We start from the raw sequence: 54310 nt of genomic DNA, 5'->3' as shown, positions 1-54310 counted from the left end.
TGGACGCAGGCCACATAGCGCTCCTCAAAGACCTCCCCCAGCAGGTCGGCCACTGCCTGGGAGGTGGCGGGGGCATAGGCCGAGGGCTTCACCACCGCAGTGCACCCCGCTGCCAGGGCGGAGATGAGGGGGACCAGGGTGAGCTGGAGGGGGTAGTTCCAGGGCGAGAGGATGAGGGCCACCCCGAAGGGCTCACGGTAGACCCGGCTGACGGCGGGGAACTGGGAGAGGGGGGTGGGCACCCGGCAGGGGCGGGCCCATTTCTCCAGGTGCTTCCAGGCGTCCCGGAGCTCGGAGCGGACGATGCCCAGCTCGGTCTCGTAGGCCTCAAAGCGGGACTTGCCCAGGTCCTGCTCCAGAGCGGAGAGGAGGGCATCCTCATGTTTCTCCAGGCCTCGTTTCAGGCGCAGGAGCATTTCCCGGCGGAAGGAGATGCTCCGGGTCAGGCCCTCGTTGAAGTAGCGCCGCTGGGCGGCGATCAAGGCGGTAAAATTCATAGTCGCTCCTTTGGTGTGTGATGTCAGAGGGAGGAACGCAGCCGGGCGGATACGGTATCTGAGAAGGCCTGGAAGGCGTTGGGGATGGCATAGACCTCCTCCAGCTCCCGCCCGTCGGCCCAGACCCAGCCGTCGGGGAGGGTGTCGTCCGCCGTCTCGGCCAACAGGGCATGCATGTGCCACTCGATGTGGGAGAAGATGTGCTTTCCCGCGCCCCCCGCTTCCAGCGTGCGGGGAGTGATGCCCCAGGCCTCCAGGGCGGCGGGGCCGGCCTCCACCTCGTTGGGGTACTCCCAGAGTCCCGCCAGCAGGCCCCGCTTGGGGCGGCGGCGGAGGGCCACCCTGCCGCCGTGGAAAAGGAGAAACACGGTCCGTTTCTCTACCCGGCGGGCCTTCTTGGGGGCCTTGACCGGGAGCTCACCGGTGAGCCCCTCCTGATAGGCGGTGCAGAAGGAAGCGGCGGGGCACTGCTCGCACAGGGGCGCGCCGTTGGGCAGGCACACCAGGGCGCCCAGCTCCATGAGGGCCTGGTTGTAGGCCCCCGGGAACTGTTTGGGCATGGTCTCCAGCAGGGCGGCGCGCATCCGGGCCTTGGTAGCGGCGTTCAGAATGTCCCCCCGGTCACCGGTAATCCGGGCCACCACACGCAGGACGTTGCCGTCCACCGCGGGGACCGGGATGCCGAAGGCGATGGAGGAAATGGCCCCCGCCGTATACTCCCCCACCCCGGCCAGGGAGAGGATCTCCTCATAGGAGGCGGGAAAGACCCCGCCGAACTCCTCCATGATCTGCCGGGCGGCCTTCTGGAGGTTGCGGGCCCGGTTATAGTAGCCCAGTCCCTGCCAGAGCTTGAGAAGGGTATCCTCCTCCACGGCAGCCAGATGGGCCACGGTGGGGAGGGCGTCCAGAAAACGGCGGTAGTAGTCCAGCACCGCCGCCACCCGGGTCTGCTGGAGCATGATCTCCGAGATCCACACGTGGTAGGGGGTGGGATCGCTGCGCCAGGGGAGCACCCGGGCGTGCTCCTGAAACCACTGGAGCAGAGGGATGGGAAGCTGTTCAAGTTGATTCACGATTGTCCTCCGGGGAAAGAGTTTGCCCCTTATTCTATCATACCCGCTCCGGGCCTTCAAGAGAGGGAGAGAGGGAAGAAATCTCCAGCAGACGGAGCAGGTCCGGGGGCAGGGGGGCCGTCCGTTCCAGCACGTCCCCGGTGATGGGGTGGCGCAGGGAGAGAAGCCAGGAGTGGAGGGCGGGACGGGGGATGAGGTGGGGGTCCTCCCGGCCGTAGAGAAAGTCCCCCGTCAGCGGACAGCCCAGGTGGGCCATGTGGAGCCGGATCTGGTGGGTGCGCCCGGTCTCCAGCTCCAGGCGTACCAGACTCCGCCCCTCTCCCCGGGAGAGCACCTCATACCGGGTGCGGGCGGGGGCGCCGTCGGGGCGGACCTCCCGCCGGAGGAGGGAGTCCTCCGCCCGGCCGATGGGGGCATCCACCAGTCCCCGGTCGGATGGGGGGCACCCCTCGCATACAGCCAGGTAGACCCGGCGGAAAGCGGGAGTGTGGAGCTGCTCCTTGAGAAGCTCGTGGGCGTGGGCGTGCTTGGCCACGCACATGAGGCCGGAGGTCCCCCGGTCCAGCCGGTTGACCGGGCGAAACCGGGCGATCTGTCCCGACGTTTTGTAATAATAGGCCACAAAATTACCCAGCGTATGGTCAAAGTGGTCCGGGCTGGGGTGGACCGCCACCCCGGGGGCCTTGTTGAGGAGGAGGATGTCCGCATCCTCATAGCGGATGTCCAGGGGGCCGGGGGTGGGGACGAGGGTCTCATCCCCCTCGGTGTCCCCCACCAGGACGGAGAGCTGCTGCCCGGAGCGGGCCCGGACCGTGACAAAGACGGGCACGCCGTCCAGCTGGATGCCGCCGGGCACGCGCTTGGCCCGCTTCACCGAGGTGCCCGACAGGCCCAGAGTCCGCCGCAGCAGGGTGTCCACGGTGCTCCCCTCCTGGGCGGGGGAGACGGTGAGGGTGAGCCGCCGGGGAGAATGATCTTCCATGCCGATTCCTCCTGTGTGCAAAGGGCTCCCGGCCGGGCGGGAGCAGGTATATGAAGTATAGCAGGGGGGGCGGAAAAGTCAAGTCCGCCGCCCCGCCGGATACGGAAGAAGCTGGAAACGCTTTTCAACTGGGGAGAAACAGGGTATAATAAAAAAATATAGAAAATAGAAAGACCCTGATCGGAAGGTGTACCTGTATGGCTGGAAAACTCGGAATCTATATCCACATCCCCTTCTGCCGCAGCAAATGTGACTACTGCGACTTTTACTCCCTGGCCGGACGGGAGGGGCGGATGGACGACTATCAGAAGGCGCTGATTGCCCACATCCGGGAGACGGCCCCTCTGGCCCGAGGCCATCAGGTCGATACCATCTATTTTGGCGGAGGCACCCCCAGCTACTACGGCGAGAAGCGCCTGCGGGAGCTGCTGGGCGAGGTCTGCCGCCGGTTTGACGTGGCCCGGGACGCCGAGGTCACTGTGGAGTGCAATCCCGACAGCGTGGAGAAGAAGATGCTCTGCCGCCTGCGCCGGGCGGGGGTCAACCGCATCTCCCTGGGGGTGCAGTCCTGCTGCGACCGGGACTTGGAGGGGCTCCACCGGCCCCACACCTTTGCCCAGGCCAAGGCCGCGGTCCAGGCCGCCCGGGAGGCCAAGATCAAAAATGTGAGCCTGGATTTCATCTACGGCCTGCCCCACCAGAGCATGGAGGCCTGGAAGGAGAGCGTGGAGAGCGCCCTGGCCCTGGAGCCGGAGCACCTCTCCTGCTACGGCCTGAAGGTGGAGGAGGGGACACCCCTCTACACCCGGGTGGAGCGGGGGGAGATCCTCCCCGACGACGACATGCAGGCCGACATGTACCTGTGGATGGTGGAGCGGCTGGCCAAGGCCGGATACAAGCAGTATGAGATCTCCAATTTCGCCCGGCCCGGCTTCCAGTCCCGGCACAACCTGAAATACTGGATGGGACGGCCCTACATCGGCTTCGGGCCGGGGGCCCACTCCGACTTCGGAGGACGGCGCTACTCCTTCGTGCGCGACCTGGACGCCTATATCGAGGGGGTGCTCCACGGCGGGAACATCGTGGACGAGTCCGAGCTCATCCCCCAGCGGGAGCGGGGCGGGGAGTATCTGATGCTCCGCCTGCGCACCACCCGGGGCATTGAGGAGTGGGAGTACCGGCGGGAGTATTTTATGAACTTCGACCCCATCGAGCAGAAGCTGGAGGAGTACGAGCGCCGTGGCTGGGCCGCCCGGCAGGACCGGCGGTGGTACTTTACGCCCCAGGGGTTCCTGGTGTCCAACCAGCTCATCGGCGCCCTGCTGGAGATCCAGGAGAAGGCGGCCCTGGACACCCTGCTCCCCCGCCTGCGCCGGAACGTCCGGGACACGGAACCGGGCCAATCCTGAGAAAATCGGGGAGAAAGACGGCTTTCGGTTTACAAATGAGCGGCGATGTGTTAACATAACAAAGTATTGGCGCGCCCGGAGCGGTTTGCCCGGGCGCCTTTTCCTGGCCGGAGAGGGTCTCTCCGGCCGGTGAGGAATCGGGATTGGACCGGCTGTGAACAGCCAAGGAGGTTTTTTGTACATGAGCATTTGGAGCAAGCGCGCCGCCGCCGCGGCCATGGCCCTGGTCATGGTGGGGAGTACCGCGGCCTCTGCGTCGGTGGCGCTGGGACATGACATCCACAGCGGCAGCGTGGGACTCTCTCCCGGGACGGGCGTGGACTTCCAGATCTTCTGGAGCGACACCTATTCCGACCTGCGCACCGAGAACTATCTGACCTATACCCCCAACGCCGACGTGCGGCCCACCATGGCCTACGGCAAGAGCATCACCAGCCGGGAGACCCTCACCACCATGGCCAAGACCCTGGAGAGTCAGGGCAAACGGGTGGTCGGCGGCATCAACGGGGGCTACTACTCCTTCTCCACCGGAGCGCCCGAGGGGGTCATCATCACCGACGGCATCCTGCGCTCCACCCCGTCGGCCGACAGCTCCCAGGGGGGCGGCTCCTGGTACTACGGCATCGGCTTCCGGGAGGACGGGACGGCCTTCATCGGCCAGCCCAAGATCGCCGTCCGGGCCAACTTCGGGGGCCAGACCTACAACATCGCCGGCGGCCTCAATAAGGTGCGCAGCGATACGGGCGGGTATGTGCTCCTCAACAGTGATTTCGGCAGCACCACCAACAACACCAGCGCGGGCGTGGACGTGATCCTCACCCCGGTGCTGGACGGAGTGGGCGAGACCGTCACCCGGGAGGACGGAGCGGTCCTCACCCGGCGGGAGGCCCCCGCGGTCATGAGCCGCATGACCTTCACCGTGGACCAGGTGCTGGAATCCAACTCTTCCATCGCCATCCCCAGCGGGAAATATGTCCTGACGGTCAACAATAAGAGCGGCGAGGCGGCCACCGCCCCCCTCAAGGCCCTCAAGGCCGGAGACACGGTGGAGGTGGACTTTGCCACCAGCGACACCCGCTGGACCGAGGCGGTGGAGGCCACCGGCGCCCCCAGCCGCCTGGTGAATGCCGGACAGGTGGACTACGCCAGCTTCATCAACGACCCCAACGCCAAGACCCGCCGGGCCCGCACCGCCATCGGTCTGAAGGCAGACGGCAGCGTCGTCTTCTACACCATTGACGGGGACCAGTCCGGGTACAGCGTGGGCGCGACGCTGGAGCAGGTGGCCATGCGCCTGATCGAGCTGGGCTGCGTGGAGGCAGTGGCTCTGGACGGCGGCGGCTCCACCACCCTGGGCGCCACCTATCCCGGCGAGAGCACCCTGGGCGTGGTGAACAAGCCCTCGGGCGGCTCCCAGCGGGCCAACAGCACCGCCATTTTCCTCACCACCACCCTGACGGCCACCGGAGTCCTGGGCTCCTACTATGTGACCCCCAGCGACGCTATGCTCCTGGCGGGCAGCAGCATCCAGCTCTCCGCCCAGGCCCTGGACACCGCCTACTACCCCATGAGCGACACCACACCGGTGAGCTATTTCATCCAGAACGGGGACGGACTGGTCACCACAGACGGCCTCTTTACCGCCGGCAGTGAGAGCGGCACCACCCAGGTCACCGCCAGCGGCGGCGGGGCGGAGGGAAGCGCCACCATGACGGTGGTCAAGACCCCCGACTCCATCTCCCTGCGGAATGAGAGCAGCGGAAAGTCTGTGACCTCCCTCAATGTGGCGCCCAGAGAGCAGGTCAACCTGAAGGCCGACGCGGTCTACCGGAAGCTCTCCCTGGTCTCCCAGGACAGCAGCTACACCTGGACCTGTGATCCGGCGGTGGGCACCGTGGACCCCAACGGCGTCTTTACCGCCGGGAGCGAGGGAGCCAGCGGCACCCTCACCGTGAGCGCCGGCGGGAAGAGCGTGAGCATCCCCGTCAGCGTGGCCGGACACATCCTGCCCCTGGAGAACTGTGAGGGCGACCTGTCCGCCTTTGTGAGCGGCGAGACCGTCACCGCCTCTCCCGAGACCGGACTGGAGCACGTGCGCTTTGGCCGCCAGAGCGTGCGTCTGGACTATGACGCCGCCCAGAACGGTACCGCCGCCCTGAGCGTGAACCTGCCCATCACCGACGGGGAGCGCAGACTGGACCTGTGGGTCTACGGCGACGGCTCGGGCAACAGCCTGACCGCCAGCGTGACCGTGGGCAGCGGCGAGGGAGCTGCGGTGGAGCCTGTGGTTCTCACCGGACTGGACTTCACCGGCTGGAAGAAGATCTCGGTGGAGCTGCCGCAGGGCGCCACCGCGCTGAGCGGACTGAACATCATCTACGGCGGCGGAGCGCAGAGCCAGGGCACCATCTGGGTGGACCAGCTGACCACCGCCAACCAGCAGATGGAGGACAACGCCGCACCCAATGTGACGGTAAAGGTCTCGGGCAGCCAGCTCACCGCCACCGTCACCGACGATGTGGATAAGACCATTTACGCCAAAAACGTGGAGGCCACCTATGACGGCACGCCCCTGGAGGTGACCTGGAACGAGAGCACCAACAGCCTGAGTGCCACCCTGCCCGCCTCGGATGGGAAGGCCCACCGGGTCACCGTGACCGCCAGCGACGCCAGCGGCAATCTGGCCCGGGCCTCGGCAGACATCGCCCCCGACGCAGCGCATGCCAATGTCTTTACCGATATGACGGGACACTGGGCGGCCAAGTATGCCACCTACCTCTATGATACCGGCGTGACCTCCGGCACCGGGGCACCGGGCGAGCCCCTCACCTTTGCCCCCGACCGGAACATCACCCGGGGTGAGTTTTTCGCCCTGGTGGCCCGCTGGCTGGACCTGGATCTGGAGCAGTACGCCGATGTGGAGCTGCCCTTTGCCGACGCCGATCAGGCGCCCGCCTGGGCCCTGGGGGAGATCAAGGCCATGTACAGCCTGGGCATCCTCAGCGGCAGCGAGAGCGGCGGAAAGCTCTACCTGAACGCCAATGCCAACATCAGCCGTGTGGAGGTCATGACCATTCTGGGCCGGACCCAGGCCAAGGGGTATGAGGCCCCCGCCCTCACCGCGGCCGATGCGGGAGACGTGCCCGCCTGGGCCCTGGACTATGTCCGCATCCTGGTGGGTCAGGGCGTGGTGTCGGGATACGGCAACAAGCTCAATCCCAATCAGTCCATCACCCGCGGCGAAGTGGCCACCATGCTCTATACCATGCGCTGAGCCCTCCCGACCGGGTGGGATCAGGCCGCCAACATGAGAAGCTGAAGCAAAACTGCCGCTCTCCGGAACACTCCGGGGAGCGGCAGTTTTTTCGTGTGGAGGGAGAATGTCTTACGTTTTCATAAAGAAAAGCGATGGATTCCCTTGGGTGTGTTGACGGAGCATGACCGGACCTGTTACAATCGGCCCTGCTGCGCGCTGCGGCGGGAAATGCGCTCTATCACATGCTGGGCGCTTCGAAGGGACTGTATATATCCAATAACATTTTCTTCACACTGGCGCTGGGCATTTTGATGCTGAACATCCTGGAGCAGGGGAGGAGCACCCCGCACCGGGGGAAAAAGGTCCTGTGTATCGGCGGTGTGGCCGCCGTCCTGGTCCTGGGGGCCGTTCTGGCAGAGGGAGGGATCATAGTCCTGCCCTTTATGCTCACGGCCTACGTCCTGCGGGACCGGGTCGCTCTGCGCAACGGGCTGTGGCTGGCCGGCTCGGCCGTGCTGCTGGCGCTGTCCTATGTGCCCTATCCGACCCGGTTTGAGACGCTGGTCATGCTGGGATATAATTCCGATTTTCTCTTTGTTCTGGCGATTCCCTTTCTGATGCTCTATAATGGGGAGCGTGGACCCAAAACAGCGGCGTCCAAATATCTGTTTTATGGATTTTACCCGCTGCATCTCTGGGTGATCGGCCTGCTGGCGCTGGCCGTGGCCTGAGTGCACGGAGCGGAGAAAAGGAGACGTGGGGTATGTATCGGCTCATCGCACTGGATATTGACGGGACCCTGATCGGTCCGGACGGCCGGGTGAGTCCCGCCAATCGGGAGGCTATCGCCCGGGCCCGGGCGGCGGGGATGAAGGTCGTGCTGTGCACCGGCCGCTCCTGGCAGGAGTCGGAGGATGTGGCCGACCAGGCCGGGTGCGACCGCGTGCTGGTCTGCCAGGGGGGCGCGGCCCTGGCCGATCTGGGTCTGCGGCGCAACACCCGCCGGTGGGACATGCCCCGGGAGACCGGATTGGCCCTGGTGGAGCGGCTGGAGCGGGAGGAGCTGGGCCTTATGCTCTTCGCTGGGGAGGAGCTGCTGGTCAATCCCAAGGGGGATGAGATTTTTCGCACCTATCCCAGCGCCGGGTTCCACCGGTGCAAGCGGGTGGAGGGAAGCCCCGGCGCTGTCCTGGAGCGGGAGGGGCTGCCCCTGAGCAAGATCTATGCCCAGGGTGCGCCGGAGACCTTCCCGCCCCTGCTGGCGGAGCTGGGAGAGTACGCCGATGTGGAGCTGACCTCCTCGGCACCCTATAATTTTGAGATCGTCCCCGCCGGTGTGGACAAGGGGACCGGCCTGGCTGCCCTGGCCGGAGGGCTGGGGATCGCGCTGGAGGAGTGCGCCGCCATCGGGGACAGTGACAACGACCGGGGCATGCTGACGGCGGTGGGAATGCCCATCGCCATGGGAAATGCCACCGAGGCCATCCGTGCCCTGGCGCGCCGGATCACCGCCAGCAACCGGGAGGACGGTGTGGCAAGGGCCATTGACCGCCTGCTGGAAGCAAATTGAGGAGAAAACAGAAAGGGCCCGGGACGGTTTTTCCGTCCCGGGCCGCTTGCTTACGGTGCTTCCACTTCCGGCGGAGCGTCGGCCGGGCGGAGGAAGCGCCGGCAGAACTCCTCCGCAGGGAGGGGGTGGGAGAAGTAATATCCCTGTACCATGTCGCAGGGATAGTGCTTGAGAAATTCCAGCTGCTCCTGGGTGGAGATCCCCTCGGCCACTGTCTTGAGGCCAAGGCGGCGGGCCAGCTGAAGGACGGCCTCCACCACAATGGCGGTGCGGGGACATTCCGGCTGGGAACGCAGCCCGTCAAAGAGGGATTTGTCCAGCTTGATGGTGTCCACCTGGACCTGCTGGAGCATATAGAGGGTGGAGTAGCCGCTGCCGAAGTCGTCGATGGAGCACTGGAAGCCCATCTGATGCATGGCCTCCACCACCTCGGAGAAGAAGGTGGGATTCTCCCCCATCATGGTCTCGGTGAGCTCAAACTCCAACAGGGAAGGGGGCACGCCGTAGCGCTCCTGGATGGCCTGATAGGCGGCCAGGGTGCCCACGGCCAGGTTGGCACGGGAGAAGTTCACCGAGATGGGCACCGGCTCCAGCCCGGCGTCCAGCCACTGGCGCAGCTGGATACAGCTCTGCTCAAACATATACCGGTCCAGCCGGGTGATAAAACCGTTGCGCTCAAAGTACGGGATAAAGGAGTCCGGGCGGAAAAAGGCCTGCTCCCCGTCCTGCCAGCGGACCAGGGCCTCCGCCCCCACCACCCGGCGGCCGGCCAGGGAGAATTTGGGCTGGAGATAGATCTTGAAATCGCCGTTCTCCAGCGCGCGCTCCATCTGATTGCAGATGTTCTGCTCCCGCAGGCGCTGCTCCTGGTCCTCCGGACGGTACCAGGCACAGGTGGAGAGCTTGTCTGTGGAGTGCTGCCGGGCCCGCTTCCGGGCCAGATTGGCCTGGTCCAACAGATCGGAGAGGGGATGGGTCGGATCGTTGACCAGACACAGGCCGATGGTGAGATGGAGGTAGTAGGGGGTGGGCGTGTGCTCGTTGAAGCGGTTGACATGGCGGGCCATCTCCTCCAGCCGGGCCTCCAGCGCGGCGGGAAGGTCCGCGTGAAGGAGGAGAAGGAATTGATCCTGGGTGTCCCGGGCCACTAGCTCTCCGGGCTGGAGGCGGTCCTGGAAGGAGCGGCACAGGTGGGAGAGGACCCGGTCCCCCGCGCGCTCTCCAAAAATCCGGTTGACCAGACCAAAGGCCTGGATATCCGCGCTGACCAGGACATAGGAGGCGGGAGGGGCCTCCGGGAGGATCTTTTCCACCCGCATGGAGAAGCGCAGGGCATTGTCCCCCCCGGTGACGGGATCGGAGAAGGCCAGCTGCTCCAGCAGCTGGGTATGCCGCTGCTGCGCCCGGCGGAAAAAGTACAGGAACAGCAGGAAGGCCGCCCCCAGCAGGAAGCACAGAAGGATTCCCAGCAGCATGGCCTGGGAGAGGGAGCGGTTCATGCTCTCCAGCGGCGTACGCAGCAGCAAAAACCAGTTCCCGAACGGAAGGGGGAAGTAGGTGATGGCCGCCTCCTCCACCGTGTTGTGATAGTAAAAGATGCCCTGGCGGCCCTCGGAGAGGTCGGAGCGAAGCTGATCCAGAGAACAGTCCCGCTCGGGCACGGTGCGGGAGAGAAGATCAAAGACATTTTCGCCACACGGCTCCGAGAGAATGATGGAGCCGTCAGACTCTACAATGGTGATGCGGTCGGACTGGTTCTGGGGGAACCAGCGGGTCACAAACCGCTGGGTGTCCCGCCAGATGAGAGCACCCAGAATGGAATTGTCGTGGCCTACGATGGGCACGGCGTACACCAGATACTCGGTCTGGTCGTCCAGGGAGAATTCCTGGCTGATCGCCAGTACTTCGGAGCCCTGGAGGGCCTGCTCCACAATGGAGTTTCCCGCCATGGAAAACGAATTGCCGTTGGTGAGGTAGAGCGTCCCGTCCGGCTCGGCCAGCGCCAGCTTGTCCAGGGTCTGCCCACCGGCCAGATTGCGCAGGTGGGTCAGCCGATTCTCCCGGTTCGACAGGTTGGCGCAGGTCTCGGCCGCCAGGTTCAGGTTATAAAAATCCTCTTCGATCCGGCTGGTCACCGTGAGAACGGCGTTCTTCGCATTTTCCAGGAGATACTGGTCGGTATCCGAGCGCATCAGGTGGAGTACACGCAGCGTATAGGCCGTAGCACATCCGATCACGGCCAGACAGACCAGCACCAGCGCGGCAGCGGTCCAGGTCCGGGATTTGTCGGAAATATCCTTCATATACAGCCTCCTGATCCATAGGATGAGGTGGTTTTTTGCACCGCAAAGTGGTTACATATGCATTTTATTTTATCACAGGAAGATAGGCGGCCGCAACCGTGTATTTTCCGGTCGAAGGAACGGCCTTTTGGACAAAATGACCCGGGCAGGTTGCTTTTTATATGGAGAGCGGATATAATTTGAAATAAGTGGAACTTTCCCTGCTGAAATGCGTCTGATGATTGGAAACATCCCAACGTCATTTTCCGGAGGTGTATGGAATGAAAGGAACAAGATGGCTCTCCGCAGCCCTGGCCCTGACCATGACGGTGAGTCTGAGCGCAGCGCCCGCGGCGGCGGCGACCTTTACCGATCTGAACGGCCACTGGGCCAAGGCTGATGTGGAATATCTCTCCTCCCTGGGGCTGGTCAGCGGATATAATGACGGGACCTTCAAGCCCGACGCCGCCATGAGCGCGGTGGAGGCCCTGCTCTTCTGTGCCCGGGTGACCGGCATCGACAGCGCCACCAAGACCAAGATCGCCCAGGCCTGGGAGGATACCCTGAAGGAGATCGTGCCCGCCGATATGCTCACCTGGGCGGCCCCCGATCTGGCAGTGTGCCTGGAGACCGGGATCATCACGAGCGCCGAGCTCAAGGCCCTGGCCAACGGGAGCGGGCTGCTCAACGCCATCCACCGGGAGAAGGTGGCCCTCTACCTGGCCCGGGCCATGCAGATCGACGGCGCGGCCGAGAGCCTGACCGAGTACGAGCTGACCTTTGCCGACCAGGACAGTATCTCCCGGGACCTGCGGCCCTATGTGTATCTCCTCACCGACTACGGCATCCTCAAGGGGGACGAGCTCAACCGCTTCCTCCCCAAGAGCAGCGTGAACCGTGCCTCGATGACCTCTCTGATGCGCCGTGCCATGGACTTTATGAAGGAGAAGGGCATCACGGTGGAGCTGGCCGACTACACCACCTATGACTGGGTGGGCGGCACCATCACCTCCACCTCGGTGAGCAGCGGCGGGACCACCGTCCTCACCATCCAGAGCCCCCTGAGCGGCGCGCGTACCCTCACCCTCCCCGCCGGGGGCACCATCTATGAGAACAATATGAAGTCCACCGGCGGAGCCCTGAAAAACGGCTCCTATGCCCGGGTGAAGCTCAACAGCAGCGGCACCCCCACCGCCGTCTGGGTCAGCGGCGCGCTGGAGACGCTGTCGGGCAGCGTATCGGATATGGAGGGACATACGGTCACCGTGCAGACCGGCAGCGGCGTGCGCGACTTCCGGGCCGACCGCTTTACCGAAGTGCAGGTGGGCAACGGCACCGGCGGCGTGGAGCTGCTGGACGACGGGGCGGGCTATGCCCGGGCCGAGTGCATGGTGGATGCCCAGGGCCATCTGGCCGCCCTGCGCCTCACCGGCGGCACCCGGCAGGAAAATGGCCTGCTCTCCGAGGTGAAGAGCAACAGCGACGGGTCCTACACGGTACAGGTCACCAGCATGAGCGGGGTGAAGACCCGCTATACCGTGCCCTCCGGAGCGGGGGTCACCATTAACGGCGCGGTGGGCAAGCTGAGCACCGGCCATGTGGGAGACTATGTGACCCTGCGGGTCTCCAACGACGAGGTTTCCACCGTCTCCGCCCTGAATGTGGATACCGCCTCCGACTATGTACAGGGCTCCATCCGCAGCGTGAGCTACTCCCAGACCCCCGGCAAGCTCACCATCAACGAGTTCAAGAGCGGGAAGAGCGTGACCTACACGGTGGCCAGCGGCGCGGTCATCACCTATGACGGCAAGGCCACCACCCTCTCCAAGCTGGAGAAGAACGCCTATGTGACCCTGCGCCTCTCGGGCACCGAGGCCGCCGAGGTCCTGGCCTATCCCGGCTCCTCCACCGAGGAGGGCGTCATCACGTCCATCACCTACGGCTCCCCCATGGTGATGGAGGTCACCCGCGCGGACGGACAGGTCCTCACCTTTGACATCGACCTGACCGATCCCCCGGAGGTCTACCGCAACGACGCGCGCAGCTCCATCGACCGGCTGAAAAACGGCGACTCGGTGGTGGTCACCGTGCGCTACCAGGAGGTCAGCTCCATCGACGCCACGCCCCAGAGCGCCAACGCCAGCGGCATCATCCAGAAGGTGACCATGGACACCAGCGGCACCCTCATCGAGGTGGCCCTCTCCGATGGGGGAACCGCCTCCTACCGGGTGAGCGCCGGGGTGTCGGTGACCCAGGACGGCAAGGCCGTGTCCATCGACTCCCTCAAGCCGGGCTATCAGATCGCCATGGTGCTGGACGGAGACCAGATCCTCTCCATCGAGGTGGACAAGAGCGCCGTCTCCTCCAACCAGATCGACGGCACCGTGCTCTATGTGAACAGCACCAGCGAGGAGATGCTCATTCAGCGGCGGGGCGAGGACCAGAGTGTCATCACCGTGGATGTCTCCGACGCCCAGCTCCTCTCCGTGACGGGGGGAGAACTCTCCCTGCGGCAGTTCGAGACCAACCAGAACGTGACCATTTACGGCTCCTATGACGGCCTGACCTTCCGGGCCACGCTGGTCATCCGGACCTAAAACACAGCTTGCATGGCGGCCCGCGGGCTTACAGCCCCCGCGGGCCGCGTCTTTTCCCCAGGTGCGCCTTGACTTTTGGGGAAGAAGTGAATAAAATGAAGAGAACCGACACCAAACTGACAAAAAAGGATTGAGAAAAAATATGGCACAGGACAAAAAGCAGGTGGAGCAGATCACCGATATGGAGGTGGACTTCGCCAAGTGGTTCACCGACGTGTGCAAGAAGGCGGAGCTCATCGACTACTCCTCCATCAAGGGTATGTTCATCCTCCGGCCCTACGGCTACGCCATCTGGGAGAACTTTCAGAAGATCCTGGACGAGAAGTTCAAGGAGACCGGACATGAGAACGTGTATCTCCCCATGCTGATCCCCGAGAGCCTGCTCCAGAAGGAGAAGGACCACGTGGAGGGCTTTGCCCCTGAGTGCGCCTGGGTGACCTACGGCGGCTCGGAGAAGCTGGAGGAGCGCTACTGCATCCGGCCCACCTCGGAGACCCTGTTCTGCGAGCACTATGCCAACATCATCCACTCCCACCGGGACCTGCCCAAGCTCTACAACCAGTGGTGCTCCGTCCTGCGCTGGGAGAAGACCTCCCGCCCCTTCCTGCGCCACCGGGAGTTCCTGTGGCAGGAGGGCCACACCATGCACGCCACCGCCGAGGAGGCCATCGCCGAGACCGAGCGCATGTTCAACATCTACGCCGACTTCTGCGAGAACTACCTGGCCATGCCCGTGGTGAAGGGCCGCAAGACCGACAAGGAGAAGTTCTCCGGCGCTGAGGCCACCTACACCGTGGAGTGCATGATGCACGACAAGAAGGCCCTTCAGGCCGGTACCTCCCACTACTTCGGGGACGGCTTTGCCACTGCCTTTGACATCACCTTCACCGGCAAGGACAACAAGCCCCACCATCCCTTCCAGACCTCCTGGGGCGTGTCCACCCGCCTGATCGGCGGCGTCATCATGACCCACGGCGACAACAACGGTCTGGTCCTGCCCCCCCGCATCGCCCCCACCCAGGTCATCATCATCCCCGTGGCCCAGCACAAGGAGGGCGTTCTGGAGGCCAACGAGGCCGTCATGAACCGCCTGAAGGCCGCCGGCATCCGGGTGAAGATGGACGCCTCCGAGCAGTCCGCCGGCTGGAAGTTTGCCGAGTACGAGATGAAGGGCGTGCCCCTGCGCCTGGAGATGGGCCCCAAGGACATGGAGAAGAACCAGTGCGTGCTGGCCCGCCGGGACAACGGCGAGAAGAGCTTTGTGTCCCTGGACAACATCGAGGAGACCGTCAAGACCATGCTGGACGCGGTGCAGCAGGGTCTCTTCGACAAGGCCAAGAAGAACCTGGAGGACAACACCTACGCCTGCTCTTCCCTGGAGGAGGTCAAGGAGAAGATGGCCAGCCAGGGCGGCTTCGCCAAGACCATGTGGTGCGGCGATCTGGAGTGCGAGCTCAAGATGAAGGAAGAGGCCGGCGTCTCCTCCCGCTGCATCCCCCTGGAGCAGGAGCACCTGGGCGATGTGTGCCCCATCTGCGGCAAGCCCGCCAAGCACATGGTGTACTGGGGCGTGGCGTACTAAATACAAAACGGTAAGCGAGATATGGAACGAGGGCCGTCCCACCGGGACGGCCCTCGTTTGCTGTATGGAGAGCGGGGGTTCCTGTCAGCCAAAATCATGCCGGTCGCCGCAGTGACTGCCGATGGACTCCAGTGTGGTGACGATGGCCTCGATCCTGTGGAAGCAAGCCGGATCGGAGAGCGTATCGTCCCGAAGAATGGCGCGGATCTCCTCCAGGGCGCGGTAGCAGACCGATTCCACCAGCGTCTGTGCGTCCAGCTTCAGCTCGGGAAAGCGCACCTCGATTCGCTCTTGTGCCAGTGCGTGGATCAGGATCTCTTTGTATAAATCCAATGAAATCACCTCATGCTTAGAATATCTGGTTTTCAGATAAAAAGCAATATCTGAAAATCAGATATTCTAAGATGGCGTGGGTGATTTTATTATGAGAATAGAACCACTGCGCTATGAGCGCATCCGAAATATGAGGATCGACCGGGATCTGACGCAGCAGGAGATTGCGCAGGTGCTCCACATCAAACAGAATACCTATTCCCAGTATGAGACGGGTACCCTGAACTATCCGCTGGAAGTGGTAGCTGCACTGGCTCAGTTCTACGGAACCAGCGTGGACTATCTCCTGGGACTGACCGACGAGCAAAGGCCTTACCCTCGCCGGAGGGAGTAGCGGGAGAAAAATTCCGTGTTGCATTTCCGGAAAAATGGGTTTATAATGACCTCAACCTGTTAAAGTGAGGAAGTAACCATGAGACAGCAGCCCCTCACAACTGCATCCTATTTTGTTTCCTTTGGCTGGGCCCGATTTATGGGCGCCGGCTTTTTTGGCATGGGGAAATAAGAGGGATGAGATGAGTGGGGGACCTGCCGAAGGTCTATTCTTTGCCGCAATTTGTGGGCGCTCATTGAGTTCATCAATGAGCGCCTTTTGTTATGTAAAGCACAGGTGTACGGGCCGGAAGGACCCGGATACAGAAAGGATGGAAATACTATGGTAGTCGTAATGAAACCCGGCACGCAGCAGCAGGAGATCCAGGCCCTGGCCCACAGCTTTGAGGAGATGGGCCTCCAGGTGGGCATCACCAACGGCGTGGGATGCAGCATCCTGGGCCTGGTGGGCGACACCACCGCCGTGGACATGGACAAGATCTCCATCAATCCCCACGTGGAGCGGGTCATGCGGGTGCAGGAGCCCTATAAGAAAGCCAATCGGAAGTTCCATCCCGAGGACAGCGTGGTGGACGTGCAGGGCGTGAAGATCGGCGGGGGCCACTTCGCCGTCATCGCCGGGCCCTGCTCGGTGGAGAGCGCCGAGCAGGTCACCTCCATCGCCCGGGACGTGAAGGCGTCCGGCGCGGCCATGCTCCGGGGCGGCGCCTTCAAGCCCCGCACCTCCCCCTACTCCTTCCAGGGCATGGGGGAGAGCGGCCTGGACCTCCTGCTGGAGGCCAAGGCGGCCACCGGACTGCCCATCGTCTCTGAGATCATGGCCCCCCGGTATGCCGAGCTCTTCGAGGAGAAGGTGGACCTGGTGCAGATCGGCGCCCGGAACATGCAGAACTTCGACCTGCTCAAGGAGGTGGGCAAGCTCTCCAAGCCCGTCCTCCTGAAGCGGGGCCTGGCCAACACCTACGAGGAGTGGATCATGTCCGCCGAGTACATCATGGCCGCCGGCAATGAGAACGTCATCCTCTGCGAGCGGGGCGTGCGTACCTTTGAGACCTACACCCGCAACACCCTGGACCTCTCCGCCATCCCCGCCATCCGGCAGATGAGCCACCTGCCCATCATCGTGGACCCCTCCCATGCGGCGGGCATGTACTGGATGGTGGAGCCCCTGGCCCTGGCCGCCACCGCCATTGGGGCCGACGGCCTCATCGTGGAGGTCCACAACGATCCCGCCCACGCCAAGTGCGACGGACAGCAGTCCCTCACCCCCGAGAAGTTCGACACCCTCATGAAGAAGGTGGAGAGCCTGCGCGCCTGGCGTGAGGGCCAGAACTGAGAGAGGAGCAGCCATGAAAACACTGAGGGTAGACCTGCCCGGACGGGCCTATGACATCCACATCGAACGGGGCGCCCTGGACCGGGCGGGCGAGCTGTGCCGCGGCGTGCTCCCCCGGTGTACCCGCCTCTTTGTGGTGACCGACTCCAATGTGGCCCCCCTCCACCTGGGACGGGTGGTGAAGAGCCTGGAGGAGGCCGGCTTTGAGACGGCCTGCCAGGAGATCCCCGCCGGGGAGAGCAGCAAGTCCCCCGCCATGCTCACCGAGCTCTGGGAGAACATGATGGACTTCGGCCTCACCCGCACCGACGCGGTAGTGGCCCTGGGCGGCGGCGTGGTAGGCGATCTGGCTGGCTTTGCGGCCGCCACCATCCTGCGGGGGGTGGATTTCATCCAGATCCCCACCACCCTGCTGGCCCAGGTGGACTCCTCCGTGGGGGGTAAGGTGGCGGTGGACCTGCGGGCCGGGAAGAACCTGGCCGGGGCCTTCTGGCAGCCCAAGCTGGTCCTCATGGACCCGGAGGTGCTGGAGACCCTCCCCGACGGCGTGTTCGCCGACGGCATGGCGGAGGTCATCAAGTACGGCTGCATTCAGGACGCCGCCTTCTTCGATTTCCTGGCCCAGCGGCCCAGCCGGGGGGAAATCATGGCAGAGATCGAACACGTCCTGTATACCTGCTGTGATTTAAAACGCAGCGTTGTGGTGGAGGACGAGCGGGACGTGGGCGCCCGGCTGGTCCTCAACTTCGGGCACACTCTGGGCCACGCCTACGAGCTGGCGGGGAACTACACCCGCTGGACCCACGGTCAGGCGGTGGCCGCCGGGATGGTGCGGGCAGCCGCCCTGGGCGAGAAGCTGGGAGTCACCCCCGCCGGGACGGGGGAGCGCATCGCCGCTCTGCTGAAGGCCTTCGCCCTGCCCACCGCCATTCCCTGCACGGCGGAGGAGTATGCCGCCGCTGTGGGGCTGGACAAGAAGGGAAGCGGGGGAGACATCCAGGTCCTCCTGCTGGAGGAGATGGGGAAGGCGGTCCCCCACCGGATGACCAAGGCCGCCCTGCTGGAGGAACTGAAATGAACGTGACCATTACCCCCAAGAAGCTGGCGGGGGCCATCACCCCGCCCCCGTCCAAGTCCCAGGCCCACCGGCTCATCATCGCCGCCGCCCTGTCCGACGGGTTCTGCCATCTGTCCAACGTGTCCCTCTCGGAGGACATCCAGGCCACCCTGCGGTGCATGCGCACCCTGGATGCCGACGCCTCGGCCGACGGCACCGTCATCCGGGGCGCCGACCTGGTGGACGGCCACGAGGACCCCGCCCCCACCGTCATGGACTGCGGGGAGAGCGGTTCCACCCTCCGCTTCCTCATCCCGGTGGCTCTCGCCCTCAAGGGGAAGGGGAGCTTCACCGGGCACGGCCGCCTCATGGAGCGGCCCCAGGAGCCCTATTTTGAGCTCTTTCGGGAGAAGGGGATCACCTGGAGCCGGGAGGGAAGCGTGCTCACGGTGGAGGGACACCTCACCCCCGGGATCTACGCCATCCGGGGGGACGTGTCCTCCCAGTTCATCACGGGACTGCTCTACGCCCTCCCCCTCCTGGACGGGGACAGCGAGATCCATCTCACCACCGAGCTGGAGAGCCGGGGCTATGTGGACATGACCCTGGACGCCCTGGAGCGGTTCGGCGTGGAGGTAGAATATGACGGGGCGCGGACCTTCCGGGTCAAGGGGAACCAGATCTACCGCCATCAGGACCTGACCATCGAGGGGGACTGGTCCAACGCCGCCTTCTGGTTTGCCGCCGCCGGGATGGGGTGCGAGCTGGATATCCAGGGGCTCAATCCCCTCTCCTGCCAGGGGGATATGCGCATCGCCGCCCACTATGCCGCCCTGTGCGGGGAGGAGCTGGTCCGGGAGGCGGGGGAGACGCCCGCCGCCCGGGAGGGCCGCCGGACGGTGGAGCTGGATATGAGCCAGTGCCCCGACCTGGTGCCCCCGGTGGCCGCCCTGGCCGCCCTCACCCCCGGGTGCGACACCCATCTGGTGAACGCCGCCCGCCTGCGCATCAAGGAGAGCGACCGCCTGGCCACGGTGACCGAGGTCCTCAATGCCCTGGGCGCCCAGGTGGAGGAGTACCCCGATTCTCTCATCATCCACGGCCGGGCGTCCCTGGCCGGAGGGGTCACCGTGTCGGGCCACAATGACCACCGCATCGCCATGATGGCCGCCATTGCCGCTATCCGGTGCGAGGCCCCCGTGACCATCACCGGAGCAGAGTGCGTGAAGAAGTCCTACCCCAACTTCTGGGAGGAGTATGCGCGGCTGGGCGGAGCCATCCGCCGGGAGGAGGAAGCGGTATGAGATACACCATCTTCGGCGAGTCCCACGGCCCGGCCATCGGCGTGACCCTGGAGGGGGTGCCCGCCGGGCTGGCCCTGGACTGGGACTTCATCCGCGCCGAGCTCAAACGCCGTGCGCCCGGGCAGGACGACACCTCCACCCCCCGGCGGGAGGCCGACGAGGTGGAGATCCTCTCCGGCGTCTTTGAGGGCCGGACCACCGGCACTCCGCTGTGCGCCGTCATCCGCAACACCGACACCCGGAGCCGGGACTACAGCAAGCTCCGGGACATGCCCCGGCCGGGCCACGCCGATTACACCGGACAGCTCCGCTACGGGGGATACAACGACTACCGGGGCGGGGGACACTTCTCCGGACGGCTCACCGCGCCTTTGGTCTTTGCCGGGGCGGTGGCCAAGCTGGCCCTGGGGGAGCGGGGAGTCACGGTGACCGCCCGGGTCTCCAACATCGGCGGCATATCTGACCCCACGCCCGAGCAGGCCCGGGCGCGCATCCTGGAGGCCAAGCGTGAAGGCGACTCGGTGGGGGGCTGTGTCCGCTGCACCGTGGAGGGCATGCCCGCCGGACGGGGCGCTCCCGACTTCGGGTGCAATGTGGAGGGGATTTTCTCCCAGTACCTCTTTGCCATCCCCGCGGTGAAGGGGATCGCCTTCGGGGCCGGATTCGGCTTTGCCGCCATGCAGGGGAGCGAGGCCAACGACCCCTTCTGTCTGGAGGGGGGCGCGGTGCGCACCGCCACCAACCACACCGGCGGTGTCAACGGCGGCATCACCAACGGGATGCCGGTGGAGTTTGAGGTGGTCTTCCGCCCCACACCCTCCATTTCCAAATCCCAGCGGACCGTGAGTCTGAGCACCATGGAGGAGCGGGAGCTGGTGGTGGAGGGCCGTCACGACCCCTGCGTGGTGCTGCGGGCCGTGCCCGTGGTGGAGGCCGCCGCCGCCCTGGCCGCCTGCCAGGTGCTGGGACTGGACTAGAGAGAGGAGCACGTGAGGATGAACGATCTGGAACAATACCGCCAGGAGATCGACGCCATCGACGGGGAGCTGGTACAGCTCTTCCTCCGCCGGATGGAGGTCACCGGCAAGGTGGGGAAGTGGAAGCAGAAGAACGGGGTGCCCGTACTGGACGCCGCCCGGGAGCGGCGGGTCATCGCCGCCAAGACCGCCCTCACCGACGACCCGGTGCGCCGGGCCGATCTGGCCGAGCTCTATGAGACCATCATGGCCATCTCCCGCCGCCAGCAGCGCAAGCTGGTGCGGGAGGGGACCGAGGACCCGGGTTACGCGGCCTATGCCGAGGCCCTGGCCAACGCCCGCACGCCGGTGGCCTCCCCCCGGGTGGTCTACCAGGGGGAGCCGGGCTGTTACAGCGAGGAGGCCGCGGTGGGCTTCTTCGGCGAGGGCGTGGAGAGCTGGGGCTGCCCCTGGTTCTCCGACGTGTTCGCCGCCCTGGAGCGGGGAGAGGCCGACTACGCCGTCCTCCCCATTGAGAACAGCTCCACCGGCTCCATCCGGCAGGTCTACGACCTGCTGGCCCAGTACCGCTACTATGTGGTGGGAGAGTATGACGTAAAGGTGGAGCACTGCCTCATGGCCCTGCCCGGCGTGGGGCTGGAGGACATCCGCACGGTCTACTCCCACGAGCAGGGCCTTATGCAGAGCGAGCGCTTCCTGGACACCCACCGGGACTGGCGGCGGGTCCCCACCCTGGACACCGCCGGATCGGCCAAACAGGTGGCCGAGAGCGGGGAGCGCACGGCTGCCGCCATCTGCTCCCGCCGGGCGGCCCGGCTCTATGGCCTGAACATCCTGGTGGAGGGCACCAACCACAATTCCCTCAACCACACCCGCTTCGTGGTGGTCTCCCCGGTCATGGAGATGCGCCCCGGGCGCAACAAGATCAGCGCCCTCTTCCACCTGCCCCACCAGAGCGGCTCCCTCCACGAGATTCTCACCCTCTTCGCGGTGCAGGGGCTCAACCTCCTGAAGATCGAGTCCCGGCCCATCCCGGGGCGGAGCTGGGAGTACCTCTTCTTCCTGGAGTTCTCGGGCGATCTGCTCTCCCCCGCCATGGACGGGGTGCTCCATGAGCTCTCCCAGCTCTCGGGTGAGATGCGGGTACTGGGCAATTTCCAGGCCTATGAGGGGGGAGCGGAATGAGGGGAAATCTCATTCTCATCGGCATGATGGGCTGCGGCAAGTCCACCGTGGGGGGGCTTCTGGCCCGCCGCCTGGGGTGGGAGCTGGCCGACACCGATTCCCTCATCGAGGCCCGGGAGGGCTGCTCCATCCCCGCACTCTTCGCGCAGCGGGGGGAGGGGTATTTCCGGGACTGCGAGCGGCAGGTGTCTGAGGAGCTCTCCCGCCGGACGGGACTGGTCATCGCCTGCGGCGGCGGACTTCCCCTGCGGGAGGACTGCATCGGTCCCCTCCGGGAGAGCGGAACGGTCATCTTCCTCCACCGTCCCCCCGAGGAGATCTACGACAAGGTATCCATGGCCGGCCGGCCCCTGGGACAGCAGGGGCGGGAGGCCTTTCTGGCGCGCTACGCACAGCGGGAGCCGGTCTATCAGGCCTGCGCCCACCACCAGGTGGAGGTACAGGCCACCCCGGAGGAGACGGCGGCGCGCATTCTGGAGGTGCTCACATGAAATTTCTCATCATCAACGGACCCAACCTGAACCTGCTGGGCAAGCGGGAGCCGGGCATCTATGGGGAGAACAGCTATGAGAGCCTGTGCCGGCGGCTGGAGGAATTTGCCGCCGCCCACGGCTCCACCGCCGTGTGCTTCCAGTCCAACCACGAGGGGGCCATCATCGACGCCATCCAGGCCGCCGACGGGGTCTATGACGCCATCGTGATGAATCCGGGGGCCTTCACCCACTACTCCATCGCCATCCTGGACGCCCTCAAGGCGGTGAGCGTGCCCTGTGTGGAGGTCCATATCTCCAACATCCACCAGCGGGAGGAGTTCCGGCACAAGAGTGTCACCGCCCCCGCCTGTGTGGGCCAGATCTGCGGCCTGGGCCTCTATGGCTACGAGGCCGCCCTGTCCTACTTTCTCTCGAGAGAGAAAGTAGGCAAAGAGAGCTTTCAATAAAAGTCTGGCGTGGCTGGAGCAGAAGAGCGCCCAAGCCATTTTCAAGAAAGGAGACGCAGCCATGGAAGTCACGCTGCACAATACGACTCAAAAACTCTGTGTCATCGGGGACCCGGTGCTCCATTCCAAGTCCCCCCTGATCCAGAACACCATGCTGCGCGCCCTGGGACTGGACTATATCTATCTCTGCCAGCCGGTCCCCCGGGGCAGGGCAGGGGAGTGGCTCAAATGTGCCGCCTTCGCGGGCTACGCGGGCTTCAACGCCACCATGCCCCACAAGGAGGAGCTCCTTCCCCTCATGGACGAGCTGGACGAGGACGCCCGGATGTACGGCGCCGTGAACACCGTGTGCATTCGGGACGGGAAGTACTATGGCTTCAACACCGACGGCAAGGGCTTTCTGGCCTCCCTCTGCCATGCGGGGGTGAACACGGCCGGACAGCGGGTGCTGGTGCTGGGGGCGGGAGGCGCCGCCAAGGCAGTGGCCCCCAAGCTCTGCCAGGAGGGAGCGGCCCGGGCCGTCTATGTGGCCAACCGCACGGCGGAGAAGGCCCAGGCCCTGTGTGCCCCCTGGGGGGAGCGGATGATCCCCGCGGATTTCCGCCCGGAGACCCTGGCCGAGCTGGCCGCGCAGTGCTCCCTGGTGGTCAACTGCACCAATCTGGGCATGGAGGGGACGGCGGGACAGTTTGCCGACTTCTCCTTTCTGGACGCCCTGCCAGCCGGAGCGGCGGTGTGCGACCTCATCTATGCCCCCGCCGAGACCGAGCTTCTCCGGCAGGCGCGGATGCGGGGCTTCACAGCCCTCAATGGCCTGGGCATGCTCATCTGGCAGGCGGTCTTCGCCCTGGAGCACTTCACCCGCACCCCCATCGACGGGGCGGCCATGCTCCCCCTGGTGGAGGAGGCGCTGAAGGCACAGAGCAGGTGATCCCGATGGAACAGGGACGGAATGGAAGGGCCGTTCCGTCCCTCCAGACTGTCAAAAAAGTGTAGATCTGCGATATACGCTGCAAGAGCCTCGCAGAGTTCCGCCGTCCGCAGACGGCGGAAGAGAGTTAAAATCGTGTTTTCCGGCGGCATGTACGTCGGAAAACACTCTTCTCAGGCCGCAAGTGTGCGAGCGTCAGCGAGTGCATGCGGCGGCCTGTATCCCTTCTCAAAAATGCCTGCATTTTTGAGAAGCGTGTCGAAGCTTTTCGACACGCTGAGGGCCATTCCGTCCCTTTTGCGAAGCTGCACAAAGGAAAGGGGCGGGATGTGCCCCGGAATCGGCAAAAAGCGGACGAAAAAAATCAAAAAACCTCTTGACTTCCGGCACAGTATCCAGTACAATAATGGGGCGCCTGTGAAAAGGCGCACTGCGATGATGCGGGAGATTGCGGCGTGAGCCGGTAACTTCCGCGGAGTATGTCCGAGCGAATCGGGCGGCTGAGAAGGTTCCGTACACGGCGTATATCGCTGTGCAGGGACGAAACCGGCTGCTGTTGCGCCGGTTTTCTTCGTGTCACAGAATGATACGCACGGAAACGTGTACAGAAGATTCTCACCGTACGAAGCGTGCACGGAATACAGAACGTCACTTCGTATGTTTAAGGAGGAAAAACACCATGGCAGCTCAGAAAGAAATGATCCGCATCCGCCTGAAGGCCTACGACCATCAGCTCATCGACCAGAGCGCTGAGAAGATCGTAGAGACCGCCAAGCGCACCGGCGCTTCCGTGTCCGGCCCCATCCCCCTGCCCACCAAGAAAGAGGTCGTGACCATCCTGCGCGCCGTCCACAAGTACAAGGACAGCCGTGAGCAGTTCGAGCGCCGCACCCACAAGCGCCTCATCGACATCCTGAAGCCCTCTCCCAAGACCGTTGAGGCTCTGATGTCCCTGGAGCTCCCCGCCGGCGTCGAGATCGAGATCAAGCTGTAAGCAAAGCAGCGAACCTCAAACCGGCAACCAAATGTGTTGAACCCGCTGTCCATCGCGTTTTTGAGATGGACGGGTCAAGTTGGCCGAGCAATGAGAGTCCAATGCTCAACTCGCCCAACCAATAACCTTATAAGGAGGAAAAAACATGGAAAAGGCCATCATCGGTAAGAAGGTCGGCATGACGCAGATCTTCGACGCCGAAGGCAAGGTCATCCCGGTCACCGTCATCGAGGCGGGCCCCTGCACCGTCGTGCAGAAGAAGACCGAGGAGAAGGACGGCTACACTGCTGTTCAGCTCGGCTACGAGGACGTGGCGGAGCGCAAGCTCACCAAGCCCGAGCTGGGTCACATCAAGAAGGCTGGCGTCGCCCCCAAGAAGGTCCTGAAGGAGTTCAAGCTCGACAAGGCCGCTGAGATGAACGTGGGCGATGAGGTGAAGGTCGACGTGTTCGCCGAGGGCGACCGCGTGGATGTCACCGGCATCAGCAAAGGTAAGGGCTACGCCGGCGTGATCAAGCGCCACGGCGCCCATCGTCTGAAGGAAACCCACGGTACCGGCCCTGTGCACCGTCACGCCGGCTCCATGGGCCCCGCCACCGATCCTTCCCGTATCTTCAAGGGCAAGATCGGCGCCGGCCACATGGGCTGCGAGCAGGTCACCGTGATGAACCTGGATGTCATCAAGGTCGACTCCGAGCTGGGCATCATCGCGGTCCGCGGCGCCATCCCCGGCCCCAAGGGCGGCGTTGTGTACCTGCGTAACAGCGTCATCAACGTCAAGGAGAAGGGCGCTGCTGCTGGCATCAGCAACAACCCGCAGAAGGCTTCCGCCCGCGTCAATCCCCAGAAGGCGTCTGCGCGTAACCGCTAAGAAAGGAGAGAAACCAAATGCCTAAGGCAACTGTTGTTAACATGACCGGCACGAAGGTCGGCGAAGTGGAGCTCTCCGACGCCATCTTCGGAATCGAGCCCAACGAGGTCGTTGTCCACGAGGTCGTCAAGAACCACCTGGCCAACTGCCGTCAGGGCACCCAGTCCGCTCTGACCCGCGCCGAGGTCTCCGGCGGCGGCATCAAGCCCTGGCGTCAGAAGGGCACCGGCCGCGCCCGTCAGGGCTCTACCCGTGCTCCCCAGTGGACCCACGGCGGTATCGTCTTCGCTCCCAAGCCCCGCGATTACAGCTATGCGCTGAACAAGAAGGTTAAGCGTCTGGCTCTGAAGTCCGTCCTCTCCGCCAAGGCCGCTGAGGGCAACGTCATCGTGGTCGACGGCCTGGAGCTGGGCGAGATCAAGACCAAGGCCATGGTCAACTTCCTGAACGCCGTTGAGGCGGGCAAGAAGTCCGTGGTCGTGACCAACGAGGTCAACGAGAACGTGGTCAAGTCCGCCCGGAACATCCCCGGCGTGACCACCACCACCGCTAAGATCCTGAGCGTTTACGACATCGTGAACGCCGACAAGTTCATTGTCGACAAGGCCGCCCTGGCCGTCATCGAGGAGGTGTTCGCGTAATGGCTACCGTCGCTTATGATATCATCAAGCGTCCCATCATCACTGAGAAGTCCGCTTCTCTGTTCGAGATGAAGAAGTACACCTTTGAGGTGGCCAAGGACGCCAACAAGATCGAGATCGCCAAGGCTGTGGAGGAGATCTTCGGCGTGAAGGTCGCCAAGGTCAACACCATCAACATGGATGGTAAGGCCAAGCGCACCGGCCGCTTCCCCGCTGGCCGCCGTCCTTCCTATAAGAAGGCCATTGTCACCCTCACCGAGGACTCCAAGACCATCGAGTTCTTCGAGGGCATGGTGTAAGGAGGTAATGAAACATGGCTATTAAGACGTTCAAGCCCACTACCCCCTCCCGCCGTCACATGACTGTGTCCGCCTTCGAGGGGATCGACAAGAAGGCTAAGCCCGAGCGCAGCCTGACCGAGGTTCTGAAGAAGAACGCCGGCCGCAACAGCTACGGCCGCATCACCGTCCGTCATCGCGGCGGCGGCAACAAGAAGAAGTACCGCATCATCGACTTCAAGCGCGACAAGCAGGGCTCCGCTACCGTGCTGCGCCTGGAGTACGATCCCAACCGCTCCGCCAACATCGCCCTCATCCAGTATGAGGACGGCGAGAAGCGCTATATCCTGGCTACCGTCGGCATGAAGGCTGGCCACATCATCATGACCGGTCCCGACGCCGACATCCTGCCCGGCAACTGCCTGCCCATCGCCAACATCCCCCTGGGCACCCTGATCCACAACATCGAGCTGTATCCCGGCAAGGGCGGCCAGCTGGTCCGCGCCGCTGGTGAGTTCGCTCAGCTGATGGCCAAGGAGAACGGCATGGCTCAGGTCCGTCTGCCCTCCGGCGAGGTGCGCTATATCCGTCCCGAGTGCCTGGCCACCATCGGCCAGATCGGCAACATCGAGCACGAGAACATCCAGATCGGTAAGGCCGGCCGCAAGCGTCACATGGGCTGGCGTCCCACCGTTCGCGGTTCCGTCATGAACCCCAATGACCACCCCCACGGCGGCGGTGAGGGCAAGAGCCCCGTCGGCCGTCCCGGCCCTGTCACTCCTTGGGGCAAGCCTGCTCTGGGTTACAAGACCCGCAAGCTGAAGAACCGCACGGAGAAGTTCATCGTCAAGCACCGCAACGCGAAGTAAGGAGGCAGTAAAAGATGAGCAGAAGTATCAAGAAAGGCCCCTTTTGCGCCCCCGAGCTGCTGAAGCGGGTCGATGAAATGAACCAGACCGGCGAGAAGAAGGTCCTCAAGACCTGGAGCCGCGCCTCCACCATCTTCCCCGCCTTCGTGGGTCACACCTTCGCCGTCCATGACGGCCGCAAGCATGTGCCCGTCTACGTGACCGAGGACATGGTGGGTCACAAGCTGGGCGAGTTCGCCCCCACCCGTACCTTCAAGGGCCACGCTGGCAGCAAGACCGGTAAGTAAGGAGGAGAGAACATGGAAGCGAAAGCTGTTTTGAAGTATGCCCGCATCTCTCCCCGCAAGGTCCAGATCGTCTGCGATCTGATCCGCGGCAAGAGTGTGGCTGAGGCCACCGCCATCCTGATGGCCACCCCCAAGGCCGCCTCCGAGCTGATGCTCAAGGTGCTCAAGAGCGCCGCGGCCAACGCTGAGAACAATCACCAGATGGACCCTGAGAAGCTCTACGTGTCCACCACCTACGCCGCCCCCGGTCCCATCATCAAGCGGATCATGCCCCGTGCTCAGGGCCGTGCGTACCGGATCAACAAGCGCACTTCTCACATCACCATCGCGGTGAGCGAGCGCTAAGGGAGGAGGAACAAAATGGGACAGAAAGTCAATCCCCACGGCCTGCGCGTGGGTGTCATTAAGGATTGGGACTCCCGCTGGTACGCCCGCAACGAGAAGGTCGGCGACCTGCTGGTCGAGGACAAGAAGATCCGCGATTACCTGAAGAAGACCCTGTACGGCGCTGGTATCCCCAAGATCGAGATCGAGCGCGACAACGCCAAGGTCCGCATCTACCTGCACTGCGCCCGCCCCGGCGTGGTCATCGGTAAGGGCGGCGCCGACATCGAGCGCCTGCGCCTGACCCTCGAGAAGATGATCGGCAAGTCCGTTGCCCTGAACATCGTCGAGGTCAAGAACCCCGACATGAACGCTCAGCTGGTGGCCGAGAACATCGCTCAGCAGCTGGAGAAGCGCATCGGCTTCCGCCGTGCGATGAAGAACGCCATGGGCCGCGCGATGCGCATGGGCGCCCGCGGCATCAAGACCTGCTGCTCCGGCCGTCTGGGCGGCGCTGAGATCGCCCGCACCGAGCACTATCACGACGGCACCATCCCCCTGCAGACCCTGCGCGCCGACATCGACTACGGCTTCGCTGAGGCTGCCACCACCTACGGCCGCATCGGCGTGAAGGTGTGGATCTACAAGGGCGAGGTGCTCACCCAGAGCCTGCGGACCACCCCCCGCACCCTGGACACCAAGAACTTCAAGGAGCGCTCTGACCGTCCCCGCCGCGATCGTCGCGACGGCGACCGCAAGGGCGGCTTCAACCGCCAGGGCGGTTTTAACCGCAACAACGGCGGCCGTCCCCAGGGCGGTTTCCGTCAGGGCGGCGCTCGTCCCGCCAACACTGCTAAGGAAGGAGGCTCCAACTAATGCTGCTGCCTAAGAGAGTGAAATACCGCCGCGTGCATCGCGGACGCATGAAGGGCAAGGCCCTCAAGGGCAACACCGTCACTTACGGTGATTGGGGCCTCCAGGCCACCGAGCCCTGCTGGATCACCAGCAACCAGATCGAGGCCGCCCGTGTGGCCATGACCCGTCACACCAAGCGTGGCGGTAAGGTCTGGATCAAGATCTTCCCCGACAAGCCCATTACCGAGAAGCCTGCCGAGACCCGCATGGGTTCCGGTAAGGGCTCTCCCGAGTACTGGGTGGCCGTGGTCAAGCCCGGCCGCGTGATGTTCGAGATCGCCGGCGTTTCCGAGGAAGTCGCCCGCGAGGCCCTGCGTCTTGCTTCTCACAAGCTGCCCGTCAAGTGCAAGATTGTGAAGAAGGAGACCGCCGAGACCGAGAATGGTGGTGAATAATGATGAAGGCAAATGAAGTCCGCAAGATGAACGCCGAGGAGCTCAACTCCAAGCTGGGCGACCTGAAGAAGGACCTGTTCCAGCTCCGTCTTCAGCATGCCACCAATCAGCTCGAGAATCCCGCCAAGATCGCCGAGGTCAAGAAGGATATTGCCCGAGTCAAGACCATCCTGCGCGAGCTGCAGCTCGCTGGCCGATAACAGTAAGAAGGAGGAAATAGATCATGGAAAACAGAACTTCTTCCCGTAAGACCAGAGTCGGCCTGGTGGTCTCTGACAAGATGGACAAGACCGTTGTGGTGGCCATCGCCGACCGTGTGGCCCATCCTCTCTACAAGAAGATCGTAAAGCGGACCTACAAGCTCAAGGCCCATGACGAGCAGAATTCCTGCGGCGTGGGCGACCGCGTCCGCGTTATGGAGACCCGCCCCCTGTCCAAGGACAAGCGTTGGCGCGTCGTTGAGATCATCGAGAAGGCGAAGTAAGGAGGTGCCGGAATGATTCAGCAGGAAAGCTATCTGAAGGTCGCCGACAACACCGGCGCCAAGGAGATCAAGACCATCCGCGTGCTGGGCGGTTCCAAGCGCAAGTACGGCAACATCGGCGACGTCGTTGTTGCTTCCGTGCGCAAGGCCCAGCCCGGCGGCACCGTGAAGAAGGGCGAGGTCGTCAAGGCCGTCATCGTCCGTTCCGTCAAGGGTGTCCGCCGCAGCGACGGCAGCTATGTCCGTTTTGACGACAACGCCGCCGTCCTCATCAAGGAGGACAAGAACCCCAAGGGTACCCGTATCTTTGGGCCCGTGGCCCGCGAGCTGCGCGACAAGGATTACATGAAGATCCTGTCCCTGGCTCCCGAAGTGCTGTAAGGGGGTAGGAGATAACATGAACAAGATGAGCATCAAGAAAGACGACCTGGTCGTCGTCCTGTCCGGCAAGGACAAGGGCAAGCAGGGCAAGATCCTCTCCGTCCTGCCCAAGGAGAGCAAGGTCATCGTGGAGGGCGTCAACGTCGCCACCCGTCACACCAAGCCCCGCAAGCAGGGCGAGCAGGGCGGCATCGTCAAGCGCGAGGCCCCCATCTACGCCTGCAAGGTGCAGAAGGTCTGCCCCAAGTGCAACAAGCCCACCCGCATCGGCCACAAGGTCGAGGGTGACAAGAAGGTCCGCATCTGCAAGAAGTGCGGCGCCGAGATCTAAGAGAGGAGGAGTCAACTATGGCTAACATGCCCAACCTGAAGAAGAAGTACCAGGAAGAAGTCGCTCCTGCTCTCATGCAGAAGTTCGGCTACAAGTCCGTCATGCAGATCCCCAAGCTGGACAAGATCGTGGTCAACTGCGGCTGCGGTGAGGCCCGCGACAACGCCAAGGTCCTCGAGGCCGTGGTGGGCGATCTGACCAAGATCACCGGCCAGAAGGCCATCGTGACCAAGGCCAAGAAGTCCGTCGCTAACTTCAAGCTGCGCGAGGGTATGCCCATCGGCGCCAAGGTCACCCTGCGCGGCGACCGTATGTGGGAGTTCGTGGACCGCCTGTTCAACGTGGCCCTGCCCCGCGTGCGTGACTTCCGCGGCATCAACGGCAACGCTTTCGACGGCCGCGGCAACTTTGCCCTGGGCATCAAGGAGCAGCTGATCTTCCCCGAGATCGAGTACGACAAGATCGACAAGATCCGCGGCATGGACATCGTGTTCTGCACCACCGCTCAGACTGATGAAGAGGCCAAGGAGCTGCTGACCCTGATCGGCGCGCCCTTTGCCCGCTAAGGAGGAGAACGTTAATGGCTAAGAAGTCTATGATCCTGAAGCAGCAGGCGGAGCCCAAGTTCTCCACCCGCCGCTACAACCGCTGCAAGATCTGCGGCCGCCCCCACGCCTACCTGCGTGACTACGGCATCTGCCGTATCTGCTTCCGCGAGCTGGCCTACAAGGGTCAGATCCCCGGCGTGAAGAAGGCCTCCTGGTAAACAACCGATCGTAACGCTAACGCCGCGCCCGACGTGTGAGAACACGTCTGGCGCTTGCGTTGCGTGACGGGAGGTTCGCCCGGAGTCCACCCCGCGGGTCGAGCGCTGCTCCCCGCCGGTCTTCTGGGGCCGCCGCCCCTTCCTTACGGAGCGGTTTTCGACGTAAAATTCTCCGTTTAAGTGATAAACTGGCTGGATAGTGCAAGCGACGCTGTGAAATTTGAATAAGAGACCCCCGTTCTGGGACAGTGCCTAGGGCATTTCTCCAAAAGTGCGGATTTGGGACAATTTTTCCTTTTCACAGCGGGCTTTTCACTATATAATATCCCCTAGCAGACGGTTAAAAGGTCGGAGCCTTGCGAACTCCGATACCTTGCCGCCTTAACAGATCTTCTCACGGATCTGTAACTCTAAAAAGGAGGGTAAACTCATGCATATTACCGACCCCATTGCGGATATGCTGACCCGCATCCGCAACGCGAACAACGCAAAGCATGACACCGTGGACGTACCCGCGTCCAACATGAAGAAGTCCATCGCTCAGATCCTGCTGGATGAAGGCTACATCAAGAACTTCCAGCTGATCGACGACGGCACTCAGGGCGTTATCCGCATCACCCTGAAGTACGGCGCTGGTAAGGAGAAGGTCATCTCCGGTCTGCGCCGCGTGTCCAAGCCCGGCCTGCGCGTGTACGCTGGCGCTGATGAGCTGCCCCGCGTCATCCGTGGTCTGGGTATCGCTATCGTGTCCACTTCCAAGGGCGTCATGACCGATAAGGCTGCGCGTGCGGCCCACGTCGGCGGCGAGGTCCTTGCGTTCGTGTGGTAAGGGAGGGAGAGTAGAATATGTCTCGTATCGGAAGAAAGCCGATCTCCATCCCCGCCGGTGTGGACGTGAAGATCGATGGGAACGTCGTGACCGTTAAGGGCCCCAAGGGCACCCTGACCCGTGCGTTCCACCCCAATATGAACATCGCCCAGGAGGGTAACGAGATCCTCGTGACCCGTCCCAACGATGCCAAGGAGAACCGCAGCCTGCATGGCCTGACCCGCACCCTGATCCACAACATGGTCGTCGGCGTGACCGAGGGCTTCAAGAAGGAGCTGGACGTCAACGGCGTGGGCTACCGTGTTGCCATGGAGGGCAAGAAGCTGGTCATGAACCTGGGCTTCTCCCATCAGGTCTTTATGGAGGCTCCCGAGGGAATCACCATCGAGACCCCCAGCGCCAACAAGATCGTCGTCTCCGGCGCCAGCAAGGAGCAGGTCGGTCAGTTCGCCGCTGAAGTCAGAGAGAAAAGACCCCCCGAGCCTTACAAGGGCAAGGGTATCAAATACACTGACGAGGTCATCCGCCGCAAGGAAGGCAAGACCGGCGTCAAGAAGAAATAAGGAGGTGTGCCACTATGATCAATCGTCCCAATACCAAGGCGCAGCGGCTTAAGCGCCATAAGCGTGTCCGCTCTAAGATTTCCGGCACGCCCGAGCGTCCCCGTCTGAACGTGTTCCGCAGCGAGACCAACATCTATGCCCAGATCATCGACGATGTCAACGGCAAGACACTGGTCTCCGCTTCTTCCCTGGAGAAGGGCTTTGAGGGCAAGGGCTCCAACTGTGAGGCTGCCAAGAAGGTCGGCCTGACTGTTGCTGAGCGCGCCAAGGCCGCCGGCATCAGCACTGTGGTCTTCGACCGCGGCGGCTACGTGTATCACGGCCGGGTGGCTGCTCTGGCCGAGGGTGCCCGCGAGGGCGGCCTCGAATTTTAAGGGGAGGAGATAACGAACATGGCTAGATTTGAAAGAGAACCCAGCGAGTTCACCGAGAAGCTCGTTTCTCTGAACCGCGTTTCCAAGACCGTCAAGGGCGGTCGCATCTTCAAGTTCGCCGCTCTCATGGTCGTGGGCGACGAGAAGGGCCGCGTGGGCTTCGGCCTGGGCAAGGCCGCTGAGGTGCCCGAGGCGATCCGCAAGGGCATTGAGGATGCCAAGAAGAACATGTGCACGGTGAGCCTGTCCGGCACCACCATTCCCCACGAGGTCATCGGCGAGTTCGGCGCCGGCCGCGTGCTCCTGAAGCCCGCTGCCCCCGGTACCGGTATCATCGCCGGCGGTCCCGTCCGCGCTGTCATGGAGGCCGCCGGCATCCACGACATCCGCGCCAAGTGCCTGCGCTCCAACAACCCGCAGAACGTGGTTTCCGCTACCTTCGAGGGCCTGAAGGCTCTTCGCAGCCCCGAGGAAGTGGCCCGCGTCCGCGGCAAGAGCGTCAGCGAGATCGTAGGTTAAGGAGGGCCGATCACAATGGCTAACATGAACATCAAGCTGGTCAAGAGCCTGAACGGCCGCATCGCCAAGCATAAGGCGACTGCCGAGGCTCTGGGTCTGCGTAAGATCGGCGACACCACCGTACAGCCCGACAATGTCGCTACCCGCGGCAAGATCGCTCAGATCGGTTACCTGCTCCAGGTCACCGAGGAAAAGTAAGGAGGTGCGCGATATGAAACTGCATGAACTTTCTCCCGCGCCCGGCTCTGTGAAGAAGGCTTTCCGCAAGGGCCGCGGCAAGGGTTCCGGTAACGGCACCACCGCCGGCCGTGGTCAGAAGGGCCAGTGGGCTCGCTCTGGCGGCGGCGTCCGCGTCGGCTTCGAAGGCGGCCAGATGCCTCTGACCCGCCGTCTGCCCAAGCGCGGCTTCAACAACATCTTTGCCGAGCGCCTGGAGGCCATCAACGTCTCCGCTCTCAACAAGTTTGAGGACGGCGCTACCGTCAATGTCTGCGACCTGCTGGAGAAGGGTATCCTCTCCAAGTGTGAGCACGGCGTCAAGATCCTGGGCAACGGGACCCTGACCAAGAAGCTCACCGTCCGTGCCTCCGCGTTCTCCGCTTCCGCGAAGGAGAAGATCGTCGCGGCGGGCGGAAAGTACGAGGTGATCTAAGTGATCGAAACCGTACGCAATGCCTGGAAGATCCCGGATCTGCGTAAGAAGCTCCTCTTTGTGATCTTCGCGCTGCTGGTCTTCCGCCTGGGCTCTGCCGTCCCCGTTCCCTTCGTGAACGGAGAGGTATTCGCCAATCAGATGAACGCCATGAGCGGCACCATCTTCGGTCTGCTGGGCGCGATGAATGGCACCGCCTTCTCCCAGGCGACTGTGTTCGCCCTGGGTGTGCAGCCCTATATCAACAGCTCCATTATCGTGCAGCTGCTGACCGTCGCCATCCCCGCTCTGGAGCGTCTCCAGAAGGAGGGCGGCGAGGAGGGCCGCAAGAAGATCGCCGCCATCACCCGGTATGTCACCGTGGCCATCGCGGTGCTGCAGGGCTTCGGCTACTACACCCTGATCAAGACGGCCGGCGCTTCCAGCGGCGTGAGCGTGCTGGACACCACCGGTGTTCCCGGCTGGTGGGCCGCCATCGTGATCATCGTGTCCTTCACCGCCGGTTCCGCCTTCATCATGTGGCTGGGTGAGCAGATCACCGAGTTTGGCATCGGCAACGGTATCTCGATCATCCTGTTTGCGGGCATCCTGTCCCGCGGCCCCTCCATGGTCCGTTATATGATCGTGGGTGTGCAGAACTGGGCCAACGGTGTCACCACCGAGGGAGCTTTCCGGCTCCATCCCGTGGGCATCGTGGCGATCCTGATCGGTATGCTGGCCATGGTGGTCTTCATCGTGTTCATCCAGAATGCCGAGCGCCGCATCCCGGTGCAGTACGCCAAGCGCGTGGTGGGCCGGAAGATGTACGGCGGCCAGTCCAGCCATCTGCCCCTGAAGGTGAACATGACCGGCGTTATGCCCATCATCTTCGCCCAGGCCATCGCCAGCCTGCCTGCCACCATCGGGGCCTTCGTCCCCTCTTCCCGCACCCCCGGCACCGGCTGGTATACCTTCCTGCAGATCTTTGATACCACGAGCGTGTTCTACATCGTGGTGTATTTCCTGCTGATCCTCGGCTTCAGCTACTTCTACTCCACCATGCAGTTCAACCCCGTGGAAGTGGCCAACAACCTGAAGAAGAACGGCGGCTTCGTGCCCGGCTTCCGGCCCGGCAAGCCCACCGCTGATTTCATTCAGAAGGTACTGGGGAAGATCACCTTCTTCGGCGCCATCTACCTGTCTGTGATCGCCATCGCCCCCATCGTGACCGGTGCGCTGGTGAACAACAGCTCTCTGGCCATCGGCGGCACCTCCGTCATCATCGTCGTGGGCGTCGCGCTGGAGACCACCAAGGCCATGGAGGCCCAGATGCTCATGCGGCATTACAAGGGCTTCCTGGAATAATCGAGGTGTATCGGATATGAAGCTGATTCTGTTGGGCGCCCCGGGCGCCGGTAAAGGCACCCAGGCTGAGATCATCAGCCAGAAGCTGGGCATTCCCACCATCTCCACCGGCAACATCCTGCGCGCTGCCGTGAAGAACGGCACGCCCGTGGGCCTGAAGGCCAAGGAGTATATGGAGGCCGGCAAGCTGGTTCCCGATGAGGTCATCATTGGCATCATCCAGGAGCGGCTGGCTGAGGCCGACTGCGCCAATGGCTACATCCTGGACGGCGTGCCCCGCACCATCGCCCAGGCCGAGGCCCTGGACAAGGCCGGTATCCACTTTGACGTGGTGCTCTCCCTGGAGATCGCCGACAGCGTCATCGAGGCCCGTATGACCGGCCGCCGGACCTGTCACGGCTGCGGCGCCACCTACCACATTGTGGCCGCGCCCCCCAAGACCGAGGGCGTGTGCGACAAGTGCGGCGGCGCGCTGGAGCAGCGGAAGGACGATCAGCCTGAGACGGTCAAGCACCGTCTGGAGGTCTATCATCAGGAGACCGAGCCTCTGAAGGATTACTATCAGGCCAAGGGCCTGCTCCAGAACGTTCCCGATCTGGGCGGCATCGAGGCCACCAACGAGGCCATTATGAAACTGTTGGGGAAGTGACTCGGATGGAAATGATTTCCCTCAAGTCCCCCCGTGAGATCGAGCGGATGCGCAGGGCCGGGCGGATTACCGCCCAGGCCCGCGCATTGGCCGGCACCCTGGTGCGGCCCGGCGTCACCACGCTGGAGATCGACACCGCGGTGCGAAAGTTCATCGAGAGCCAGGGCGCCAAGCCCTCTTTTCTGGGCTACGGCGGGTTTCCCGGTTCGGCCTGTATCTCGGTGAACGACGTCGTCATCCACGGCATTCCGGATCACCGGAAGCTCCAGGAGGGCGACATCGTCAGCGTGGACGTGGGGGCCTGCATCGACGGCTTCCACGGCGACTGTGCGGCTACCTTTGCCTGCGGAGAGATCTCCGAAGAGGCAAAGCGCCTCATTGAAGTGACCGAACAGAGCTTCTGGGAGGGCTTCAAGATGGCCAAGGCCGGCAACCGCGTCTATGACATTTCCCACGCCGTACAGCAGTTCGTGGAAGCGAACGGCTGCTCGGTGGTGCGGGACTTTGTGGGCCACGGCGTGGGCATGAAGCTCCACGAGGCCCCGGAGGTCCCCAACTTCGGTCCCGCCGGCCATGGCCCCCGGCTCCAGCCGGGCATGACCCTTGCGGTCGAACCTATGGTCTGCGCCGGAGACTGGCGCGTCAAGGTCCTGAAGGACAAGTGGACCACCGTCACCGTTGACGGCTCCCTGGCCGCCCATTATGAGAACACCATTCTCATCACTGACGGGGAGCCGGAAGTGCTCACCTGTCCTGGAGAGTGAGCCTTATGTACGATTATACCGGCTGGATCGTGCGGTCCACCGCTGGTCACGACAAGGGCGAGCTCTTTTGTGTGGTCGGAATGGAGGATTCCATCCTCCTTCTGGCCGACGGTAAAAGACGGAAAATCGCAAAACCCAAGCGCAAGAAGCTGGGCCATGTTTCGGTGGAGAACCGGGGAGCCTTCCTCAATCCCACCATCCAGCGCGTGCACCTGGGCGAGACGGTTTCCGACAGAGCACTCCGGAGGGCGCTGGCCGCTTTCCGAGCTGTATCAAGGAGGGTATGACGCTTTGGCAAAAGACGATATGATCGAAGTGGAGGGCGTCGTGGTTGAGTCCCTTCCCAACACCACGTTCCGCGTGGACATCGGAAACGGCCACATCATTCTGGCCCACATCTCCGGTAAGCTGCGGATGAACTTCATCCGCATCCTGCCCGGCGATAAGGTGACGGTCCAGATGTCTCCCTACGACGTGACCCGGGGAAGAATCACCTGGCGAAGCAAGTAAAACAACGAAGCGCGAAGGCGTGCGGAGCAGCCGCACAGCGCACCGCGCAGGCGAAAAAGCAGTTGCGCCAACGGCGCAAGGTGTTTTTCGCGGAGCGGTAAGCAGTGTGGCGTCGCGCAGCCGCCATAGCGTGACAAGAAGCGCGAAGCGCCCCGAACAGGCGCCATAGCGTGACAACGCGCGGCGACATGATCCCATGTCCGCGCATGTACCGAACAACGACCGGCAGTCGAGGGGCCTTGCCCCCACCCCGCCGGGGCCATCAGGCTACCAGATGGAGGTAACTAAAATGAAAGTTAGACCGTCCGTGAAGCCCATGTGCGAGAAGTGCAAAGTCATCAAGCGCAAGGGCAAAGTCATGGTTATTTGCGAAAACCCCAAGCATAAGCAGAGACAAGGTTAATTAGGAGGTGCTGAAACAGTATGGCACGTATTGCTGGCATTGACCTGCCGAAGGATAAGCGGATCGAGATCGGCCTCACTTATATCTTTGGCATCGGGCGCACCAGCGCCAATAAGATCCTGGCTGAGACCGGGATTAACCCCGACACCCGCGTGAAGGACCTGACCGACGAGGAAGAGGCCAAGCTGCGCGAGTGCATTGCGCACAACTACACTGTGGAAGGCGACCTCCGCCGCGATGTGGCGATGGACATCAAGCGCCTGACCGAGATCGGCTGCTACCGTGGCCTGCGTCACCGCAAGGGCCTGCCCGTCCGCGGTCAGCGCTCCAAGACCAACGCCCGTACCCGCAAGGGTCCCAAGCGTACCGTCGCGAACAAGAAGAAGTAAGGAGGGATAAGCAATGGCTACTGCTGCTAAGAACGGCAAGAAAGTGGTGCGCAAGCGCCGCGAAAAGAAGAACGTTGAGAAGGGCCAGGTGCACATCCGCTCCTCTTTCAACAACACCATGGTTACCGTGACCGACATGGGCGGCAACGCCCTGTCCTGGGCCTCCTCCGGCGGCCTGGGCTTCCGCGGTTCCCGTAAGTCCACCCCCTTCGCCGCCCAGACCGCTGCCGAGACCGCCGCTAAGGCTGCCATGGAGCACGGCCTGAAGACCGTCGAGGTCTACGTGAAGGGCCCCGGCGCCGGCCGTGAGGCTGCCATCCGCGCCCTGCAGGCCGTGGGCCTGGAAGTCACCCTGATCAAGGACGTGACTCCCATCCCCCACAACGGCTGCCGTCCGCCCAAGCGTCGTCGCGTGTAAGAGAAGGAGGAAGTACAAATGGCAAAGAATATGCAGCCTATCGCCAAGCGCTGCCGTGCGCTGGGCATTTCTCCTGCCGCTATGGGCTACGCCAAGAAGGAGAGCAACCGCAATCCCGGCGGCCAGATGAGAAAGAAGAAGAGCGAGTACGCTCTGCAGCTGTCTGAGAAGCAGAAGGTCAAGTTCGTTTACGGCATCATGGAGAAGCAGTTCCGCTCCTACTATGAGAAGGCCGCTCGTATGCCCGGCAAGACCGGTGAGAACCTGCTCGTCCTGGTGGAGCGCCGCCTGGACAACGTGGTCTACCGTCTGGGCTTCGCCATGACCCGCCGTGAGGCCCGTCAGCTGGTGAGCCACGGCCACTTCACCGTCAACGGTCAGCGCGTGGACATCCCCTCCTTCCTGGTGAAGGCCGGCGATGTGATCGAGGTCCGCGAGGCCAGCCGTTCCTCCGTGAAGTTCAAGCGCCTGACCGGCGAGGACGCCCCCGCCGTGCTGCTGCCCCAGTGGCTGGAGCGCGAGAAGAACTCCCTGAAGGGCACCGTCACCAAGATGCCTGTCCGCGAGGACGTGGATCTGCCCATCGAGGAGCACCTGATCGTCGAGCTGTACTCCAAGTAAGAGAGCGCGTACCCTCGATTATTGGTGAGCTGTAAAACCAGGCGGCGGGCTGCCCGGCCCGCCGCTGCGAAAAGGAGGGTAACACATGGTAGAAATCGAGAAGCCGCGCATTGAATGTGTAGAGAATCCGGGAGACGGCTCCTACGGCAAGTACGTGGTCGAGCCCCTGGAGCGCGGTTACGGCACCACGCTGGGTAACTCCCTGCGCCGCATCCTGCTCTCTTCTCTGCCTGGCACGGCGGTCACCTCCATCAAGATCGCCGGTGTGCAGCACGAATTCACCACCATCCCCGGCATCAAGGAAGATGTGACCGAGATCGTTCTCAACGTGAAGAACATCATCGCCAAGCTCCACTGCGAAGGCGTCAAGACGGTCTACATCGAGGCCAGCGGTGAGTGCGAAGTCACCGCCGGGGATATCAAGGCCGACGGCGAGGTGGAGGTCCTCAATCCCGACCTCCACATTGCGACCCTGGGTCCCGACGCCAGCCTGAACATGGAGCTGACGCTCTCCCACGGCCGCGGCTATGTGCCCGCCGACCGGAATAAGCCTGCTCAGACCGTTATCGGTCTGATCCCGGTGGATTCCATCTATACCCCGGTGCGTAAGGTCAATTACACCGTGGAGCCCACCCGTGTGGGCGATCAGACCGACTTTGACAAGCTGACCCTGGAGGTGTGGACTAACGGTACCATCACCGCCCGGGACGCTGTCAGCCTGGGCGCCCGCATCCTGTGCGATCACTTCGTCCTCTTCACCGATCTCTCTGAGACCATGGGCTCCAAGTCCACCGTGGTGGAGAAGAGCGAGGCGCAGCGCGACAAGGTGCTGGAGCTGACCATCGAGGAGCTGGACCTCTCCGTCCGTTCCTTCAACTGCCTCAAGCGTGCCAACATCAACACCGTCGAGGACTTGATCTCCAAGACCGAGGACGAGATGATGAAGGTGCGCAACCTGGGCCGCAAGTCCCTGGAAGAGGTCATCAACAAGCTGGCCATGATGGGTCTGTCCCTGGCCAGCGAGGAGAACAACTGATTCCAGCCTGACAAACAGGCGGATCAGGGAAGCAGTCCGGGGGCATGTAACGTCCCCTCCCGGATACGCCAATGGTGATGCCCCGCTCCGGCGGGGCGCTTCCCGGCGGGACCAAGGGTCCCTCAGGACGAATTTACACTGGATTTCGCCGCGCGAAATACCGATAGGAGTTGACTGATATGTCCGGACATCGTAAACTGGGCCGTCCCACCGATCAGCGTATGGCTATGCTGCGCGCTATGACCACCTACCTGCTGGAGAACGGTCAGATCAAGACCACCCTGAGCCGCGCCAAGGAAGTGGCCCCTCTGGCTGAGAAGATGGTGACCCTGGCCAAGAAGAACAACCTGGCCAGCTACCGTCAGGCCCTCGCTTTCATCACCAAGGAGGATGTGGCCAAGAAGCTGTTCGACGAGATCGGCCCCAAGTACGCCGAGCGTAACGGCGGTTACACCCGTATCGTGAAGATCGGCCCCCGCCGCGGCGACGCCGCCGAGATGGCGATCGTCCAGCTGGTGTAAGAGAGCTGAAAAAATCCCCTGCCCATCGGGCAGGGGATTTTTGTTTTCTGCTTGCCGGAACCGGCCATCATTCGAGTCTCTGGGTGCCCAATTGCAGCTGCTCGATCTGGAGGGTGTCACCGCCCTGGAAGGCCTCCAGGACCGACTCTCGGACACTCAGAAGGACCTCGTCCCCAACTTGTAAATCCGCAAAGGAGATGTCCCTCACATCGCCGGTCTCATAGTTGCAATAGATGAGGAAGATTTCCGAGCAGTCGATGGAGCAGGCCTCTCCCAAAGGTCCGCCTTTGTCACTGTCCCGGACGGTAATGGTCTCATTTGCGGCGTCGATCTGGGTGATGACCGCGTTGATCCCCAGGTGCAGAGGGTCTTTCCTTGCGGGGCTGCATGCGGCCAAAGCGAAGAGAACCAGGAAGAGACACAGGATGGATCGAATGTGTTTCATGGCGCTGCCTCCTTTTCACGCGGGCTTCCGGTGTGAGATGCGCATGATCCTCCGACCGTGGGGCTTACTGGAGCAGGATGGACAGGAAGGTATCCAGATCCATAGCGTTGAAGTAGTGGCCGATATCCACACCCTCCAGGGCGGCGCGGAGGGCCGACTCCTCCAGGGGGACCCCGATGAGCCGTCCGGCCAGCTCCTGGCCGTCCCCGTTGCCGAAGTAGTCCCCGTAGAAGGAGAGGGCGGTGATGTCCCCGCCCCGGGCCACGTCCATGTGGATCTCCAGCTTGCCGCAGCCCTCTACCCGCCGCTCCTTCTGGATCTGGCAGGCGGGAGAGCGGCCGAAGTTCCAATCCCACTGGTCGTAGACCTGGTGCTGGAGCTCCCGCACCGCGGCCAGGTCCTCCTCCGTGAGGACATAGGGCTGGAGCTGATACTCCTCAAACATGAACTCCCGCAGGATGCGGAAGAAGTCGGCGGTGGTGATGTCCTCCTGCACATAGGGCTTGATGTTGGTCACCCGGCTGCGCACCGACTTGAGGCCCTTGGACTCGATCTTGTCCTTGGAGACCGCCAGAGCCTGGCTCACCACCTCCAGATCGGAGTGGAACATGAGGGTGCCGTGGTGCATGACCCGGCCGTGCTTCATGTACTGGGAGTTGCCCGAGAACTTCTTCCCGTCCAGGGTCATGTCGTTGCGGCCGTTGATCTCTGCCGGGACGCCGATGCTGTGCAGGGCCTTCACCACCGGGCGGCAGAAGGTGGAGAAGTCAAACTTGGAGGCGTCCCCCGTGTCGGCAATAAAGGTGAAATTGATGTTGCCCATATCGTGGTAGACCGCGCCGCCCCCTGAGAGCCGCCGGACCACGTGGATATTGTGCTCCTTCACATAGGCGGCGTTGATCTCCGCCAGAGTGTTCTGGTGCTTGCCCACAATGATGGCGTTGTCGTTTTGCCAAAGCATGAAATAGTCGTGGGTCTGGTCCAGCTGGTCAAAGACATACTGTTCCAGAGCCAGGTTGAAGTGGGGGTCGTTGCTGGGACTTTCAATGTAGTACATCATGGCGGATTTCCCCTTTCGGTTCGGTCGTGGGATGGATAGGAGCGGCACCGGCCCCGGAGAGGGGAAGCGGTGAAAGGGATAAACGAACGAGTTCATTTTAGCATGAAGGCCTGTCCTTGGCAAGAGCAGGAAAAACAAAAGAGTCCCCCGCCTCGGGAAAGAGGCGGGGGACCAAAATTTAGAACAGGGTCTCCGGCGGGGTGTAGGGCAGTTCCAGAGCCTCCGCCACGCCCCGGCAGGTACACCGTCCGGCATAGCAGTTCACGCCCGCCAGAAGGCCGGCGTCGGCCCGACAGGCCTCCTCCACGCCCCGTTCCGCCAGGGCCAGACCGTAGGGGAGGGTGGCGTTGACCAGGGCCAGGGTGGAGGTGCGGGCCACCGCACCGGGGATGTTGGCCACACAGTAGTGGACCACGCCGTCCACCGTGAAGATGGGATCGTCGTGGGTGGTGGGGTGGGTGGTCTCGGCACAGCCGCCCTGGTCCACCGCCACGTCCACCAGCACCGCCCCCGGCTTCATCACCGCCAGATCCTCCCGGCGGATGAGCTTGGGGGCCGCCCGGCCGGGGAGGAGTACCGCGCACACCACCAGGTCGGCCTGGGCGATGGAGCGGCGGATGTTATCGGGCGTACTGAAGAGGGTGGTGATCTGCCGGGGGAAGATGTCGTCCAGATAGGCCAGGCGGGCCAGATTCACGTCCAGCACCGTCACATTAGCCCCCAGGCCCACCGCCATCTTACAGGCGTTGGCGCCCACGGTGCCGCCGCCCAGAATGACCACGTTGCCCCGCTCCACCCCGGGCACGCCCGAGAGGAGGACGCCCCGGCCGCCGTAGGTCTTCTCCAGGTACTTGGCCCCCTCCTGAATGGACATCCGCCCGGCGATCTCGCTCATGGGCGCCAGACAGGGAAGGGAGCCGTCCCGGCCCACGATGGTCTCATAGGCCACCGCCTTCACCTGGGCGTCCAGCAGGGCCTGGGTGAGGGGCTGGTCGGCCGCCAGGTGGAGGTAGGTGAAGAGGATCTGGCCCGGACGGAAATAGCCGTACTCGCTGGGGATGGGCTCCTTGACCTTGACCATCATCCCGGCCTGCGCCCACACCGGGGCGGCGCCGTCGGTCAGCTCGGCCCCGGCCTGCACATATTCCTCGTCGGAGAAGCCGGCACCCAGTCCGGCCCCCCGCTCCACCAGCACCCGGTGCCCCGCCCGGGTAAAGGAGCTGACCGCGCCCGGGGTCAGGCCCACTCGAAATTCCCGGTTCTTGATCTCTTTCACCACGCCGATGACCATAGCATAAGCCTCCTTGTCCTGTGGTTTGTAGTATCTGTCTGAAAAATAACACGTATTTGAAATTTACTTTGGCTACAATGCCATCATACTACAAACTGCCCCAAAGGGGAACCCCCATTTTTGAGGGGAGAAAAGGGCCGCCCCACTTGTTGTGGGGCGGCCCTTGCTATCGAGGAAATTACGGAGCGACGGGGGTGGAGAGGTTGGTCTTGAGGGCGGTGATCTGGTCCGCGGTCAGGCCAATGCCCAGGAGGTAGTCCTCCGCGGCCTTGGACAGGTCCACCTTGGAGAGGTCGGCGTCCTTCTCCAGACCGGCCATATCCCGGAGCATGCCCTCGGCCACCTGGGCGATGAGCTTGTACTGCTCGGAACCCTTCTGCACGTGGTAGTAGTTCTCATAGGAGACCATGTAGTCGGCCACGATCTCCTCCTGGGTGGCGCCCATCAGGGACTCCAGCAGGATGGCGGTGAAGCCGGCACGGTCCTTGCCCTCGTTGCAGTGGAAGGCATAGGGGCCCTTGTTGGCGATGAGGAACTCCAGGCCGCTCTTGAGCTTGGACTGGAAGTCCTGGGACTTGTAGTCCACGCCCATGTTCAGGGCGATCACATGGCCGCCCTCATAGAGACCCTTGTAGTAGGGGGAGTCGAAGCCCTCGGCGGCAAAGTAGCCCTGGATGGCCGCGTCATCGTCGGCCAGGTTGATGACGGTCTGGACGCCGGCCTTCTCGATCAGGTCGTCGGCATAGGAGGCACGGCCGATCTCCGGGTTCACGGGGCTGCTGGTGCGGTAGAGCACGCCCTCGGCGATGTCACCCATCACCACGGGGCGGAAGTTGGCAAAGACCTCGTCGGAGGAATAGTCCTTGCGCTCATTGGTGCGCTGGAGCTGATGGGCCTGATACTGGCCCAGGTAGCCCGCCTTCTCGGCCAGGGCGAAGGAGACCACATCCCCCTCGTCCACGCCGTAGGTCTCGGCGAAGTTGCCCATGTTGATGGCCACCACCAGCAGGTCGCTCTCCTGGTTGTCGCGCACCACGGTCTCACCGGTGTTCACATCGCTGTAGGCGGTGCAGAAGGGGATGGCCAGGCTCACGCCGTTGACCGTCACGTCCAGCACGTCGCCCAGCTCCAGGCCGGCGGTATAGAGGGCCTCGGGCTTGATGTCCAGGTCCAGGTTGCCGTACTTCTCCACGGCGGCCACACGGCCCACCACGGGGCCGCGGCTCACGTCATAGGTGCTGCCGAACACGGCGCCGTTGACCACCCACACGTCGGAGAAGTCGGGCTTGCCGTCCTTGTTGGGGCAGACCAGATAGTCGCCGTAGCCGTGCTCGGAGGAGGGATCGTTCACATGGAGCACATCGCCCCAGGCGGTGTTCACGGTGAGGCGCACGTCGGCGGGCACGAAGCAGGCGAAGTTGGTGTCGGGCTCGGCCTTGGTCTTGAGGTCGATGAAGGTGTCCTTGCTGCCGGTGAAGTCCTCGGCGGTGAGGGCGGAGCCGTCAGACTTGGTGTAGGTCTTGAGGACCTTGTCCAGCTTGGCGATCCACTGCTCACCCACGGTGCCCTTGAGGACCACGCTCACTCCGTCGTCGGTGGCGGTGTAGTCCACATTTTCCAGATCGTTGTGGAAGGAGGTGTCCTTGGAGACCATCATGCCCTGGATGGCGTACTCGGTCTTACCGGTGAGGAAGAAGTCATCGGCGTGGGCGGCGATGTAGTCCTCGGCGGGGGTCTCGGCGGTGAGGCCGTCAAAGGTCATGAGGATCTGGGCCAGCTCGGCGCGCTGGGCGGTGCCGGTGGGATTGAGCTTGCCCTGGCTGCCCGAGAGGATGCCCAGAGCCACGGCCCGCTCCACGCCGTCCTTGGCCCAGGCGGCCACGGCGTCAGCGTCGGCGTAGGTGCTCAGATCGGCATTGGCGGCATTGACCCCCTTGGAGGCGGCGTAGTCGGCAAAGACCTTGGCCAGCTCCTGGCGGGTCATGGAGCGCTCGCCTCCAAAGACGCCCTTGCTCACGCCGGTGGTGAGGCCCTCGCCCTCAGCCCAGGCGGCGGCGTCGGCGTACCAGGTGCCGGAGACATCGGTGAAGGTGGCCTTCTCGGCCACGGCGGGCTTGCCGGCCAGGTTGTAGAGGGTCTGGTAGACCATGCCGCGGGTGACGGTGCCGGCGGGGGAGAAGGTGGTCTTGCCGGTGCCGCTCATGATGCCCTCGGCGGTCACATAGGAGACTGCGTCGGCGTACCAGGCGTTTTCGGCCACGTCGGTGAAGGAGGCAACCTCAGCCGCCAGAGCGGGGGCGGTCAGAGAGAGTGCCAGGGCGCCGGTCAGCGCCAGAGAAAGAGGCTTTTTCATGGCTGTTTCACATACCTTTCATTTCCATACATCTTGGTTCCATCAGTGGGAGGCGGGGGTGGCGAGATTGGTCTTGAGGGCGGTGAGCTGCTCGGCCGTCATACCGAAGCCGGTGAGGTAGTCCTCCGCGGCGGCCTGGAGATCCACGCCGGAGAGATCGGCGTCCTTCTCCACACCGGCGATGGTGCGCAGCATATCCAGAATGTTGTTCTTCACGATGAGCTGGTATTTTTCCGGCTGGTCCGCCTGGGTGACGCCGTAGTAGTTCTCATAGGAGACCATGTAGTCGGCCACCACCTCGTCCAGGCTGGCGCCCATCAGGCACTCCAGCAGGGCGGAGGTGAAGCCGGCCCGGTCCTTGCCCTCGGTGCAGTGGACCAGATAGGGGCCGGGCTGCTGGGAGAGCTTGGCCAGTCCGGCGGTCAGATCCGCGCCGAAGCTCTCGGAGGAGTAGTCCACCGGCATGCCCAGGGGGATGACACTGCCCGCCTCATAGAGGCTCTTGTAGTAGGGAGAGGCGAAGTCCTCCGCGGCCAGATAGCCGTCGATGTCCTCCTTGTGGTCGGCCAGATTGAGGACGGTCTTGACCCCGGCCTTCTGGATGAGGGCGTCGGCATAGGAGGCACGGCCGTGCTCGTTGTTCACCGGGCTGGCCGAGCGGTAGAGAGCACCCTCGGCGATGTCGCCCACGGTGACGGCCCGGAAGTTGGCAAAGACGGCGTCACTGGAGTAGTCGGAGCGCTCATCGGTGTAGACCAGGGAGTTGAGCTCCTGGGTGTCCCTCTCGGCGCCCTTCTGGGCCAGGGAGATGGTGGCGGTGCTGCCCACCTGCACGCCCGCGGTCTCGTTGAGCTTGCCGTAGTTGATGCACACGGCCAGGTAGGTATCGCCGGGATAGGCCCGGAGCATGGCCTCTCCCTTGTCCACGTAGTAGCCGTTGAAGTAGGGGATACCGGAGAGGGTGTAGCCGTTGTCAAAGACCACGTCCACCGTGTCCCCCAGAGCAAAGCCGGCCTTCTCAAAGTCGGCGATGGAGATGTCCAGCACCGCATGGCCGTACTTCTCGATCTCCCGGACGGCGCCCGACATGGGTTCGGGGGCCTCCGTCTGGGTGAGGGAGGAGAACTGCATGAGGATCTGGGCCAGCTCGGCGCGCTGGGCGGCCCCGTTGGGGTTGAGGTACCCACGGCTGTCACCCTTGAGGATGTCTGCGTAGTAGCAGAAGCTCATCCCCTCCAGCGCCCAGGATGGGATCTGGTCATAGTCGGGGGCCTCCCGCATGGCCATGCCCCCCTCCTCGCTGGTGACGCCGGTGAGGGCGGCATAGCGGGAGAGCAGGACGGCCAGCTCGGCCCGGGTGATGGTCCGGTCCCCGGCAAAGGTCTTGTCGGCGGGGACGGCGGCCAGGCCCTCCTGCTCGGCCCAGACGGCGGCGGTGCCGTACCACTTGCCGTCCAGGTCGGTGAAGGAGGTCTTGGCGTCCACGGCGGGGGCGCCCGCCAGGTTGTAGAGGGTCTGGATGACCATGCCGCGGGTCACGGTGGCGGCGGGGGAGAAGGTGGTCTTGCCCGTGCCGCTCATGATGCCCTCGGCGGTCACATAGGAGACCGCGTCAGCATACCAGGCGTTTTCCGCCACATCGGTAAAGGCGGACGGTTCCGCTGCCAGAGCAGGGGCAGCCAGAGAGAGGACCAGGGCGCCGGTCAGGGCCAGGGTGAGCGTTTTTTTCATGGCTGTTTCACATACCTTTCCGTTAATCAAGTGGGGACAAAAGGGGGCCGGCCCTTCGGCCGGCCCCGCAGACTGGGTAAGATGCAGTTGGATCAGGCGGCAGCGTCCGCAGCGGCGGGGATGAGCTGAGCCTGGAAGAAGGCGATGGTGGCGTCCACCGTCTGGAAGAGAGCGGTGAAGTCACCGGAGAACACATTGTAGGTGTGGTCGCAGTTGTCCACCAGCAGCACCTCGCTGGCATCGTTGGCAGAGGCCTCCACGATCTTCTCGGCGTTGTCGGGGGTGACCGTGGTGTCGTTCTTGCCGTTGATGGCCAGGATGGGAGCCTTGATGCCGGCGGTGACCTTCAGCATGTCGGTCTCAGCGATCTCCTTGTACCAGCGCTCGCCGATGTGCAGGGGCTCGCGCCAGTCGTAGGTCTGCTCATAGTAGCCGTCCTTCTTGGCGGTCTCGTAGGCGGCCTGGAAGTCCTCGTCCTCGGTCATGCCCAGGTAGAGGGCGCCGGACCAGGTGACCACGGCCTTGAAGGTGTCGGGGTGGGCCTCGGCGGCCAGCAGGGCGTCGGTGCCGCCCTGGCTCCAGCCCATGACGCCCAGGTTGGCGGCGTCCACGGTCTCCAGACCGGCCAGATAGTCGGCGGCGGCCTTGGCGTCGATCACGGCGGAGGTGTTGTTGTAGTTGACATAGTCAGCCTTGGACTCGCCGTTGCCCATGAAGTCGATGCGGATGGTGGCGATGCCCTGAGTGGCCATCACGGGAGCGGCCATGGCGTAGCCGTTGCCGGCCTCCTCACGGTTGGAGCCGGTGCCGTGGAGCATGACCACGCCGGGGACCTTGGCGTCCTTGGAGGCGGCGGTGGGCATGGTGACGGTGGCGGGGATGTCATGGGCGGGGATGCCGTCCTGAGCCGCCACGGGGATGGAGACCACAGTCTCGGTGTAGGTGGGCTCCAGCGCGTCAAAGCTCTTGAGGATCTGAGCCAGCTCGGCGCGCTGAGCGGTGCCGGTGGGATTGAGCTTGCCCTTGTTGCCGGAGAGGATGCCCAGAGCCACGGCGTCCTCCACGCCTTCCTTGGCCCAGGAGGCCACGGCGTCGGCGTCGGAGTAGGTGCTCAGGTCAGCGCTCTCGGTGGGCAGGATGCAGTTCTGGGCAGCGTAGTCGGCAAAGACCTTGGCCAGCTCCTGGCGGGTCATGGCCCGCTCGCCGCCAAAGACGCCCTTGCTCACGCCGGTGGTGAGGCCCTCGTCCTCAGCCCAGGCGGCAGCGTCCGCATACCACTTGCCGGAGACGTCGGTGAAGGTGGCGGGCTCAGTCACAGCGGGCTTGCCGGCCATGTTGTACAGGGTCTGATAGACCATGCCGCGGGTCACGGTGCCGGTGGGACCGAAGGTGGTCTTGCTGGTGCCGTTCATGATGCCCTCAGAGGTCACATAGGAGACCGCGGGGGCGTACCAGGCATTCTCGGCCACGTCGGTGAAGGTGGGGGCGGGCTGCACAGCAGTGCCCTCCTTGACGGTGATGCGGCCGTCGCCCTTGGGATCGGCGTAGGCGTCGCTCACCACGCCGCCCAGCTCGTCCACAATGTAGTTGATGAGCACGGCGTTGTCGATCATGACGGAGTCCTTGAGCAGCTTGTCGTCCTTGAACATCACAAAGCCGTCGCCGCCGCTCTTGAGCATGTAGTTGTGGGAAGCCAGGGTGTAGGTCTTGTTCACGTCCAGAGGCTCGCCGCCCACCATGACGTTGTTGACCCGGTAGGCGCCCTCCACCTTGACGAACTCGCCCTCATCGTTGAGGACCACGCCGGAGGGGACGGAGGGATCGATGGTGCAGGTCAGGCCGGAGACCTGCAGGAAGCCGCCGTTCTCCTCGGGATACAGGCGGGCGCCCATCTCCAGAGCATCCAGGATGTCCTGGCCGGTGGTCTCCACCAGGCAGGCCTCGTTGCCGAAGGGATGGACATTGATGATGTCCTCGTAGGTGATGTCGCCCGCGTCGATGTCGGCGCGCACGCCGCCGCCGTTGACGAAGGCCACGTCAGCGCCCAGCATCACGCGGTAGGCGTCGGCGCACAGGTCGCCCAGGTTGGTCTCGGCGTTGCGCACGGCGCGGTTGCCGGTGGCGGGGTCCTTGGTGGTAAGGGCCACGTCGGACTTGGCCACGACCTTCTGGAGCACGCCGGAGAACTCATCGTTCACCTTGGCCACGAAGGCGGCGGTGTCGGCATCCTGCTTGTCATAGCCGGAGACCAGCTCGGTGGTCACGTCGCCGGTCTTGGTGTCGATGACCACCTTGCCCAGGTTGGCCAGCTTGGTGCCGGTCTGGGCCAGGGTGACCTCCTCGCCGTCCTTGTTCTTGACGGTCTCGTCATAGGTCTCGTGGGAGTGGCCGTCGATGAACACATCGATGCCGGTGGTGTTGGCGATGACGGACTTGGAGGTCCACACGTCGGTGGAGCCCTCGTTGCCCAGGTGGCCCAGGGCCACCACGTAGTCGGCGCCGGCCTTGGTGGCGTCGTCCACAGCCTTCTGCACGGCGGCGTAGAGGTCCTTGCCCTCATTGCCCTGGGAGAAGCTGTAGATGTACTCGCCCTTGTCGTTCTGGAAGTAGGTGGGAGTGGACTTGGTGAAGGACTCGGGAGTGTCGATGCCCACATAGCCCACGGTCACGTCGCCGTAATCCACCAGCTTGTAGGCGTCCAGCACGGCCTTGCCGTTCAGGTCGGTAAAGTTGCAGCAGAGATAGGAGTACTCGGCCTTGTCCTTGGCCAGGGTGAGGAAATTCTCCATGCCGTAGTCGAACTCATGGTTGCCGGGGATGGCCAGATCATAGCCCACCTGGTTCATGATGTCCACGATGTAGGAACCCTTGGACAGGGTGCCGATGGGGCCGCCCTGAATGGCGTCGCCCGCGTCCACCAGAGTGACGTTTTCGGCGCCGTACTGGGCCTCCATCTCCGCCTTGTAGGCGGCCACGCCGGCGTAGCCCAGATTGGTGACTGCGCCGTCCTCGCCCTTTGCCTGGTCGATCTGGCAATGGACATCGTTGGTGTGGAGAATGACGATCTTGCCCTCCTCAGGCTTGACCGTCTCTTCCGCAGCCATGGCGGGCGCGGCCAGACCCATGGTCATGGCTGCCGCCAGAGACAGCGAAAGAAGCTTCTTGCTCTGTTTCATTTCAGACATTCCACCTTTCGTCTTATTGTGCCCCGGATCTTACCGGGACCCTTCGACATCTCTAATAGTAACAAACTGGTAACGAGAATACAAGCACTCCCCAATACAATTTTCTATCTTTTTCCCGGGGCTGCAATGGGGGGCAGAAAAAAGCCCCGCCGCGCACTGCGCGGCGGGGGAGAGCGTACCAAAACAGGGCAGTCCACACGCTGTTTTTCCGGTTATGGCGCAGCGTAAAATGCCTCAGGATTCTTCGCCATGGGGAGGGCTTCCTTTACCCGCTTCGAAAAGGCCTGGTCACAGATCAGGACCCAGGCGTATCCGTCGTAGCAGAGCAGTTCCAGCTGGGTCAGAGGGGTCTGAAACTGGTACTCGGGTGAATCGAAAGCCTCGATCTCCCAATATGGCTCATAGTTCCGGACCTGAGAGAGCGGAGTGCCTTTTGGAACGGCAGAGAGGACACCGCCCGACAGGAAAGAGACATAGCCTGCCGACAAATGTTCCGTCAGCTCACGGCCATCCATCAGCAGTCCGGTCCACTGCCAGCGTTTGCGCACGTCATCCGGGCAATTTTCCCCATACCAAAGACCGTGATCGGTGATGACCCAATCATATTGGTATTGCAAATTGCCCAGCGCCGAAAAGATATCCAGCAGATCCTGTTTCAGATCCTGCCGGGCGATCATCCAGAAATCCATACGAACCGCCTACCTCGCTCTTCCAATTTCATAGTATATAATTTTACTGCAAAAATGGAACCAGTTGAAATATATTTCGTCTATCCTTATAAAAAATAAAGAAAGGTGGATGTACTATGACAGAGACCGCCCGGCAGGGGCTCCATGGGACGGCGTACATCGCCCTGGCCCTGTGCGCGGCCGCACTGGGGTGTTTCCTCACCGGAAGGGCCCAGGGAGCGGAGAACACCCTCCGGAAGAACGGGATCTATACCTATCTGACCACGGAGGAGGGGCTGCGCCTGGCGGACTGCTACTACCGCCCCGTCTATGAGGAGGGGCACATCACGTTCCTTCGGGAATACGACTATGACGACGTGGATTTCGAGGGGTTTGGGGAAATTTTTGCCCCTGAACTGGACCGCTTCTGCCAGGCGGAGGACGCCACGGGAAAGGTGGCCCTCATCTACGACGGGGGCATCCTCTACGCCTACGACGGCGTGCGGCTGGAGGTCCTGAAGGAGTACGGGTCCGACCGAGCGTCCTATGGGGACGTGGCGGAGCGGATCGAGCGGGACGGCGTCATCCTGAACGAGCTCGATCCGACCATTCGCGGATAGGAAAGAAAAACGAAATCCCCCCATCCCGAACGCTCCCAGGAGGAGCGGGGATGGGGGGATTTGTCTGCTTATTTCGTGGCCCAGTTGCCGGTGGCGCTGGCCTTCAGGTAGGCGTTGATGAAACCGTCGATGTCGCCGTCCATGACCGCGTTGATGTTGCTGGTCTCGTAGGCGGTGCGGTTGTCCTTCACCAGCTGGTAGGGCATGAAGACGTAGGAGCGGATCTGGCTGCCCCACTCGATCTTGAGCTGTACGCCCTTGATGTCGGAGATCTTTTCCAGATGGGCCTCCATCTTGAGCTGCACCAGGCGGGAGCGGAGCATCCGCATACAGTTGTCCCGGTTCTGGAACTGGCTGCGCTCGGTCTGGCAGGAGACCACCACGCCGGTGGGCTTGTGGATCAGGCGCACGGCAGAGGAGGTCTTGTTGACGTGCTGGCCGCCCGCGCCGGAGGAGCGGTAGACCTGCATCTCGATGTCCTCGGGACGGATGTCCACCTCCACGTCGTCCGGGAGCTCGGGCATGACCTCCACCGCGGAGAAGGAGGTCTGACGGCGGGCCTGGGCGTCGAAGGGGGAGACGCGCACCAGACGGTGCACGCCGTGCTCGCTCTTCAGATGGCCGTAGGCGTTCTCGCCGGAGATGGTGATGGTGGCGCTCTTGATGCCGCCCTCCTCACAGTCCTGATAGTCCATGGTCTTGCAGGCATAGCCGTGGCGCTCGGCCCAGCGGGTGTACATCCGGTAGAGCATCTGGGCCCAGTCCTGGGCCTCGGTGCCGCCGGCGCCGGCGTGGATGGTCAGGATGGCGTTGGAGTTGTCATACTCCCCGGTGAGCAGGGAGGAGAGGCGGGCCTCCTCAATGTCGGCCTCCAGCTTGGCAAAGCCCTCCTCCAGCTCGGGCAGGAGGGAGTCGTCCTCCTCCTCATTGCCCATCTCGCACAGGGTCATCAGGTCGGACCACTCATTCCGGCGGCGCTCCTGGCCCTCCAGCTTGCCCTTGAGCTGGGAGATGCGCTGCTGGACCTTCTGGGCCTTCTCCAGGTTGTTCCAGAAGCCGTCAGAGGCGCTCTCCGACTCGAGCATCTCCACCTCACGGGCGGCGGCCTCCAGCCCCAGGGCCTGGTCCAGATCGTCCAGGTCGGGCACGATGTTATTCAGTTTTACCTTATATTCGTCAAATTGAAGCATGATACACACTCTCACTATTTGATGATGGTTTAGCTTTCCTATTATATACAAGAAACAGCGAGATGTAAAGTAAAACTGTGAATAATCCGCAAAAAGAGTACCTTATTCAGCGCTGGCTGACCAGCCAGTCCGGCCCGGTGGGCTCGGTACGGAAGATGAGATCGTCCACATCCTCCCTGGGCGGGGCGGCGGGCGGAACGGGGCGGGGATCGGGATCGGGCATGAGGGCTCCTCCTTTCTCTGGGTCTGGAATCGGGCGTCCATGGGACGTACAGACCAGTATATGCGTTTCCCGTTTCAAAATGTGTCTAAGGGGGGCGGAAAAAAAGTTGGAAAAAAAGCTTGACATCCACAGATGGGTGTGGTATTCTAATTGAGCACTCAGGAAGTGCACGAGACTGGAACGCCGGAGTGGCGGAATTGGCAGACGCCCGGGACTTAAAATCCTGTGGGACTCAAATCCCGTGCCGGTTCGATCCCGGTCTCCGGCACCATATCGCGGGATAGAGCAGCTTGGTAGCTCGTCGGGCTCATAACCCGGAGGTCGTAGGTTCAAATCCTACTCCCGCAACCATACAGAAAAGCGACTTGTTTCGACAAGTCGCTTTTTGTTTTATCCGAACGCCGGAGGAGGGCGGTTTTGTGGAGGATCTGGAGCAATTGAAGGAGTGCGTCCTGTTCCGGGGCGCGGCGGGCGCGGCCCTGGAGCGGCTGGCGGGGACCGTGGAGGAGCTCCCCGCCGGGCGCATCGTGATCCAGGCGGGGGAGACCCTCGCCCGCCTGGGGATCCTGCTGGAGGGGACCATGCGGGCGGCCAAGCTGGAGGAGAACGGGGCGGAATTTCTCTACCAGCAGCTCCTGCCCGGCTATCTGGTGGCGGGAGAGGTGCTGTGCACCCCACGGCGCACCTGTCCCTACACGGTCTACACCCAAGAGCCCTGCCGGGTGTGGTGGGTGCCCTGGGAGGAGCTGCGGGGGGAGGGGCTGCCGGTGGA

Annotated in this window: 62 protein-coding genes and 2 tRNA genes (2 of these 64 running past the window's edge); 51 read left to right on the top strand and 13 right to left on the bottom strand. The window is 63.2% G+C overall.

Annotation, left to right across the window (positions count from 1 at the left end):
• The 3 genes in view from H8S34_RS07470 to H8S34_RS07460 are tightly spaced (at most 37 nt apart) and all read right to left on the bottom strand, a layout consistent with a single transcriptional unit that may run on beyond the window.
• Positions 1-497, bottom strand: the beginning of a protein-coding gene (locus H8S34_RS07470) for an aldehyde dehydrogenase (RefSeq protein ID WP_186963520.1). 868 nt of this gene lie to the left of the window's left edge; 497 of the gene's 1365 nt are visible here — the first part of the coding sequence; it begins with the start codon at positions 495-497; its stop codon lies beyond the left edge, outside the window.
• A 23-nt stretch (positions 498-520) separates the two neighbouring features.
• On the bottom strand, positions 521-1570 hold the full coding sequence (mutY, locus tag H8S34_RS07465) for an A/G-specific adenine glycosylase (RefSeq protein WP_101691641.1): 1050 nt from the start codon (positions 1568-1570) through the stop codon (positions 521-523).
• Between the two features lie 37 nt (positions 1571-1607).
• Positions 1608-2552, bottom strand: a complete 945-nt coding sequence (locus H8S34_RS07460) for an RluA family pseudouridine synthase (protein ID WP_186963519.1) — start codon at positions 2550-2552, stop codon at positions 1608-1610.
• 197 nt (positions 2553-2749) lie between these two features.
• Here H8S34_RS07460 and hemW point away from each other — a divergent pair, with 197 nt between their 5' ends.
• The 4 genes from hemW (at position 2750) to H8S34_RS07440 (ending at position 8787) form a co-directional block, all read left to right on the top strand.
• A complete protein-coding gene (gene hemW / locus H8S34_RS07455) occupies positions 2750-3961 on the top strand; it encodes a radical SAM family heme chaperone HemW (RefSeq protein ID WP_186963517.1) in 1212 nt (403 codons plus the stop codon).
• A gap of 181 nt (positions 3962-4142) precedes the next feature.
• Complete coding sequence (locus H8S34_RS07450; protein WP_186963515.1) at positions 4143-7235, top strand: phosphodiester glycosidase family protein; 3093 nt, start codon at positions 4143-4145, stop codon at positions 7233-7235.
• 173 nt (positions 7236-7408) lie between these two features.
• Positions 7409-7948 carry a TraX family protein gene (locus tag H8S34_RS07445; protein ID WP_494545930.1) on the top strand — a complete coding sequence of 180 codons (540 nt, stop codon included), beginning with the start codon at positions 7409-7411 and terminating at the stop codon, positions 7946-7948.
• A gap of 32 nt (positions 7949-7980) precedes the next feature.
• Positions 7981-8787 carry a Cof-type HAD-IIB family hydrolase gene (locus H8S34_RS07440; protein ID WP_101691646.1) on the top strand — a complete coding sequence of 269 codons (807 nt, stop codon included), beginning with the start codon at positions 7981-7983 and terminating at the stop codon, positions 8785-8787.
• Positions 8788-8837: 50 nt separating this feature from the next.
• Here the strand turns inward: H8S34_RS07440 and H8S34_RS07435 are convergent, their stop codons facing one another.
• Complete coding sequence (locus tag H8S34_RS07435; protein WP_101691647.1) at positions 8838-11090, bottom strand: bifunctional diguanylate cyclase/phosphodiesterase; 2253 nt, start codon at positions 11088-11090, stop codon at positions 8838-8840.
• A 260-nt stretch (positions 11091-11350) separates the two neighbouring features.
• Between H8S34_RS07435 and H8S34_RS07430 the strand changes: the two genes are divergently transcribed.
• Positions 11351-13666: an S-layer homology domain-containing protein gene (locus H8S34_RS07430; RefSeq protein WP_186963514.1), complete on the top strand. Its 2316-nt coding sequence runs from the start codon at positions 11351-11353 to the stop codon at positions 13664-13666.
• 142 nt (positions 13667-13808) lie between these two features.
• Positions 13809-15248, top strand: a complete 1440-nt coding sequence (gene proS / locus H8S34_RS07425; RefSeq protein ID WP_101691649.1) for a proline--tRNA ligase — start codon at positions 13809-13811, stop codon at positions 15246-15248.
• Positions 15249-15332: 84 nt separating this feature from the next.
• On the opposite strand, the gene H8S34_RS07420 is transcribed toward proS, so the two are convergent.
• Positions 15333-15581 (bottom strand): hypothetical protein, encoded by a 249-nt coding sequence (locus H8S34_RS07420; RefSeq protein ID WP_186963513.1) that lies wholly within the window; start codon positions 15579-15581, stop codon positions 15333-15335.
• A gap of 91 nt (positions 15582-15672) precedes the next feature.
• On the opposite strand from H8S34_RS07420, the gene H8S34_RS07415 reads away from it, so the two are divergent.
• The 41 genes from H8S34_RS07415 (at position 15673) to rplQ (ending at position 40772) form a co-directional block, all read left to right on the top strand.
• The gene (locus tag H8S34_RS07415) at positions 15673-15915 is read left to right on the top strand and encodes a helix-turn-helix domain-containing protein (RefSeq protein WP_186963512.1); all 243 of its coding nucleotides are present in this window, start codon (positions 15673-15675) and stop codon (positions 15913-15915) included.
• Between the two features lie 321 nt (positions 15916-16236).
• Positions 16237-17250 (top strand): 3-deoxy-7-phosphoheptulonate synthase, encoded by a 1014-nt coding sequence (gene aroF / locus H8S34_RS07410; RefSeq protein WP_101691653.1) that lies wholly within the window; start codon positions 16237-16239, stop codon positions 17248-17250.
• Between the two features lie 13 nt (positions 17251-17263).
• Entirely contained in the window at positions 17264-18328 is a 1065-nt protein-coding gene (gene aroB / locus H8S34_RS07405; RefSeq protein WP_101691654.1) for a 3-dehydroquinate synthase, read from the top strand.
• On the top strand, positions 18325-19611 hold the full coding sequence (aroA, locus tag H8S34_RS07400) for a 3-phosphoshikimate 1-carboxyvinyltransferase (RefSeq protein ID WP_186963511.1): 1287 nt from the start codon (positions 18325-18327) through the stop codon (positions 19609-19611). The genes aroB and aroA overlap by 4 nt, the downstream gene beginning before the upstream one ends.
• Positions 19608-20588 (top strand): chorismate synthase, encoded by a 981-nt coding sequence (locus H8S34_RS07395; RefSeq protein ID WP_101691656.1) that lies wholly within the window; start codon positions 19608-19610, stop codon positions 20586-20588. Before aroA ends, H8S34_RS07395 begins: the two co-directional genes overlap by 4 nt.
• Positions 20589-20606: 18 nt before the next feature.
• Positions 20607-21773: a bifunctional chorismate mutase/prephenate dehydratase gene (locus H8S34_RS07390; RefSeq protein ID WP_186963510.1), complete on the top strand. Its 1167-nt coding sequence runs from the start codon at positions 20607-20609 to the stop codon at positions 21771-21773.
• A complete protein-coding gene (locus H8S34_RS07385) occupies positions 21770-22264 on the top strand; it encodes a shikimate kinase (protein WP_186963508.1) in 495 nt (164 codons plus the stop codon). The genes H8S34_RS07390 and H8S34_RS07385 overlap by 4 nt, the downstream gene beginning before the upstream one ends.
• Positions 22261-22713 carry a type II 3-dehydroquinate dehydratase gene (gene aroQ, locus H8S34_RS07380; protein WP_101691659.1) on the top strand — a complete coding sequence of 151 codons (453 nt, stop codon included), beginning with the start codon at positions 22261-22263 and terminating at the stop codon, positions 22711-22713. The genes H8S34_RS07385 and aroQ overlap by 4 nt, the downstream gene beginning before the upstream one ends.
• Before the next feature lie 61 nt (positions 22714-22774).
• Positions 22775-23644, top strand: a complete 870-nt coding sequence (gene aroE, locus H8S34_RS07375) for a shikimate dehydrogenase (protein ID WP_186963507.1) — start codon at positions 22775-22777, stop codon at positions 23642-23644.
• Positions 23645-24323: 679 nt separating this feature from the next.
• Positions 24324-24638, top strand: a complete 315-nt coding sequence (gene rpsJ, locus H8S34_RS07370; RefSeq protein WP_006573401.1) for a 30S ribosomal protein S10 — start codon at positions 24324-24326, stop codon at positions 24636-24638.
• A gap of 145 nt (positions 24639-24783) precedes the next feature.
• Positions 24784-25509 (top strand): 50S ribosomal protein L3, encoded by a 726-nt coding sequence (rplC, locus tag H8S34_RS07365; RefSeq protein WP_101691661.1) that lies wholly within the window; start codon positions 24784-24786, stop codon positions 25507-25509.
• 17 nt (positions 25510-25526) lie between these two features.
• Positions 25527-26150, top strand: coding sequence for a 50S ribosomal protein L4 (gene rplD, locus H8S34_RS07360; RefSeq protein ID WP_101691662.1), 624 nt, complete (start codon positions 25527-25529; stop codon positions 26148-26150).
• Positions 26150-26449, top strand: a complete 300-nt coding sequence (gene rplW, locus H8S34_RS07355; protein ID WP_101691663.1) for a 50S ribosomal protein L23 — start codon at positions 26150-26152, stop codon at positions 26447-26449. The genes rplD and rplW overlap by 1 nt, the downstream gene beginning before the upstream one ends.
• Positions 26450-26463: 14 nt before the next feature.
• Positions 26464-27297 (top strand): 50S ribosomal protein L2, encoded by an 834-nt coding sequence (gene rplB, locus H8S34_RS07350; RefSeq protein ID WP_101691664.1) that lies wholly within the window; start codon positions 26464-26466, stop codon positions 27295-27297.
• A gap of 14 nt (positions 27298-27311) precedes the next feature.
• The gene (rpsS, locus tag H8S34_RS07345) at positions 27312-27584 is read left to right on the top strand and encodes a 30S ribosomal protein S19 (RefSeq protein WP_101691665.1); all 273 of its coding nucleotides are present in this window, start codon (positions 27312-27314) and stop codon (positions 27582-27584) included.
• 12 nt (positions 27585-27596) lie between these two features.
• Entirely contained in the window at positions 27597-27929 is a 333-nt protein-coding gene (rplV, locus tag H8S34_RS07340) for a 50S ribosomal protein L22 (protein WP_101691666.1), read from the top strand.
• A 15-nt stretch (positions 27930-27944) separates the two neighbouring features.
• Positions 27945-28784, top strand: a complete 840-nt coding sequence (rpsC, locus tag H8S34_RS07335) for a 30S ribosomal protein S3 (protein WP_101691667.1) — start codon at positions 27945-27947, stop codon at positions 28782-28784.
• Positions 28784-29218: a 50S ribosomal protein L16 gene (rplP, locus tag H8S34_RS07330; RefSeq protein WP_101691668.1), complete on the top strand. Its 435-nt coding sequence runs from the start codon at positions 28784-28786 to the stop codon at positions 29216-29218. The genes rpsC and rplP overlap by 1 nt, the downstream gene beginning before the upstream one ends.
• Positions 29219-29220: 2 nt before the next feature.
• Positions 29221-29418: a 50S ribosomal protein L29 gene (gene rpmC / locus H8S34_RS07325; protein WP_180956764.1), complete on the top strand. Its 198-nt coding sequence runs from the start codon at positions 29221-29223 to the stop codon at positions 29416-29418.
• A gap of 23 nt (positions 29419-29441) precedes the next feature.
• Positions 29442-29702: a 30S ribosomal protein S17 gene (gene rpsQ, locus H8S34_RS07320; RefSeq protein WP_101691670.1), complete on the top strand. Its 261-nt coding sequence runs from the start codon at positions 29442-29444 to the stop codon at positions 29700-29702.
• 12 nt (positions 29703-29714) lie between these two features.
• A complete protein-coding gene (gene rplN, locus H8S34_RS07315; protein ID WP_101691671.1) occupies positions 29715-30083 on the top strand; it encodes a 50S ribosomal protein L14 in 369 nt (122 codons plus the stop codon).
• A gap of 16 nt (positions 30084-30099) precedes the next feature.
• Positions 30100-30414 carry a 50S ribosomal protein L24 gene (gene rplX / locus H8S34_RS07310; protein ID WP_101691672.1) on the top strand — a complete coding sequence of 105 codons (315 nt, stop codon included), beginning with the start codon at positions 30100-30102 and terminating at the stop codon, positions 30412-30414.
• Between the two features lie 26 nt (positions 30415-30440).
• A complete protein-coding gene (gene rplE / locus H8S34_RS07305) occupies positions 30441-30980 on the top strand; it encodes a 50S ribosomal protein L5 (RefSeq protein ID WP_180956766.1) in 540 nt (179 codons plus the stop codon).
• A 14-nt stretch (positions 30981-30994) separates the two neighbouring features.
• Positions 30995-31180, top strand: a complete 186-nt coding sequence (locus tag H8S34_RS07300) for a type Z 30S ribosomal protein S14 (RefSeq protein ID WP_006573415.1) — start codon at positions 30995-30997, stop codon at positions 31178-31180.
• Positions 31181-31610: 430 nt separating this feature from the next.
• Entirely contained in the window at positions 31611-32009 is a 399-nt protein-coding gene (gene rpsH, locus H8S34_RS07295) for a 30S ribosomal protein S8 (RefSeq protein WP_087259939.1), read from the top strand.
• 17 nt (positions 32010-32026) lie between these two features.
• The gene (gene rplF / locus H8S34_RS07290; RefSeq protein WP_101691674.1) at positions 32027-32572 is read left to right on the top strand and encodes a 50S ribosomal protein L6; all 546 of its coding nucleotides are present in this window, start codon (positions 32027-32029) and stop codon (positions 32570-32572) included.
• 14 nt (positions 32573-32586) lie between these two features.
• Positions 32587-32946 carry a 50S ribosomal protein L18 gene (gene rplR, locus H8S34_RS07285; protein WP_186963505.1) on the top strand — a complete coding sequence of 120 codons (360 nt, stop codon included), beginning with the start codon at positions 32587-32589 and terminating at the stop codon, positions 32944-32946.
• An 18-nt stretch (positions 32947-32964) separates the two neighbouring features.
• On the top strand, positions 32965-33465 hold the full coding sequence (rpsE, locus tag H8S34_RS07280) for a 30S ribosomal protein S5 (RefSeq protein ID WP_101691676.1): 501 nt from the start codon (positions 32965-32967) through the stop codon (positions 33463-33465).
• 15 nt (positions 33466-33480) lie between these two features.
• Positions 33481-33663 (top strand): 50S ribosomal protein L30, encoded by a 183-nt coding sequence (gene rpmD / locus H8S34_RS07275; RefSeq protein WP_101691677.1) that lies wholly within the window; start codon positions 33481-33483, stop codon positions 33661-33663.
• A gap of 13 nt (positions 33664-33676) precedes the next feature.
• Positions 33677-34117 (top strand): 50S ribosomal protein L15, encoded by a 441-nt coding sequence (rplO, locus tag H8S34_RS07270; RefSeq protein WP_101691678.1) that lies wholly within the window; start codon positions 33677-33679, stop codon positions 34115-34117.
• Positions 34118-35461, top strand: coding sequence for a preprotein translocase subunit SecY (gene secY / locus H8S34_RS07265; protein ID WP_101691679.1), 1344 nt, complete (start codon positions 34118-34120; stop codon positions 35459-35461).
• 16 nt (positions 35462-35477) lie between these two features.
• Positions 35478-36110: an adenylate kinase gene (locus H8S34_RS07260; protein ID WP_101691680.1), complete on the top strand. Its 633-nt coding sequence runs from the start codon at positions 35478-35480 to the stop codon at positions 36108-36110.
• A gap of 11 nt (positions 36111-36121) precedes the next feature.
• Positions 36122-36874, top strand: coding sequence for a type I methionyl aminopeptidase (gene map, locus H8S34_RS07255; RefSeq protein WP_101692045.1), 753 nt, complete (start codon positions 36122-36124; stop codon positions 36872-36874).
• Positions 36875-36879: 5 nt separating this feature from the next.
• The gene (locus H8S34_RS07250; RefSeq protein ID WP_186963503.1) at positions 36880-37161 is read left to right on the top strand and encodes a KOW domain-containing RNA-binding protein; all 282 of its coding nucleotides are present in this window, start codon (positions 36880-36882) and stop codon (positions 37159-37161) included.
• Between the two features lie 4 nt (positions 37162-37165).
• On the top strand, positions 37166-37384 hold the full coding sequence (infA, locus tag H8S34_RS07245) for a translation initiation factor IF-1 (protein WP_087259922.1): 219 nt from the start codon (positions 37166-37168) through the stop codon (positions 37382-37384).
• Positions 37385-37673: 289 nt separating this feature from the next.
• The gene (gene rpmJ / locus H8S34_RS07240; protein ID WP_008982609.1) at positions 37674-37787 is read left to right on the top strand and encodes a 50S ribosomal protein L36; all 114 of its coding nucleotides are present in this window, start codon (positions 37674-37676) and stop codon (positions 37785-37787) included.
• A 20-nt stretch (positions 37788-37807) separates the two neighbouring features.
• The gene (gene rpsM, locus H8S34_RS07235; RefSeq protein ID WP_101691682.1) at positions 37808-38176 is read left to right on the top strand and encodes a 30S ribosomal protein S13; all 369 of its coding nucleotides are present in this window, start codon (positions 37808-37810) and stop codon (positions 38174-38176) included.
• Positions 38177-38189: 13 nt separating this feature from the next.
• Complete coding sequence (gene rpsK / locus H8S34_RS07230; protein ID WP_101691683.1) at positions 38190-38594, top strand: 30S ribosomal protein S11; 405 nt, start codon at positions 38190-38192, stop codon at positions 38592-38594.
• Positions 38595-38612: 18 nt separating this feature from the next.
• Positions 38613-39215 (top strand): 30S ribosomal protein S4, encoded by a 603-nt coding sequence (rpsD, locus tag H8S34_RS07225; RefSeq protein WP_101691684.1) that lies wholly within the window; start codon positions 38613-38615, stop codon positions 39213-39215.
• A gap of 85 nt (positions 39216-39300) precedes the next feature.
• On the top strand, positions 39301-40251 hold the full coding sequence (locus H8S34_RS07220; RefSeq protein ID WP_101691685.1) for a DNA-directed RNA polymerase subunit alpha: 951 nt from the start codon (positions 39301-39303) through the stop codon (positions 40249-40251).
• A 179-nt stretch (positions 40252-40430) separates the two neighbouring features.
• Positions 40431-40772, top strand: a complete 342-nt coding sequence (gene rplQ / locus H8S34_RS07215; protein ID WP_101691686.1) for a 50S ribosomal protein L17 — start codon at positions 40431-40433, stop codon at positions 40770-40772.
• 67 nt (positions 40773-40839) lie between these two features.
• Here rplQ and H8S34_RS07210 read toward each other — a convergent pair whose 3' ends face one another.
• The 7 genes from H8S34_RS07210 to H8S34_RS07180 form a co-directional block, all read right to left on the bottom strand.
• The gene (locus H8S34_RS07210) at positions 40840-41217 is read right to left on the bottom strand and encodes a hypothetical protein (RefSeq protein WP_186963501.1); all 378 of its coding nucleotides are present in this window, start codon (positions 41215-41217) and stop codon (positions 40840-40842) included.
• Positions 41218-41281: 64 nt separating this feature from the next.
• Positions 41282-42277, bottom strand: a complete 996-nt coding sequence (gene lplA / locus H8S34_RS07205) for a lipoate--protein ligase (RefSeq protein WP_328821078.1) — start codon at positions 42275-42277, stop codon at positions 41282-41284.
• Positions 42278-42455: 178 nt separating this feature from the next.
• Positions 42456-43568, bottom strand: coding sequence for an alanine dehydrogenase (ald, locus tag H8S34_RS07200; protein WP_186963500.1), 1113 nt, complete (start codon positions 43566-43568; stop codon positions 42456-42458).
• 178 nt (positions 43569-43746) lie between these two features.
• A complete protein-coding gene (locus H8S34_RS07195) occupies positions 43747-45921 on the bottom strand; it encodes an S-layer homology domain-containing protein (RefSeq protein ID WP_186963498.1) in 2175 nt (724 codons plus the stop codon).
• Between the two features lie 42 nt (positions 45922-45963).
• Entirely contained in the window at positions 45964-47652 is a 1689-nt protein-coding gene (locus H8S34_RS07190; RefSeq protein ID WP_186963496.1) for an S-layer homology domain-containing protein, read from the bottom strand.
• A gap of 92 nt (positions 47653-47744) precedes the next feature.
• The gene (locus H8S34_RS07185) at positions 47745-50828 is read right to left on the bottom strand and encodes an alpha/beta fold hydrolase (protein WP_101691691.1); all 3084 of its coding nucleotides are present in this window, start codon (positions 50826-50828) and stop codon (positions 47745-47747) included.
• 221 nt (positions 50829-51049) lie between these two features.
• A complete protein-coding gene (locus H8S34_RS07180; RefSeq protein ID WP_186963494.1) occupies positions 51050-51526 on the bottom strand; it encodes a hypothetical protein in 477 nt (158 codons plus the stop codon).
• Between the two features lie 116 nt (positions 51527-51642).
• Here H8S34_RS07180 and H8S34_RS07175 point away from each other — a divergent pair, with 116 nt between their 5' ends.
• On the top strand, positions 51643-52125 hold the full coding sequence (locus tag H8S34_RS07175) for a hypothetical protein (RefSeq protein WP_186963492.1): 483 nt from the start codon (positions 51643-51645) through the stop codon (positions 52123-52125).
• 68 nt (positions 52126-52193) lie between these two features.
• Here the strand turns inward: H8S34_RS07175 and prfB are convergent, their stop codons facing one another.
• A complete protein-coding gene (gene prfB / locus H8S34_RS07170; protein WP_186963490.1) occupies positions 52194-53315 on the bottom strand; it encodes a peptide chain release factor 2 in 1122 nt (373 codons plus the stop codon).
• Positions 53316-53720: 405 nt separating this feature from the next.
• Here prfB and H8S34_RS07165 point away from each other — a divergent pair.
• The 3 genes from H8S34_RS07165 to H8S34_RS07155 all read left to right on the top strand — a co-directional run.
• Positions 53721-53809, top strand: a tRNA-Leu gene (locus H8S34_RS07165).
• A gap of 3 nt (positions 53810-53812) precedes the next feature.
• Positions 53813-53889, top strand: a tRNA-Met gene (locus tag H8S34_RS07160).
• A gap of 68 nt (positions 53890-53957) precedes the next feature.
• Positions 53958-54310 carry the beginning of a cyclic nucleotide-binding domain-containing protein gene (locus tag H8S34_RS07155; protein ID WP_186963488.1) on the top strand. 409 nt of this gene lie beyond the right edge of the window, so the window shows 353 of its 762 coding nt (coding positions 1-353); its start codon is at positions 53958-53960; its stop codon lies beyond the right edge, outside the window.

It is taken from the genome of Pseudoflavonifractor hominis, from assembly GCF_014288125.1.
GTDB lineage: Bacteria > Bacillota > Clostridia > Oscillospirales > Oscillospiraceae > Pseudoflavonifractor_A > Pseudoflavonifractor_A gallinarum.
Note: the sequence above shows the minus strand (reverse complement) of the source record. Positions and strands in the feature narration are given on the sequence as shown.

Bases quoted from the DNA above. Each gene is read 5' to 3' on its own strand.
- rpsD (WP_101691684.1), top strand. From the start codon at position 38,613: ATGGCAAAGAATATGCAGCCTATCGCCAAGCGCTGCCGTGCGCTGGGC.
- aroB (WP_101691654.1), top strand. From the start codon at position 17,264: ATGAAAACACTGAGGGTAGACCTGCCCGGACGGGCCTATGACATCCAC.
- H8S34_RS07175 (WP_186963492.1), top strand. From the start codon at position 51,643: ATGACAGAGACCGCCCGGCAGGGGCTCCATGGGACGGCGTACATCGCC.
- map (WP_101692045.1), top strand. From the start codon at position 36,122: ATGATTTCCCTCAAGTCCCCCCGTGAGATCGAGCGGATGCGCAGGGCC.
- rplR (WP_186963505.1), top strand. From the start codon at position 32,587: ATGATCAATCGTCCCAATACCAAGGCGCAGCGGCTTAAGCGCCATAAG.
- H8S34_RS07180 (WP_186963494.1), bottom strand. From the start codon at position 51,526: ATGGATTTCTGGATGATCGCCCGGCAGGATCTGAAACAGGATCTGCTG.
- H8S34_RS07450 (WP_186963515.1), top strand. From the start codon at position 4,143: ATGAGCATTTGGAGCAAGCGCGCCGCCGCCGCGGCCATGGCCCTGGTC.
- rplQ (WP_101691686.1), top strand. From the start codon at position 40,431: ATGTCCGGACATCGTAAACTGGGCCGTCCCACCGATCAGCGTATGGCT.
- rplD (WP_101691662.1), top strand. From the start codon at position 25,527: ATGCCTAAGGCAACTGTTGTTAACATGACCGGCACGAAGGTCGGCGAA.
- rpsK (WP_101691683.1), top strand. From the start codon at position 38,190: ATGGCTACTGCTGCTAAGAACGGCAAGAAAGTGGTGCGCAAGCGCCGC.
- H8S34_RS07385 (WP_186963508.1), top strand. From the start codon at position 21,770: ATGAGGGGAAATCTCATTCTCATCGGCATGATGGGCTGCGGCAAGTCC.
- H8S34_RS07190 (WP_186963496.1), bottom strand. From the start codon at position 47,652: ATGAAAAAAACGCTCACCCTGGCCCTGACCGGCGCCCTGGTCCTCTCT.
- hemW (WP_186963517.1), top strand. From the start codon at position 2,750: ATGGCTGGAAAACTCGGAATCTATATCCACATCCCCTTCTGCCGCAGC.
- rpsS (WP_101691665.1), top strand. From the start codon at position 27,312: ATGAGCAGAAGTATCAAGAAAGGCCCCTTTTGCGCCCCCGAGCTGCTG.
- H8S34_RS07430 (WP_186963514.1), top strand. From the start codon at position 11,351: ATGAAAGGAACAAGATGGCTCTCCGCAGCCCTGGCCCTGACCATGACG.
- rpmC (WP_180956764.1), top strand. From the start codon at position 29,221: ATGAAGGCAAATGAAGTCCGCAAGATGAACGCCGAGGAGCTCAACTCC.
- rpmD (WP_101691677.1), top strand. From the start codon at position 33,481: ATGGCTAACATGAACATCAAGCTGGTCAAGAGCCTGAACGGCCGCATC.
- rpsJ (WP_006573401.1), top strand. From the start codon at position 24,324: ATGGCAGCTCAGAAAGAAATGATCCGCATCCGCCTGAAGGCCTACGAC.
- H8S34_RS07390 (WP_186963510.1), top strand. From the start codon at position 20,607: ATGAACGATCTGGAACAATACCGCCAGGAGATCGACGCCATCGACGGG.
- rpsH (WP_087259939.1), top strand. From the start codon at position 31,611: ATGCATATTACCGACCCCATTGCGGATATGCTGACCCGCATCCGCAAC.
- H8S34_RS07185 (WP_101691691.1), bottom strand. From the start codon at position 50,828: ATGAAACAGAGCAAGAAGCTTCTTTCGCTGTCTCTGGCGGCAGCCATG.
- H8S34_RS07250 (WP_186963503.1), top strand. From the start codon at position 36,880: ATGTACGATTATACCGGCTGGATCGTGCGGTCCACCGCTGGTCACGAC.
- H8S34_RS07195 (WP_186963498.1), bottom strand. From the start codon at position 45,921: ATGAAAAAGCCTCTTTCTCTGGCGCTGACCGGCGCCCTGGCACTCTCT.
- rplV (WP_101691666.1), top strand. From the start codon at position 27,597: ATGGAAGCGAAAGCTGTTTTGAAGTATGCCCGCATCTCTCCCCGCAAG.
- H8S34_RS07210 (WP_186963501.1), bottom strand. From the start codon at position 41,217: ATGAAACACATTCGATCCATCCTGTGTCTCTTCCTGGTTCTCTTCGCT.
- rpsM (WP_101691682.1), top strand. From the start codon at position 37,808: ATGGCACGTATTGCTGGCATTGACCTGCCGAAGGATAAGCGGATCGAG.
- H8S34_RS07395 (WP_101691656.1), top strand. From the start codon at position 19,608: ATGAGATACACCATCTTCGGCGAGTCCCACGGCCCGGCCATCGGCGTG.
- aroE (WP_186963507.1), top strand. From the start codon at position 22,775: ATGGAAGTCACGCTGCACAATACGACTCAAAAACTCTGTGTCATCGGG.
- rplF (WP_101691674.1), top strand. From the start codon at position 32,027: ATGTCTCGTATCGGAAGAAAGCCGATCTCCATCCCCGCCGGTGTGGAC.
- H8S34_RS07260 (WP_101691680.1), top strand. From the start codon at position 35,478: ATGAAGCTGATTCTGTTGGGCGCCCCGGGCGCCGGTAAAGGCACCCAG.
- prfB (WP_186963490.1), bottom strand. From the start codon at position 53,315: ATGCTTCAATTTGACGAATATAAGGTAAAACTGAATAACATCGTGCCC.
- proS (WP_101691649.1), top strand. From the start codon at position 13,809: ATGGCACAGGACAAAAAGCAGGTGGAGCAGATCACCGATATGGAGGTG.
- rpmJ (WP_008982609.1), top strand. From the start codon at position 37,674: ATGAAAGTTAGACCGTCCGTGAAGCCCATGTGCGAGAAGTGCAAAGTC.
- H8S34_RS07415 (WP_186963512.1), top strand. From the start codon at position 15,673: ATGAGAATAGAACCACTGCGCTATGAGCGCATCCGAAATATGAGGATC.
- rplB (WP_101691664.1), top strand. From the start codon at position 26,464: ATGGCTATTAAGACGTTCAAGCCCACTACCCCCTCCCGCCGTCACATG.
- H8S34_RS07300 (WP_006573415.1), top strand. From the start codon at position 30,995: ATGGCTAAGAAGTCTATGATCCTGAAGCAGCAGGCGGAGCCCAAGTTC.
- lplA (WP_328821078.1), bottom strand. From the start codon at position 42,277: ATGATGTACTACATTGAAAGTCCCAGCAACGACCCCCACTTCAACCTG.
- rplP (WP_101691668.1), top strand. From the start codon at position 28,784: ATGCTGCTGCCTAAGAGAGTGAAATACCGCCGCGTGCATCGCGGACGC.
- aroF (WP_101691653.1), top strand. From the start codon at position 16,237: ATGGTAGTCGTAATGAAACCCGGCACGCAGCAGCAGGAGATCCAGGCC.
- rplW (WP_101691663.1), top strand. From the start codon at position 26,150: ATGGCTACCGTCGCTTATGATATCATCAAGCGTCCCATCATCACTGAG.
- rpsQ (WP_101691670.1), top strand. From the start codon at position 29,442: ATGGAAAACAGAACTTCTTCCCGTAAGACCAGAGTCGGCCTGGTGGTC.
- rplN (WP_101691671.1), top strand. From the start codon at position 29,715: ATGATTCAGCAGGAAAGCTATCTGAAGGTCGCCGACAACACCGGCGCC.
- rplE (WP_180956766.1), top strand. From the start codon at position 30,441: ATGCCCAACCTGAAGAAGAAGTACCAGGAAGAAGTCGCTCCTGCTCTC.
- rpsC (WP_101691667.1), top strand. From the start codon at position 27,945: ATGGGACAGAAAGTCAATCCCCACGGCCTGCGCGTGGGTGTCATTAAG.
- H8S34_RS07435 (WP_101691647.1), bottom strand. From the start codon at position 11,090: ATGAAGGATATTTCCGACAAATCCCGGACCTGGACCGCTGCCGCGCTG.
- H8S34_RS07220 (WP_101691685.1), top strand. From the start codon at position 39,301: ATGGTAGAAATCGAGAAGCCGCGCATTGAATGTGTAGAGAATCCGGGA.
- ald (WP_186963500.1), bottom strand. From the start codon at position 43,568: ATGGTCATCGGCGTGGTGAAAGAGATCAAGAACCGGGAATTTCGAGTG.
- rplC (WP_101691661.1), top strand. From the start codon at position 24,784: ATGGAAAAGGCCATCATCGGTAAGAAGGTCGGCATGACGCAGATCTTC.
- aroA (WP_186963511.1), top strand. From the start codon at position 18,325: ATGAACGTGACCATTACCCCCAAGAAGCTGGCGGGGGCCATCACCCCG.
- aroQ (WP_101691659.1), top strand. From the start codon at position 22,261: ATGAAATTTCTCATCATCAACGGACCCAACCTGAACCTGCTGGGCAAG.
- H8S34_RS07460 (WP_186963519.1), bottom strand. From the start codon at position 2,552: ATGGAAGATCATTCTCCCCGGCGGCTCACCCTCACCGTCTCCCCCGCC.
- H8S34_RS07440 (WP_101691646.1), top strand. From the start codon at position 7,981: ATGTATCGGCTCATCGCACTGGATATTGACGGGACCCTGATCGGTCCG.
- rplO (WP_101691678.1), top strand. From the start codon at position 33,677: ATGAAACTGCATGAACTTTCTCCCGCGCCCGGCTCTGTGAAGAAGGCT.
- rplX (WP_101691672.1), top strand. From the start codon at position 30,100: ATGAACAAGATGAGCATCAAGAAAGACGACCTGGTCGTCGTCCTGTCC.
- rpsE (WP_101691676.1), top strand. From the start codon at position 32,965: ATGGCTAGATTTGAAAGAGAACCCAGCGAGTTCACCGAGAAGCTCGTT.